This is a genomic window from Massilia sp. TS11, assembly GCF_022012445.1.
Taxonomy (GTDB): Bacteria; Pseudomonadota; Gammaproteobacteria; order Burkholderiales; family Burkholderiaceae_D; genus Telluria.
In genome coordinates, this window is the sequence record NZ_JAKLTS010000002.1 from 1 (window position 1) to 54,455 (window position 54,455).

General features: G+C 67.2%; 59 protein-coding genes (1 of these 59 running past the window's edge). 36 read left to right on the forward strand and 23 right to left on the reverse strand.

The window, feature by feature from the left end:
* Positions 1 to 23: 23 nt before the first annotated feature.
* The 5 genes from LZ005_RS03465 to LZ005_RS03485 form a co-directional block, all read right to left on the reverse strand.
* Complete coding sequence (locus LZ005_RS03465; RefSeq protein WP_237804733.1) at positions 24 to 1,547, reverse strand: retroviral-like aspartic protease family protein; 1,524 nt, start codon at positions 1,545 to 1,547, stop codon at positions 24 to 26.
* Positions 1,548 to 1,557: 10 nt separating this feature from the next.
* Complete coding sequence (locus LZ005_RS03470) at positions 1,558 to 2,535, reverse strand: pepsin/retropepsin-like aspartic protease family protein (RefSeq protein WP_237804735.1); 978 nt, start codon at positions 2,533 to 2,535, stop codon at positions 1,558 to 1,560.
* Between the two features lie 23 nt (positions 2,536 to 2,558).
* Complete coding sequence (locus LZ005_RS03475; RefSeq protein ID WP_237804737.1) at positions 2,559 to 3,584, reverse strand: retropepsin-like aspartic protease; 1,026 nt, start codon at positions 3,582 to 3,584, stop codon at positions 2,559 to 2,561.
* A gap of 70 nt (positions 3,585 to 3,654) precedes the next feature.
* Positions 3,655 to 4,074: a DUF1841 family protein gene (locus LZ005_RS03480; protein ID WP_237804739.1), complete on the reverse strand. Its 420-nt coding sequence runs from the start codon at positions 4,072 to 4,074 to the stop codon at positions 3,655 to 3,657.
* Between the two features lie 36 nt (positions 4,075 to 4,110).
* Positions 4,111 to 4,680 carry an RNA pyrophosphohydrolase gene (locus tag LZ005_RS03485; protein WP_237804741.1) on the reverse strand — a complete coding sequence of 190 codons (570 nt, stop codon included), beginning with the start codon at positions 4,678 to 4,680 and terminating at the stop codon, positions 4,111 to 4,113.
* A 197-nt stretch (positions 4,681 to 4,877) separates the two neighbouring features.
* Here LZ005_RS03485 and LZ005_RS03490 point away from each other — a divergent pair, with 197 nt between their 5' ends.
* Both LZ005_RS03490 and LZ005_RS03495 read left to right on the forward strand, forming a co-directional pair.
* Entirely contained in the window at positions 4,878 to 6,599 is a 1,722-nt protein-coding gene (locus LZ005_RS03490; protein WP_237804743.1) for a proline--tRNA ligase, read from the forward strand.
* The gene (locus tag LZ005_RS03495) at positions 6,596 to 7,195 is read left to right on the forward strand and encodes a lytic transglycosylase domain-containing protein (protein ID WP_237804745.1); all 600 of its coding nucleotides are present in this window, start codon (positions 6,596 to 6,598) and stop codon (positions 7,193 to 7,195) included. Before LZ005_RS03490 ends, LZ005_RS03495 begins: the two co-directional genes overlap by 4 nt.
* A gap of 54 nt (positions 7,196 to 7,249) precedes the next feature.
* Here LZ005_RS03495 and LZ005_RS03500 read toward each other — a convergent pair whose 3' ends face one another.
* On the reverse strand, positions 7,250 to 7,639 hold the full coding sequence (locus LZ005_RS03500; protein WP_237804747.1) for an SWIB/MDM2 domain-containing protein: 390 nt from the start codon (positions 7,637 to 7,639) through the stop codon (positions 7,250 to 7,252).
* A gap of 217 nt (positions 7,640 to 7,856) precedes the next feature.
* Between LZ005_RS03500 and LZ005_RS03505 the strand changes: the two genes are divergently transcribed.
* A complete protein-coding gene (locus tag LZ005_RS03505; RefSeq protein ID WP_237804749.1) occupies positions 7,857 to 8,474 on the forward strand; it encodes a DUF3267 domain-containing protein in 618 nt (205 codons plus the stop codon).
* Between the two features lie 25 nt (positions 8,475 to 8,499).
* Here LZ005_RS03505 and ffh read toward each other — a convergent pair whose 3' ends face one another.
* Positions 8,500 to 9,867, reverse strand: a complete 1,368-nt coding sequence (gene ffh, locus LZ005_RS03510; protein WP_237804751.1) for a signal recognition particle protein — start codon at positions 9,865 to 9,867, stop codon at positions 8,500 to 8,502.
* A gap of 139 nt (positions 9,868 to 10,006) precedes the next feature.
* Between ffh and LZ005_RS03515 the strand changes: the two genes are divergently transcribed.
* From LZ005_RS03515 to LZ005_RS03565, 11 genes are all read left to right on the forward strand, one after another.
* Positions 10,007 to 10,966, forward strand: a complete 960-nt coding sequence (locus LZ005_RS03515) for an ABC transporter substrate-binding protein (RefSeq protein ID WP_237804753.1) — start codon at positions 10,007 to 10,009, stop codon at positions 10,964 to 10,966.
* A 3-nt stretch (positions 10,967 to 10,969) separates the two neighbouring features.
* Positions 10,970 to 11,788: an ABC transporter permease gene (locus LZ005_RS03520; protein ID WP_237804755.1), complete on the forward strand. Its 819-nt coding sequence runs from the start codon at positions 10,970 to 10,972 to the stop codon at positions 11,786 to 11,788.
* 1 nt (position 11,789) lies between these two features.
* The gene (locus tag LZ005_RS03525) at positions 11,790 to 12,587 is read left to right on the forward strand and encodes an ABC transporter ATP-binding protein (protein ID WP_237804757.1); all 798 of its coding nucleotides are present in this window, start codon (positions 11,790 to 11,792) and stop codon (positions 12,585 to 12,587) included.
* Positions 12,588 to 12,615: 28 nt separating this feature from the next.
* Positions 12,616 to 13,422 (forward strand): inner membrane protein YpjD, encoded by an 807-nt coding sequence (locus LZ005_RS03530; protein WP_237804759.1) that lies wholly within the window; start codon positions 12,616 to 12,618, stop codon positions 13,420 to 13,422.
* Positions 13,419 to 13,673 carry a PP0621 family protein gene (locus tag LZ005_RS03535; RefSeq protein ID WP_237804761.1) on the forward strand — a complete coding sequence of 85 codons (255 nt, stop codon included), beginning with the start codon at positions 13,419 to 13,421 and terminating at the stop codon, positions 13,671 to 13,673. Before LZ005_RS03530 ends, LZ005_RS03535 begins: the two co-directional genes overlap by 4 nt.
* Positions 13,674 to 13,676: 3 nt before the next feature.
* Entirely contained in the window at positions 13,677 to 15,308 is a 1,632-nt protein-coding gene (locus LZ005_RS03540; RefSeq protein ID WP_237804764.1) for a PAS domain-containing sensor histidine kinase, read from the forward strand.
* Entirely contained in the window at positions 15,305 to 16,759 is a 1,455-nt protein-coding gene (locus tag LZ005_RS03545) for a sigma-54 dependent transcriptional regulator (protein WP_237804766.1), read from the forward strand. The genes LZ005_RS03540 and LZ005_RS03545 overlap by 4 nt, the downstream gene beginning before the upstream one ends.
* Positions 16,756 to 17,337, forward strand: a complete 582-nt coding sequence (ampD, locus tag LZ005_RS03550; protein WP_237804768.1) for a 1,6-anhydro-N-acetylmuramyl-L-alanine amidase AmpD — start codon at positions 16,756 to 16,758, stop codon at positions 17,335 to 17,337. The genes LZ005_RS03545 and ampD overlap by 4 nt, the downstream gene beginning before the upstream one ends.
* A gap of 100 nt (positions 17,338 to 17,437) precedes the next feature.
* Positions 17,438 to 17,980 (forward strand): isochorismatase family protein, encoded by a 543-nt coding sequence (locus tag LZ005_RS03555; protein ID WP_237804770.1) that lies wholly within the window; start codon positions 17,438 to 17,440, stop codon positions 17,978 to 17,980.
* Between the two features lie 12 nt (positions 17,981 to 17,992).
* The gene (locus LZ005_RS03560; RefSeq protein WP_237804772.1) at positions 17,993 to 18,223 is read left to right on the forward strand and encodes a DUF1272 domain-containing protein; all 231 of its coding nucleotides are present in this window, start codon (positions 17,993 to 17,995) and stop codon (positions 18,221 to 18,223) included.
* Between the two features lies 1 nt (position 18,224).
* Positions 18,225 to 19,163 (forward strand): GlxA family transcriptional regulator, encoded by a 939-nt coding sequence (locus LZ005_RS03565; protein ID WP_237804774.1) that lies wholly within the window; start codon positions 18,225 to 18,227, stop codon positions 19,161 to 19,163.
* Here the strand turns inward: LZ005_RS03565 and LZ005_RS03570 are convergent.
* Genes LZ005_RS03570 through LZ005_RS03585 form a run of 4 tightly spaced genes read right to left on the reverse strand, consistent with a single transcriptional unit; the run spans position 19,160 to position 21,691 of the window.
* Positions 19,160 to 19,810, reverse strand: a complete 651-nt coding sequence (locus LZ005_RS03570; RefSeq protein ID WP_237804776.1) for a Fic family protein — start codon at positions 19,808 to 19,810, stop codon at positions 19,160 to 19,162. The genes LZ005_RS03565 and LZ005_RS03570 overlap by 4 nt on opposite strands.
* A gap of 53 nt (positions 19,811 to 19,863) precedes the next feature.
* Entirely contained in the window at positions 19,864 to 20,274 is a 411-nt protein-coding gene (locus LZ005_RS03575) for a hypothetical protein (RefSeq protein WP_237804778.1), read from the reverse strand.
* 11 nt (positions 20,275 to 20,285) lie between these two features.
* Positions 20,286 to 20,732 carry a hypothetical protein gene (locus LZ005_RS03580; RefSeq protein ID WP_237804780.1) on the reverse strand — a complete coding sequence of 149 codons (447 nt, stop codon included), beginning with the start codon at positions 20,730 to 20,732 and terminating at the stop codon, positions 20,286 to 20,288.
* A gap of 32 nt (positions 20,733 to 20,764) precedes the next feature.
* Positions 20,765 to 21,691, reverse strand: coding sequence for a hypothetical protein (locus tag LZ005_RS03585; protein WP_237804782.1), 927 nt, complete (start codon positions 21,689 to 21,691; stop codon positions 20,765 to 20,767).
* Between the two features lie 554 nt (positions 21,692 to 22,245).
* Between LZ005_RS03585 and LZ005_RS03590 the strand changes: the two genes are divergently transcribed.
* The 6 genes from LZ005_RS03590 to LZ005_RS03615 all read left to right on the forward strand — a co-directional run bounded on the left by LZ005_RS03590 (position 22,246) and on the right by LZ005_RS03615 (position 29,922).
* Complete coding sequence (locus LZ005_RS03590) at positions 22,246 to 25,179, forward strand: ribonucleoside-diphosphate reductase subunit alpha (RefSeq protein ID WP_237804784.1); 2,934 nt, start codon at positions 22,246 to 22,248, stop codon at positions 25,177 to 25,179.
* A gap of 75 nt (positions 25,180 to 25,254) precedes the next feature.
* Complete coding sequence (locus LZ005_RS03595) at positions 25,255 to 26,361, forward strand: ribonucleotide-diphosphate reductase subunit beta (protein ID WP_237804786.1); 1,107 nt, start codon at positions 25,255 to 25,257, stop codon at positions 26,359 to 26,361.
* A 70-nt stretch (positions 26,362 to 26,431) separates the two neighbouring features.
* A complete protein-coding gene (gene pip, locus LZ005_RS03600) occupies positions 26,432 to 27,394 on the forward strand; it encodes a prolyl aminopeptidase (RefSeq protein WP_237804788.1) in 963 nt (320 codons plus the stop codon).
* A gap of 664 nt (positions 27,395 to 28,058) precedes the next feature.
* Complete coding sequence (locus tag LZ005_RS03605) at positions 28,059 to 28,991, forward strand: transcriptional regulator (protein WP_237804790.1); 933 nt, start codon at positions 28,059 to 28,061, stop codon at positions 28,989 to 28,991.
* A 95-nt stretch (positions 28,992 to 29,086) separates the two neighbouring features.
* Positions 29,087 to 29,629, forward strand: a complete 543-nt coding sequence (locus tag LZ005_RS03610; protein WP_237805514.1) for a YggT family protein — start codon at positions 29,087 to 29,089, stop codon at positions 29,627 to 29,629.
* Positions 29,626 to 29,922, forward strand: coding sequence for a DUF167 domain-containing protein (locus LZ005_RS03615; RefSeq protein WP_237804791.1), 297 nt, complete (start codon positions 29,626 to 29,628; stop codon positions 29,920 to 29,922). The genes LZ005_RS03610 and LZ005_RS03615 overlap by 4 nt, the downstream gene beginning before the upstream one ends.
* Here LZ005_RS03615 and LZ005_RS03620 read toward each other — a convergent pair.
* The 8 genes from LZ005_RS03620 to LZ005_RS03655 form a co-directional block, all read right to left on the reverse strand.
* Positions 29,916 to 30,854 (reverse strand): carbohydrate kinase family protein, encoded by a 939-nt coding sequence (locus tag LZ005_RS03620; RefSeq protein ID WP_237804793.1) that lies wholly within the window; start codon positions 30,852 to 30,854, stop codon positions 29,916 to 29,918. The two genes, LZ005_RS03615 and LZ005_RS03620, sit on opposite strands and share 7 nt — an antisense overlap.
* 4 nt (positions 30,855 to 30,858) lie before the next feature.
* Entirely contained in the window at positions 30,859 to 32,136 is a 1,278-nt protein-coding gene (locus LZ005_RS03625; RefSeq protein WP_237804795.1) for a DUF3426 domain-containing protein, read from the reverse strand.
* A gap of 3 nt (positions 32,137 to 32,139) precedes the next feature.
* Positions 32,140 to 33,048 (reverse strand): 50S ribosomal protein L11 methyltransferase, encoded by a 909-nt coding sequence (prmA, locus tag LZ005_RS03630; protein WP_237804797.1) that lies wholly within the window; start codon positions 33,046 to 33,048, stop codon positions 32,140 to 32,142.
* Between the two features lie 12 nt (positions 33,049 to 33,060).
* Positions 33,061 to 34,428: an acetyl-CoA carboxylase biotin carboxylase subunit gene (gene accC, locus LZ005_RS03635; RefSeq protein WP_237804799.1), complete on the reverse strand. Its 1,368-nt coding sequence runs from the start codon at positions 34,426 to 34,428 to the stop codon at positions 33,061 to 33,063.
* Positions 34,429 to 34,435: 7 nt separating this feature from the next.
* On the reverse strand, positions 34,436 to 34,912 hold the full coding sequence (gene accB / locus LZ005_RS03640; RefSeq protein WP_237804801.1) for an acetyl-CoA carboxylase biotin carboxyl carrier protein: 477 nt from the start codon (positions 34,910 to 34,912) through the stop codon (positions 34,436 to 34,438).
* A gap of 69 nt (positions 34,913 to 34,981) precedes the next feature.
* Positions 34,982 to 35,419, reverse strand: a complete 438-nt coding sequence (aroQ, locus tag LZ005_RS03645; protein WP_237804804.1) for a type II 3-dehydroquinate dehydratase — start codon at positions 35,417 to 35,419, stop codon at positions 34,982 to 34,984.
* An 85-nt stretch (positions 35,420 to 35,504) separates the two neighbouring features.
* Positions 35,505 to 36,020, reverse strand: a complete 516-nt coding sequence (locus tag LZ005_RS03650) for a TlpA disulfide reductase family protein (RefSeq protein ID WP_237804806.1) — start codon at positions 36,018 to 36,020, stop codon at positions 35,505 to 35,507.
* The gene (locus LZ005_RS03655; RefSeq protein ID WP_237804808.1) at positions 36,017 to 36,607 is read right to left on the reverse strand and encodes a hypothetical protein; all 591 of its coding nucleotides are present in this window, start codon (positions 36,605 to 36,607) and stop codon (positions 36,017 to 36,019) included. The genes LZ005_RS03650 and LZ005_RS03655 overlap by 4 nt, the downstream gene beginning before the upstream one ends.
* 109 nt (positions 36,608 to 36,716) lie before the next feature.
* On the opposite strand from LZ005_RS03655, the gene mpl reads away from it, so the two are divergent.
* The 10 genes from mpl (at position 36,717) to LZ005_RS03705 (ending at position 45,998) form a co-directional block, all read left to right on the forward strand.
* Positions 36,717 to 38,084, forward strand: coding sequence for a UDP-N-acetylmuramate:L-alanyl-gamma-D-glutamyl-meso-diaminopimelate ligase (mpl, locus tag LZ005_RS03660; protein ID WP_237804810.1), 1,368 nt, complete (start codon positions 36,717 to 36,719; stop codon positions 38,082 to 38,084).
* A complete protein-coding gene (locus tag LZ005_RS03665) occupies positions 38,081 to 38,659 on the forward strand; it encodes a YqiA/YcfP family alpha/beta fold hydrolase (RefSeq protein WP_237804811.1) in 579 nt (192 codons plus the stop codon). Before mpl ends, LZ005_RS03665 begins: the two co-directional genes overlap by 4 nt.
* Positions 38,656 to 39,237 (forward strand): chorismate lyase, encoded by a 582-nt coding sequence (locus tag LZ005_RS03670; protein WP_237804813.1) that lies wholly within the window; start codon positions 38,656 to 38,658, stop codon positions 39,235 to 39,237. The genes LZ005_RS03665 and LZ005_RS03670 overlap by 4 nt, the downstream gene beginning before the upstream one ends.
* A gap of 2 nt (positions 39,238 to 39,239) precedes the next feature.
* Positions 39,240 to 41,285, forward strand: coding sequence for a ribonuclease catalytic domain-containing protein (locus LZ005_RS03675; RefSeq protein ID WP_237804815.1), 2,046 nt, complete (start codon positions 39,240 to 39,242; stop codon positions 41,283 to 41,285).
* Between the two features lie 8 nt (positions 41,286 to 41,293).
* Positions 41,294 to 42,178 carry a TonB family protein gene (locus LZ005_RS03680; RefSeq protein ID WP_237804817.1) on the forward strand — a complete coding sequence of 295 codons (885 nt, stop codon included), beginning with the start codon at positions 41,294 to 41,296 and terminating at the stop codon, positions 42,176 to 42,178.
* Entirely contained in the window at positions 42,175 to 42,981 is an 807-nt protein-coding gene (gene aroE / locus LZ005_RS03685) for a shikimate dehydrogenase (RefSeq protein ID WP_237804819.1), read from the forward strand. Before LZ005_RS03680 ends, aroE begins: the two co-directional genes overlap by 4 nt.
* 1 nt (position 42,982) lies before the next feature.
* Positions 42,983 to 43,687, forward strand: a complete 705-nt coding sequence (gene mtgA, locus LZ005_RS03690; RefSeq protein ID WP_237804821.1) for a monofunctional biosynthetic peptidoglycan transglycosylase — start codon at positions 42,983 to 42,985, stop codon at positions 43,685 to 43,687.
* Positions 43,688 to 43,703: 16 nt separating this feature from the next.
* Complete coding sequence (locus LZ005_RS03695) at positions 43,704 to 44,126, forward strand: DUF4124 domain-containing protein (RefSeq protein WP_237804823.1); 423 nt, start codon at positions 43,704 to 43,706, stop codon at positions 44,124 to 44,126.
* A gap of 12 nt (positions 44,127 to 44,138) precedes the next feature.
* Positions 44,139 to 45,107, forward strand: a complete 969-nt coding sequence (gene corA, locus LZ005_RS03700; RefSeq protein WP_237804825.1) for a magnesium/cobalt transporter CorA — start codon at positions 44,139 to 44,141, stop codon at positions 45,105 to 45,107.
* A gap of 201 nt (positions 45,108 to 45,308) precedes the next feature.
* Complete coding sequence (locus LZ005_RS03705) at positions 45,309 to 45,998, forward strand: hemerythrin domain-containing protein (protein WP_237804827.1); 690 nt, start codon at positions 45,309 to 45,311, stop codon at positions 45,996 to 45,998.
* 94 nt (positions 45,999 to 46,092) lie between these two features.
* Here the strand turns inward: LZ005_RS03705 and LZ005_RS03710 are convergent, their stop codons facing one another.
* The 4 genes from LZ005_RS03710 to LZ005_RS03725 form a co-directional block, all read right to left on the reverse strand.
* Positions 46,093 to 47,442: a GAF domain-containing protein gene (locus tag LZ005_RS03710; protein WP_237804829.1), complete on the reverse strand. Its 1,350-nt coding sequence runs from the start codon at positions 47,440 to 47,442 to the stop codon at positions 46,093 to 46,095.
* A complete protein-coding gene (locus LZ005_RS03715; RefSeq protein WP_237804831.1) occupies positions 47,439 to 47,936 on the reverse strand; it encodes a hypothetical protein in 498 nt (165 codons plus the stop codon). The genes LZ005_RS03710 and LZ005_RS03715 overlap by 4 nt, the downstream gene beginning before the upstream one ends.
* Before the next feature lie 139 nt (positions 47,937 to 48,075).
* Positions 48,076 to 49,362, reverse strand: a complete 1,287-nt coding sequence (gene hemL / locus LZ005_RS03720; protein ID WP_237804833.1) for a glutamate-1-semialdehyde 2,1-aminomutase — start codon at positions 49,360 to 49,362, stop codon at positions 48,076 to 48,078.
* A complete protein-coding gene (locus LZ005_RS03725; protein WP_237804835.1) occupies positions 49,359 to 50,183 on the reverse strand; it encodes a bifunctional hydroxymethylpyrimidine kinase/phosphomethylpyrimidine kinase in 825 nt (274 codons plus the stop codon). The genes hemL and LZ005_RS03725 overlap by 4 nt, the downstream gene beginning before the upstream one ends.
* Positions 50,184 to 50,278: 95 nt before the next feature.
* Between LZ005_RS03725 and LZ005_RS03730 the strand changes: the two genes are divergently transcribed.
* The 6 genes from LZ005_RS03730 to LZ005_RS03755 all read left to right on the forward strand — a co-directional run.
* A complete protein-coding gene (locus LZ005_RS03730; protein WP_237805516.1) occupies positions 50,279 to 50,431 on the forward strand; it encodes a rubredoxin in 153 nt (50 codons plus the stop codon).
* A 135-nt stretch (positions 50,432 to 50,566) separates the two neighbouring features.
* Positions 50,567 to 50,932, forward strand: a complete 366-nt coding sequence (locus LZ005_RS03735; RefSeq protein WP_307727768.1) for a response regulator — start codon at positions 50,567 to 50,569, stop codon at positions 50,930 to 50,932.
* Complete coding sequence (locus tag LZ005_RS03740; RefSeq protein ID WP_269106488.1) at positions 50,933 to 51,304, forward strand: PleD family two-component system response regulator; 372 nt, start codon at positions 50,933 to 50,935, stop codon at positions 51,302 to 51,304. It begins immediately after the preceding gene.
* On the forward strand, positions 51,304 to 51,816 hold the full coding sequence (locus tag LZ005_RS03745; protein ID WP_237804839.1) for a chemotaxis protein CheW: 513 nt from the start codon (positions 51,304 to 51,306) through the stop codon (positions 51,814 to 51,816). Before LZ005_RS03740 ends, LZ005_RS03745 begins: the two co-directional genes overlap by 1 nt.
* 9 nt (positions 51,817 to 51,825) lie before the next feature.
* Complete coding sequence (locus tag LZ005_RS03750; RefSeq protein ID WP_237804841.1) at positions 51,826 to 54,153, forward strand: methyl-accepting chemotaxis protein; 2,328 nt, start codon at positions 51,826 to 51,828, stop codon at positions 54,151 to 54,153.
* A 6-nt stretch (positions 54,154 to 54,159) separates the two neighbouring features.
* Positions 54,160 to 54,455 carry the beginning of an Hpt domain-containing protein gene (locus LZ005_RS03755; protein WP_237804843.1) on the forward strand. The gene runs 5,413 nt beyond the window's last position, so the window shows 296 of its 5,709 coding nt (coding positions 1-296); its start codon is at positions 54,160 to 54,162; the stop codon falls past the right edge of the window.

Consider the following 54,455-nt stretch of genomic DNA (forward strand, 5'->3'; position numbering starts at 1 on the left):
TTATGGGGCAATTGGGCTCGGGCTTAGGGTTGGGCCAGCGCCTTGCGGGCGGCTTGCTGCTCGGTGCTGGCCGCTGGACAGCTGGCGGCGGCGCGTTCGTACAGGGCGCGTGCGCGCGTCTGGTCGGCCGCGATCAGCAGCGTGAAGCAGCGGCGCGCGGCCGGCGCGACGGCGGCTGCGTCGATCTGGGCCAGCACGGCGTCGAGCGTCTGTTCGCCCTGCAGCAGGCTGAGCACGGGCATTGGCCAGCGCTCGTTGTCGAGCTGGCTGCGCGCGGCCTGCAGCTGGCTGGCGGCGGCCGCCTCCTGGCCGCTGCGCTGCAGGGCCACGGTGTATAGGATCTGGGTCGTCAGGTCGGCCGGGTTGAAGCGCACGTAGCCGGCCAGGGCGGTGGCCGCGGCCGCAAAGTCGCGCGCGACGTAGGCCTGTGTGCCCAGGAACTGTTGGGCCATGGGCATGCCTTCGGCGGCTGCCTGGCGCAGCAGGGTCTGGCCGGCCTCGCGCTCGGCCGCGTCGCGCCCGTTGTTGAGCTGGTCGACGCCCAAGGCGTACTGGGCGTCGGCATTGCCGTCCTGGGCCTCGGCCTCGATGAAGCGGCGCCGCAGGGCCCGGTCGGCCTGGAAGGGCTCGCCGCCGGTGTAGCTGAGGTAGACCTTGCGCTGCACGCCGGAAATCAGCACGCGGTGGGCGCGCAGGAAGTCGGCGCCAAGCAGCATCTCGACGCGGTTCACGCCATTGCTCATGCTCAGTTCGCCGAGATTGATCTTGACGTCCTCGATGCGCTCGCTGCCGACCTCAAAGCTGCGCACCGGCACCAGCATATTCGCGACGCTGGCGTCGCCGATGCCGACCGCGCGCCCGTTGGGGCGGGCGCCCGGCATGTCGGGCGTGAGGCCGGCACGGCGCCCGGCCGCGCTGCTGATGACGGTGGCGGTGGCGCCGCTGTCGATCATCGCTTGCACGGGCACGCCATTGACCTGGACCGTGATCAGCGGCGCCTTGTACAGGTTGAAGTCGCCTTCGATCGGCAGCACCTGGGCTTGCGCGTCCCAATACGCCAGATGGGCGTCGCCGCAGTCGCGCGGCAGGAAGAAATTCACATGCTTCTTGCCCAGGTCGAGTTCGAGATCGGCCTGGAACATCCAGTCGCGCCCGACGATGGCGGCCAGCCAGGGCGGCGCGCCGAAGTCGTCGAGCACGCGGTAGCGCCGGTTCTGCGCGGGGCGCGAACTGCCGACCGCGAAACTCTTCACGGCGGCGCTCTGGATGCGGGCGCTGCCGCCGACGCCCTGGTGGACCTCGTCGGTCTGCTGGGTCGGCAGGTCGAGCCGGCGCGCATAGCCGCCGAAAATCGAGGTCAGGCTGGCGCCGGTGTCGAACAGCATCGGCACCTTCTGGCCGTTGATGCTGCCGTCGATCGTCACCTGCAGGCTCGGCGTCGTGTAGCGCAGCTCGGCCTCGCCCACTTTGATGAACTTGCAGCTCTCGGCCGCCCGGGCCGGCGCCACGGCCAGCAGCAGACTGGCCAGGATCAGGGGCGTGCGCATCTGGCCTCCTTCAGCGTAGCAGGGCCTGGGCGTCGGGATTGCCGGCGCGCGCCTCGCGCCGCACCAGCTCGCGCCAGTCGTCTTCACTATTGGCGAAGGCCGGACCGCCCAGGTGGCTGATGTAGACGGCGCGCTGGCTGACGGCCATCAGCACGCGGTGCTGGCGCAGAAAATCGAGGCCGAGCCAGAGCTCGGGCGCTTCCTCCGGCTTGCCGTAGTAGACCAGCGGGCCGACGCGCAGGCGCACCCCGGCGATCAGCTCGTCGCCGATGCGCAGCTGGTTGATCGGCTTGGTCTTGCGCGGGCCGTCGCTGGCGCTGTCGGCCAGGCCGAGGCGTGCGGCGGCGCGTTCGCTGAGCATCGAATACGGTTCGCTGCTCATCACGACCGCGCGCAGGGTCTCGCCATTGAGCTGGACTTCGATCTGGGCGTGGCGCGGACCGCCGGTCTCGTCGGCCATGCTGAGCACGCTGGCCTTGTCGTCCCAGTAGCCCATGAAGGCTTGCTCGCAATGCTGGGCGGCGAAGAAGTTCAGCTGGTGGGCGGCCAGGTGGAATTCGACATTGTTCTGGTACAGGAAATCGCGCCCGACCACGGCCACGAAGGGCAGCTGGGCGTCGCCCTCGTCGTACACGAGCAGCTTGCCCTTGATGGCGCGCGCCGGGCCGACCGCGAATTCATCGACGCTGGCCATGTAGACCGGGCGCTGCTCGTCGCCGCTCAGGGCCTTGACGAAGCTGGCGCGCATCGCCAGGCCGGACTTCTCCAGCGGGGCGCGCAGCAGGCCGGTATCCGAGGTGCCGGTCGACAGCAGCATCGGCGCGCTGCGGCCATTGAGGCGGCCGTCGACGACGGGCAGCAGGGCGGGTCCGGCCAGGCGCACCGGCAGGCTGCCGAGCGCTTGCAGTTCGCAGCGCGGCGCGGGTTCGGCCTGGCTGGCGCTGGCCAGCAGCAGGGCCGCAAGCACGATCACGGGTCGCAGCAGCATGTGTTCTCCTTGGTGGGGGCGGCTCAGCGCGGCTTGATCAGGCGCTGGGCGTCGGGATTGCCGGCCTCGGCTTCGCGGCGGATGCGTGCGCTGCGGTCCTCGCGGCTGTTGGCGATCGGATTGCCGTCCTGGTAGCTGATATACACCTTGCTCTGGCTGGGCGCGATCAGGACGCGGTGGTGCAGCAGAAAATCGTCGCCGATCAGGATGTCGGTCGAAAACGCCTCGTTGGTGGCGCCCATGGTGCCGACCATCAGGCGCGCGCCTTCGATCTTTTCGTCGCCGATCGCGATTTCCTTGACCGGCACCAGCAGGGTGTCGCGCACGGCCTCGCCGATGCCCATCATGCGTCCGCCCGACTGCACGCCGGCGCCGTCCAGGGCCAGGCCGATGCGTTCGGCGGTGGCCTTGTCGAGGGTGGTCAGGGCGGCGCCGCTGTCGATGATGGCATGCACGGGCTGGCCATTGATGTGGACGCTGAAGGCGCCCATGCGGCGCGCCCTGGCGTCATTGGACATCGGCAGCACCACGGCGTTCTGGTCCCAGTAGGCCAGATGGGCGCGCTCGCAGTTCTTGGGGCGGAAGAAGTTGATCTTGCTGTGGCCGAGGTCGAGCTCGAGATCGGCCTGGAACAGGAAGTCGCGTCCGACGATGGCGGCGAAGGGGAAGCCGGGCGCCATGTCGAGCACGCGCATGCGGCCGTGGCCGGCCTTGGCCGGACCGACGGCGAACTGGTCGACCGTGGCCAGCAGCATCTCGGTCTGGCCGCCGACCCCGTTGCTCAGCAGGTAGTTGTCGGACTGGCGCAGGCTCACGCCGAGCTTGAGCATGTGCTCCTTGATCAGCGTGGTGGCGTAGGCGCCGGTATCGACCAGCATCGGCACGGTGTGGCCGTCGACCACGCCGTCGATCGTCGGCATCAGCGAACTGCCGCTAAAACGCACGGGCAGGCTGGCAATCTGCTGCATCTGGCAGCGTGGCGCGGCCTCCTCGGCCAGGGCGGGCAGGGCGAGCAGGGTGCTCAGGGCAAGCAGTACATGGCGCAGCATGATGTCAATATACAAACAAAAGGCGCATCATACCGCAGGATGCCGTTTTGACAGGTTTAATTTTTGGTAATCAGCGCTTTTTGACGCATTCGACATACGCCGCACCATCGGGCGGCTGTCCATTGCGCTGCGCCGTCCACAGCATTTCGCCCAGACACTCCATCACCTGGTGGTGGGCCTCATGCAGGGAACCCAAGCGCAGAGCGAGGGCGGCGGTGGCGGCGCGGATGCCGGGCGGCTGGTCGATCGAGTACTGCTCGGTGATCGACAGGTGCATCGACAGGTGCAGGAAGGGATTGACGCCCTCGGCGCCCGAATAGTCCTTGGCGATGGCGGCCTCGACGTCGGCCAGCTCGGCATGGTACTCGGGATGCTCGGCGATCCAGTCGGCGGCCAGGGTTTCGAGCGGGGTCAGGATGGCGTTCTCGAGACGCTTGCGCTGCACTTCACAAAAGAAGCGCCGCACATCGTGGGAAGACGGTGTGAACATGGTGGTGTAGGGGGCGGCGGGCAGCCGCCGCCCGGTTTATTTGCTGGAGTCGAGCACCTCGGCCACGGCCGGGGCGGGCGGATTGACACGCGGCTGGCGCAGATAGCGTGCGTTCTGGCGCCGGTCGCCGCGCGGCGGCTGCAGGAAGCGCGACAGCTCCTGCAGGGCCTTCTGGTAAACCTCGCGCTTGAATTCGATCACGGTGTCGAGCGGGACCCAGTAGTCATGCCAGCGCCAGGCGTCGAATTCCGGATGGTCGGTCAGGCGCAGATTGACGTCATTGTCGCGCGCGACCATGCGCAGCAGGAACCAGATCTGCTTCTGGCCGCGATAATGGCCGCGGATCTCGCGCTTGATGTAGTGGTCGGGCACTTCATAGCGCAGCCAGTCGCGCGTGCGGCCAATGATCTTCACATGGTCGCGGCGCAGACCGATTTCCTCTTCCAGTTCGCGGTACATCGCCTGTTCCGGCGTTTCACCGTATTTAATTCCCCCTTGCGGGAACTGCCACGAGTGCTCGCGCACCCGCTTTCCCCACCACACCTCGTTCTGGGCGTTGAGCAGGATGATGCCGACGTTGGGGCGGAAGCCTTCACGGTCGAGCATAGTGCACCTCGAGTCTTTCTGCGGCGGCGCGTCCTCTTCAGGTTACCCACGCGGCCGGACAAGCCCGCGCGGCGCCGCGTTTGGGCGGCGAAGCGGGGGCTTTCGGCCCTGTTTGTAGAAAGTTTGGACGCATCTGCCAGCTAATCCTTTAAAATTAGGTCGATTATAAACTCCATTTTTCAAAAGAATTCATCGATATGCGAGCCTCGCGATATTTTATTTCCACCTTAAAGGAAGCCCCCTCGGACGCGGAAATCGTCAGCCACCAGCTGATGATGCGCGCGGGGATGATCAAGCGTCTGTCGGCCGGCATCTACACCTATATGCCGATGGGCCTGCGCGTGATCCGCAAAGTCGAGGCCATCATCAAGGAGGAAATGAACCGTTCGGGCGCGATCGAGCTGCTGATGCCGGTCGTGCAGCCGGCCGAGCTGTGGCAGGAAACGGGCCGCTGGGACAAGATGGGCCCCGAGCTGATGCGCGTGAAAGACCGCCACGGGCGCGACTACGCGATCCAGCCGACTTCGGAGGAAGTGATCACCGACGTCGTGCGCTCGGAGATCAAGAGCTACCGCCAGCTGCCGGTCAACTTCTACCACGTCCAGACCAAATTCCGCGACGAGCGCCGCCCGCGCTTCGGCCTGATGCGCGGCCGCGAATTCACGATGAAGGACGCCTACTCGTTTGACCGCGATGTGGCCGGCATGCAGCAGTCCTACCAGATCATGTACGACGCCTATGTGCGCATCTTCAACCGCTTCGGCCTGAAGTTCCGCGCCGTGGCGGCCGACAATGGCGCCATCGGCGGTTCCGGCTCGCACGAATTCCACGTGATCGCCCACACCGGCGAAGACGCGCTCGTGTATTGCCCTGACTCCGACTACGCGGCCAATATGGAAGCGGCCGAGGCCCTGCCCCTGATCGCCAGCCGCGCGCCCGCGGCCGAGCCGCTGGTCAAGACCCCGACCCTGAACACCACCAAGTGCGAGCACGTGGCCCATCTGCTCGGCATTCCGCTCGAGCGCACCGTCAAGTCGATCGCCCTGACGGTCGAGACCGAGGGCGGGCGCGAGAACTGGCTGCTGCTGCTGCGCGGCGACCACGAACTCAATGAAGTCAAGGTCGGCAAGGTGGCGGGCCTGGGCGCCTTCCGCTTCGCCAGCGAAGCCGAGATCGTCGAGACCTATGGCACCGTGCCTGGCTACCTGGGCCCGCTCAATGCCAAGCTGCCGCTGAAGGTGGTGGCTGACCGCACCGTCGCCAACATGGCCGACTTCGTCTGCGGCGCGAATGAGGAACACCACCACTACACGGGCGTGAACTGGGGCCGCGACCTGCCCGAGCCGATCGTGGCCGATCTGCGCAATGTGGTCGAGGGCGATCCCTCGCCGGACGGCAAGGGCCAGCTGCTGATCGAACGCGGCATCGAAGTCGGCCACGTGTTCCAGCTCGGCACCCGCTATTCGGCCGACATGGGCTGCACCTATCTGGACGAGCAGCAAAAGCCGGTGCCGATCCAGATGGGCTGCTACGGTATCGGCGTGACCCGCATCCTGGGCGCCGCGATCGAGCAGAACTTCGACGACAAGGGCATCATCTGGCCGGCCGCGATCGCCCCGTTCGAAGTCGTGCTGTGCCCGATGGGCTATGACCGCAGCGAGCTGGTCAAGGCCGAAACCGACCAGCTGTACGCGGCCCTGCTGGGCGCCGGCGTCGACGTCGTGCTCGACGACCGCGGCCTGCGCCCGGGCGCCATGTTCGCCGACTGGGAGCTGATCGGCATTCCGCACCGCGTCGTCATCGGCGAGCGCGGCCTCAAGGATGGCAAGCTCGAGTACCAGGGCCGGCGCGATGCCGAAGCCACGGTGGTCGAGGTCGCCGAGATGCTGGCCCTGATCAAGGGCAAACTGGCGCAGTGAAGCGCAGAGCCGGCCGGTGGCTGCTGGTGCTGGCCTGCCTGACGGCAGGCGCGGCCCAGGCCGGCAATCAGAAGGAAGAGGTGCTGGCCGACAGCGTGCGCCTGGCCCTGGCCAACGCGATCAAGGACGCCAGTCCGCCGGTGCCGCAGTTCCGCGATGCGGCCGCGCGCGGCCAGTACGAGCAGTGGTTCAGCGCCATGTCCTTCCGTCTGCAGCGCAAGCTGCCGGATGCGCAGACGCGCCGCGAATTTCTGCAGACGGCCTGGTACGAGGCCAAGCGCGCCGGGCTCGATCCGGGCCTGGTGCTCGGCCTGATCCAGGTCGAGTCGGCCTACCGCAAGTATGCGATCTCGATTGCCGGCGCGCGCGGCCTGATGCAGGTGATGCCGTTCTGGACGCGCGTGATCGGCGACGGCGACCGCTCCAAGCTGTTCCATATGCAGACCAATCTGCGCTACGGCTGCGCGATCCTGCGCATGTATCTCGACATGGAAAACGGCAATCTCTTCCTCGCCCTGGGCCGCTACAACGGCAGCCGCGGCCGGCCCGAATATCCGAACGCCGTGCTGCGCGCCTGGCAGGCCTGGCGCCTGTAGGCGCCAAGAAAAAAGGCCCCGACGGGGCCTTTGTTTCGTGTGCGCGGGCGCGGCTTATTTGAGGTGGCCGGAGATCAGCTTGGTCATCTCGAACATCGACACTTGCGCTTTGCCGCCGAACACGGCCTTGAGCTTGTCGTCGCCGTTGATCATGCGCTTGTTCTCGGCATCCTGCAGCTTGTGCTTCTTGATATAGTCCCAGACCTTTTTGGTCACTTCCGTGCGCGGCAGCGCAGCGGCGCCGACGACGGCGGCCAGCTGGGCCGACGGGGTCATGGCCTTCATGAAGGCGGCGTTCGGCTTGCGCGGAGCGGCCGGCTTCTTGGCGGCGGCCGGCTTGGCGGCCGGCTTGGCAGCGGCTTTGGCGGGAGCGGCTTTCTTCACAGCCGGTTTGGCTGCGGCTTTCTTGGCGGGTGCTGCAGAAGTTTTCTTGGCTGTTGCCATATTCGGGCCTCCTAAACAAACACGTGGGTAAATGCGCAATCAATCGCACCGGCTTATATTCGTAGTGTTTGGACCTTGTGGCAAGTGTTTTTCGTTATTTTTCTTAGAAATTGACCAAAACCGTCGGAAAGCACCACGCCATGCGGGCTGCGGCGCTTGCCGCGCGCGCCCGGCTGGGGGAGAATGCGGGCCTTTTCCGCCTTTGCCCGCTGCTCCGATGACGCCCGAGATTCTCCAGAACCGCCGCTATTTCACCCCCGTCTGGGAACTCGACCATGCGGCCCTCGGCCCGGCCCTGAAACCCTGGGTGCTGCGCCGCACCGGGCTGTCCGCCGTGTATGTGATGCTGAGTCTGGTGGCCGGGGCGCTGGTCGCCTGGCATGGGGTGGGCGCCCATCTCGATCTGCTGCGCGTGCTGATCTACACCTGCCTGGGTGTGACGGCCGGCTTCCTGTTGCTGCTGCCGCTGCATGAATGGGTGCATGCCCTGGTCTACCGCAGCAGCGGCGCCAGCGAGGTGGCCGTGCGCTACCAGTGGCGCACGCTGTCGGCCTATTGTGTGGCCGATCAGTTCGTGCTGGGCGGGGCGGCGTTTGAACTGGTCTGCATGGCCCCGCTGCTGATGCTGACGCCGCCGCTGGCGCTGGGCGCGCTGCTGTTGTCGGGCAGCTGGGCCCTGGTCTGCACCGGGGCCCTGCTCGTGCATCTGGCCGCCTGCAGCGGCGATGTCGCGCTGATCAACTGGATCGGTCTGCACGAGCGCGAGCGCCTGTGGACCTATGATGATGTGAAGGCGGGGAAAAGCTATTTCTTCGCCCAGCACGCCCAGCCCTGATCGGCCGGGCGGCCGGGCGGCCGGCTCAGCGCATGCCGGGCATCATGCCCTTCATCGAGCGCATCATCTTCATCAGGCCGCCGCCCTTGAGCTTCTTCATCATGCCGGCCATCTGTTCGTACTGGGCCAGCATGCGGTTCACTTCCTGCACCTGCACCCCGGCGCCGGTGGCGATGCGGCGCTTGCGGGTGGCCTTGATCAGCTCGGGCTTGGCGCGCTCGGCCGGGGTCATCGCGTCGACGATGCCGATCATGCGGCGCACCTGCTTGTCGGCCTGGCCCATGTCGGCATTGCCGGCGGCCTGCTGGAACTGGGCCGGCAGCTTGTCGAGCAGGCCGGCCATGCCGCCCATCTTCTTCATCTGCAGCAGCTGGGCGCGGAAGTCGTTCATGTCGAAGCGCCCGCCGACCTTGATCTTGTTGGCCAGCTCGGCCGCGGCCTGGACGTCGACACCCTTGCGCGCTTCCTCGACCAGGGCGAGGATGTCGCCCATGCCGAGGATACGGTTGGCCATGCGCTGCGGGTCGAAGGCTTCGAGCCCGTCGATCTTTTCGGACACGCCGGCGAACTTGATCGGTTTGCCCGTGATGTGGCGCACCGACAGGGCGGCGCCGCCGCGCGAGTCGCCGTCGAGCTTGGTCAGTACGACGCCCGTCAGCGGCAGGGTCTCGTTGAAGGCCTTGGCCACATTGATGGCGTCCTGGCCGGCCATGGCGTCGACCACGAACAGGGTTTCGATCGGCTTGATGGCCGCATGCACGGCCGCGATCTCCTGCATCATCGCGGCATCGATGGCCAGGCGGCCGGCGGTGTCGACGATCAGCACATCGTGGTAGTGGCGCTTGGCCCAGTCGAGCGCGGCCAGCGCGATGTCGACCGGCTTTTGCGAGGGGTCGCTGGGGAAGAAGTCGGCGCCGACCTGTTCGGTCACCGTCTGCAGCTGGGCGATCGCGGCCGGACGGTAGACGTCGGCCGAGACGGTCAGCACTTTTTTCTTCTTCTCTTCGCGCAGGTATTTGGCCAGCTTGCCGACGGTGGTGGTCTTACCCACACCCTGCAGACCGGCCATGAGGATGATGGCCGGCGGCTGGGTGGCGAAATTGAGCTGGCTGGCTTCGGGGCCGAGGTCGCCGCCCATGATGGCGGCCAGTTCGCGCTGCACCACGCCGACCAGGGCCTGGCCGGGCGAGAGCGAACCGATGACCTCTTCGCCGAGGGCCTTTTCCTTGACCTTGGCAATGAATTCGCGCACGGCCGGCAGGGCCACGTCCGCCTCCAGCAGGGCCAGGCGCACTTCGCGCAGCATCTCGGCGGTGTTGGATTCGGTAAGGCGGGCCTCGCCGCGCATGGTCTTGACGACCTTGGCGAGGCGTTGAGTCAGATTGTCTAGCATGGTCTAGCTGGCAATAAAGCGGTCGACGAAACCGACATTTTACCCGATGGCCGCGCCGGGGCCTGCGTGTTTTCCCGTAGTGAAATGGCGCCGATTGCAGGTATAGTATCTGTATCCCATCTAACAACAGGAGAGACGCATGGCTGCAAAGACTGTGGGCAAGGCCCTGGTCCTGGCGGCGCTGCTCGCCGCTGGCGGCGCGCAGGCCCAGGAAGTGGTTCGGCTTGGTAACCTGAAATTCGCCCACTATGGCGCGGTGTCCTATATCAAGGAGATCGCCCCGAAATGCGGGATCAAGGTCGAGGAAAAAGTCTTCCCCAAGGGCCTCGACGTGATGCAGGCGATCATCGCCGGTGAGCTCGACGTCGGCACCACGGCCTCCGAGGCCGCCATCTCCGGCCGCGCCGGCGGCGCCCCCATCTATGTGGTGGCCGGCTTTGCCAAGGGCGGGGCGCGCCTGGTCGCGCGCAGCGATGTGCCGATCAAGTCGGTGAAAGACCTGAAAGGCAAGCGGGTCGGCGTCACGCGCGGTGGCATCCAGGAAGTGCTGCTGATGGCCGAGCTGCAGCAGGCCGGCCTGGCGGCCAGCGATGTGCAGCTGGTCTACCTGGCCTTCGCCGACCTCAACCAGGCGCTGCTGGGCAAGCAGATCGACGCCATGATGCAGTCCGAGCCGCAGTCCTCGCAGGCCATCAACAAGGGCTTCGGGGTCGAGGTGTTGAAACCCTATGACACCCCGATCGGCGAGCCGGTGCGCACCATGGTGATGACTGAGAAGTTCTACAAGGACAAGCGCGCCGTGGCCGAGAAGTTCATGCGCTGCTTCGTCGAGGCGACCAAGACCTTCATCGACAACAAGGCCGTGGCCGAAAAGTATGTGCGCGAGGTTGTGTTCAAGGGCCAGATCACCAAGGACGATTTCGACGATGCGATCGGCAATTCGCCGTATTCGTATGACGTCACGCCCCAGCACATCCAGATCACGACCGATGTGATGGTCAAGACCGGGGTCGGCAAGATGGCCAAGCCGCCCGTGGCCAGCGAATGGGTCAAGACCGACCTGCTCGAGGCGGCCAAGAAAAGCCTGGGCGTGAAGTAAGCGATGCAGCGCCGCGCGTGGAAGGAAATGGCGGTCGGGGCCGTGGTGCCGGCCGCCGTGGTGGCCCTGTGGCAGTTCGTCTGCATGCAGGGCTGGGTCAATCCGCAGGTGCTGCCGTCGCCGCTGGCGGTGGCGGAAAAGTGGCTCGCCTATCTGCTGCCGCTGCAGCCGTATAGCGGCGAGGGCAGCCGCCTGGCCTGGATGTTCTCGGGTGAACTGATCGGCGACGCCATCGGCAGCCTGTACCGCGTGGTGCTGGGCTTTCTGATCGGCGCCGGCCTGGCCCTGCCGCTCGGCCTGGCGATGGGGGCGAGCGCGCGCGTGTATGCGTGGTTCAACCCGCTGATCCAGATCCTGCGGCCGATTCCGCCGATCGCCTATATCCCCCTGTCGATCCTGTGGTTCGGTCTGGGCAATCCGCCGGCCGTGTTCCTGATCGCGCTCGGGGCCTTCTTCCCGGTGCTGATGAATACCATCGCCGGCGTGCGCCATGTGGACGGCATCTATATCCGTGCGGCGCGCAATCTGGGCGCCAGCGGCAGCACCCTGTTCCTGCGCGTGATTCTGCCGGCGGCCGTGCCCTATATCCTGTCCGGCGTGCGGATCGGGATCGGCACCGCCTTCATCGTCGTCATCGTGTCCGAGATGATTGCGGTGAACAATGGCCTCGGCTACCGCATCCTCGAGGCGCGCGAGTATTTTTGGTCCGACAAGATCGTGGCCGGCATGATCAGCATCGGCCTGATCGGCCTGGCCATCGACGTGGCCATGAACCGTCTGAATAATTATCTGCTGCGCTGGCACCGCGGCCTGGAGAACTGAGATGGCCGAGGCCCATATCGCCGTGCACGGCGTGAACAAGGTCTTTGCGACCCCGGGCGGCCCGGTGGTGGCCCTGAAGGACATTGAACTGAGCATCCCGCAGGGGCAGTTCGTCTGCCTGCTCGGCCCCTCGGGCTGCGGCAAGTCGACCCTGCTCAATGCGATTGCCGGCTTCTCGCTGCCCAGCAGCGGCAGCATCGTGGCCGACGGCCAGCCGGTCAGCGGCCCCGGACCCGAGCGCGGCATGGTGTTCCAGGAATACGCGCTGTTTCCGTGGATGACGGTCGAGGACAATATCGGCTTCGGGCTCGACATCAAAGGCCTGCCGCGCGCCCAGATCACGGCCCGCGTGCAGGAACTGATGGCCATGCTGCACCTGGCCGACTTCGCCAAGCGCTACCCGAAAGACCTGTCGGGCGGGATGCGCCAGCGCGTGGCGATTGCGCGCGTGCTGGCCCTGGATTCGCCGATCATGCTGATGGACGAGCCCTTCGGCGCCCTCGACGCGCTGACCCGCCGCAATCTGCAGGACGAGCTGCTGCGCCTGTGGGCCGAGCTGAAAAAGACCATCATCTTCGTCACCCACTCGATCGAAGAGGCGATCTATCTGGCCGACCGCATCATCGTCATGACCTACCGGCCCGGCACCATCAAGCGCGATATGATGATCAGCCTGCCGCGCCTGCGCGACCCGGCCGCGCCCGAGTTCAATGCCCTCAAGCGCGAACTCGGCCAGCTGGTGATGGAGGAGCAGCAGCGCCACCACGACGACGAACTGCGCATCGCCGCCGTCGATTGAGCGGAGCCGATGGTGTAGACTCGCGGGTATGCAAACCATCTTGTTTCTGGCGTCGGCCGCGCTGTACGCCATTTGCGCCCTGTTGCCCTCGCGTCAGGGGCGCGCGATTTCCGCTGTCACCGGCCTGGCCTGGCTGCTGCACGGCAGCGCCCTGGCCCAGGACCTGCTGGTCCCGGGCGCGCTGCGCCTCGGTTTCGCCCAGGTGCTGTCGGCCGCGATCTGGGTCTCGGTGGCCGCCTACTGGCTGGAAAACCGCAATTACGCGCTGGATGGCATGCGCCGCCTGGTCATGCCCAGCGCCCTGCTGACCAGCCTGCTGCCGCTGGCCTTCCCGGGTGCCGTGCTGGCGCTCGACGGCCGCTCGGCCCTGTTCGGCTGGCATATCGCCATCGCCATCCTCGCCTATGCGACCCTGACCATCGCCGCCTTCCACGCCGTGCTGATGGCCCTGCAGGAGTCGCATCTGCATATGCGCAAGCTGAACCAGGACGGCTGGCTGGCCCACGCGGTCGAGCAGCTGCCGGCCCTGCTGACGATGGAAAAACTGCTGTTCCGCCTGATCGGCTTCGGCTTCGTGCTGCTCAGCCTGACCGTGCTGTCGGGCGTGGTGTTCAGCGAGCAGCTGTTCGGGCGCGCCGTGCGCTGGGACCACAAGACCGTGTTCACCCTGCTGTCCTGGGTGCTGTTCGCGGTGCTGCTGGCCGGGCGCCGCTGGCGCGGCTGGCGCGGCAAGACGGCCCTGAGCTTCATGCTGGCCGGCTTTTCCACTCTGCTGCTGGCCTATGTCGGCAGCCGCTTCGTGATGGAAGTGATTTTGCATCGGGGTGTCGCATGAGCCGCCTGATTTTCTGGATCGTCCTGGTGCTGGTGGTGCTGTACGCCATCCGCGTCAAGCTCAAGGGTGAACAGCGCGCGGTGCCGCCGGCCCAGCCGGACCCGGGCCGCGCCAGCGGTTTCGCCACCCGCGGCGCCATCGAGGACATGGCCTGCTGCGCCCATTGCGGCGTCTACTTCCCGGTATCGGAGCAGGTCGAGGCGGACGGGCGCGTATACTGCAGCGCGGCGCACGCGCGCCAGCACGCCTGAGCGATGGCGCGCTGGCAGACCCTGTCGGCCGAATCGCGCGAGACCTTCTGGCGCTCGCTGCAGACGATGAATGCCACCCGGGTGGTGATCGCCCTGGTGCTGCTGATCTACCTGAGTTTCGATAACCGCGGCATCCGCGCCACCGGCCAGTACGTCTATGGCGAGACCTGCTTCGTGTATCTGCTGGCCGGCATCGGCCTGGCCATGCTGACCGTCTACTGGCGCCAGCGCTTCCTGCTGCAGCTGTCGCTGCAGGTGGCGGTCGATCTGTTCATGATTTCGGCCCTGTACCTGGCGTCGGACGGCAACCGCACGGCCCTGGCCATCCTGTACCTGTTCCCGCTGGCCGGGGCGGCGATTCTGGCGCCGCTGCTGCTGGCCCTGTTCTCGGCCTCGCTCTCGACCCTGTTCCTGCTGGCGGAAAGCACCTACCAGGTGTTCATGCAGGAGAACGAAGTCCCGCTGGCCCAGGCCGGCCTGTATGGGGCCGCCTTCTTCGGCGTGGTGGTGGTGGTCAACCGCCTGGCCGAGCGCCTGATCGGGCAGGAGGAGCTGGCCGTCAAACGCGGCATCGACCTCGACGTGCAGATGGCGATCAACCGCCTGGTGCTGGCCGATATGGGCGACGGCATCCTGGTGCTGGATGCGGCCGGCCAGGTGGTGGCGCGCAATCCGGCCGCCGGCAAGATGCTCGGCGCCGGCCTCGATGAAGGCCGCCGTCTGGCCGACGAGGCCACCTTCGAGCCGATGGAGGACGCCTTCAATCAGTGGCGGCGCGACCCGCGCCAGAACAGCGCCTTCGTGGTGCTGCGCCCGCCGCAGGAAGCGCTGGTGCACCTGAAGCTGCGCTTCGCCCGGGTCGAGGCGGCCCCGCCCGCGCCCGAGCGCGCGGTGCTGTTCATGCAGGACGTGACGGCCATCGAAAATCAGGCCCAGCAGCTGAAGCTGGCCTCGATGGGGCGCCTGACGGCTTCGATCGCGCACGAGGTGCGCAATCCGCTGGCTGCGATCGGCCACGCGGCCGCCCTGCTGGCCGAGGACCTGCATCAGCCGACCCATGCGCGCCTGCTGAAGATCGTGTCCGACAATGTGGCGCGCGTGAACCGCATGGTCGAGGACATCCTGCGCCTGTCGCGCAAGGTGCAGCCGAACGCCGAGCCGCTCGATCTGAACGCCTTCCTGGCCGAACTGAAGGCCGAATTCGACGAGACCCACGACCTGGCCGAGGACCTGCTGTGGCTGGGCGACGCCGGCCCCGAGCCGGTGCGCTTCGACGCCCTGCACCTGCGCGAGGTGGTGGTCAATCTGCTGACGAATGCGCTGCGCTATGCCAGTGGCAAGCCTGGCTGCATCCGGATTTTTGTGGTGAGTGAGGGCCAACGGCGCGAACTCCATGTGCAGGACGACGGCCCCGGCATCACGGCCGACGTCCGCATGCACCTGTTCGAGCCGTTTTACACCACCTCGAGCAAAGGGACGGGCCTGGGCCTGTACCTGGCGCGCGAACTGTGCCTGAATAACGGCGCTGCCCTCGACTACGAATACCGCTACGACGCCGGGCCCGAGGACCCGGCCGGACGGTTTGTGATCACCTTTGCGCAAGCACGCGCAAGTGATGAAGAAGGAAGCGTATGACATCTCCCCGTATTCTGGTGGTCGACGACGAAGCCGACCTGCGCGAACTGCTCGAAATCACGCTCGTGAAGATGGGCCTGGACGTGGACAGCGCCGAGACGCTGAAGGACGCGCGCGCCTTTCTCAAGCTGCACGACTACGCGCTGGTGCTGACCGACATGCGCCTGCCCGACGGCCTCGGACTGGAGCTGGTGCGCGAGGTGACGGCCCAGTACAAGTGCACGCCGATCGCCGTCGTCACCGCCTACGGCAGCGCCGATAATGCGGTGGTGGCGCTGAAGGCGGGCGCCTTCGATTACGTGTCCAAGCCGGTGGCGCTCGACCAGCTGCGCATCATGGTGCAGTCGGCGCTGCGCCTGAACGCGCCCGAGGACCAGCCGGCCGCGCCGGCCACGCGCCTGATCGGCGAGTCGGCCGCGATGCAGTATCTGCGCGCCCAGATCGCGCGCCTGGCGCGCTCGATGGCGCCGATTGCGATCACCGGCGAATCGGGCAGCGGCAAGGAGCTGGCCGCGCGCGAGATCCACGCCCAGAGTTCGCGCGCCGGCAAGCCCTTCGTGGCCGTGAACTGCGGCGCGATTCCGGAAAACCTGATGGAGGCCGAGTTCTTCGGCTATCGCAAGGGCGCCTTCACCGGCGCCGCCGACGACCGCGACGGCTTCTTCCAGGCGGCCAATGGCGGCACCCTGATGCTCGACGAGGTGGCCGATCTGCCGCTGGCCATGCAGGTCAAGCTGCTGCGCGCGATCCAGGAGCGGCGCGTGCGCAAGATCGGCGCCACCAGCGAGGAGCCGGTCGATGTGCGCATCATCAGCGCCACCCACCAGGACCTGGCCAAGTGCGTCGAGATGGGCAAATTCCGCCAGGACCTGTTCTACCGCCTGAACGTGATCGAGCTGGCGCTGCCGCCGCTGCGCGAGCGCCTCGACGATCTGCCCCAGCTGACGGCCGCCATCCTGGGCCGCCTGAGCGGGCCGGGCCAGCAGGCGCGCCTGGGGCCCGGCGTGCTCGAGGCCCTGCGCGCCTATTCCTTCCCCGGCAATGTGCGCGAGCTGGAAAACGTGCTCGAACGCGCGCTCGCCTTTGCCAACGAGGGCGTGATCGAAGTCGGCGACCTGATGCTCAAGGGCGCGCGCCTGGGCGGTGACAGTGCGCCTGCGCCGGCGCCGGCCGCGGCCGCCCCGCTGGCGGCACCCGTCGCGGCTGCGGGCGCCGCGCCGCTGCCCGCGCCGCCGATGCCGGAAGCGGCCGACGGCGCGCGCATCCAGCTCGGCGCCAACGGCCTGCCCAGCAGCCTGCCCGACTATCTGGCCCAGGTCGAGCGCGATCTGATTCTGAAGGCGCTGTCGCTGACCCAGTTTAATCGCACCCAGGCGGCCTCCCTGCTGGGGATCAGCTTCCGCCAGCTGCGCTACCAGATGCAGAAGCTCGATATCCACGATCCCGAATGACGACCGCCTTCTGCGCCGCCGGCTGGTATGGGCCGGCCTGGCGCTACCCTTCGCCCAATTGCGACGACCGCCCCGCAGGCGCGGCCATCGATCTGCTGGTGATCCACAACGCCAGCCTGCCGCTCGGGCAGTTCGGCACGCCCCATCTGCTTGACCTGTTCACCAACCGGGTCGACTTCACGGCCGACCCCAGTTTCGAGAGCCTGCGCGGGCTGACCGTATCGGCCCATTTTCTGGTGCGGCGCGACGGCCGCATCATCCAGTTCGTGCCGACCGCGCTGAGCGCCTGGCATGCGGGCGTGTCCAGCCATCGCGGGCGCGAGGCCTGCAATGGCTTTTCGGTCGGGATCGAGATGGAGGGCAGCGATTTCGTGCCCTTCACGCCGGCCCAGTACACGGCCCTGGCGAGCCTGACGGCCGCGCTGCTGGCGGCCCATCCGATCAGCGCCATCGCCGGCCACCAGCACATCGCCCCCGGCCGCAAGACCGATCCCGGACCGTATTTCGACTGGGCGCGCTATGCGGCCATGCTGGCCGCCCTGCGTCCCGGCGCGGCCCCGCCGGCCTTCCCGGAATAAGATGTCCGTTTTGGTCCGCAAGCAGTCCTTCGGCGGCCCTGCTATCATGGCCTGAACTGCCTACACTGGCTCCATGTTCACACACACAAGGAGTCCAAACATGTCCGTCGCCCTGCTTGTCATCGATGTCCAGGAATCGTTCCGCCACAGCCCCGGCTGGCCGGAGCAGGACCTGCCCGCCTATCTGGATGCCCAGAACCGCCTGATCGCCGGGGCGCGCGCGGCCGGCTGTCCGATCGTGCGCGTCTTCCACGAGGATGGCGACACCCACTTCAGTCGCGCCTCCGGCCATGTGGTGGCGCTGGCCGGCAGCGACAGCGGCGCCGAGCACACGGTCTACAAGCACGTGCACAGCGCCCTGGTCGACACCGGCCTGCCGGACTGGCTGCGCGCGCGCGGCATCACGCGCCTGATCATCTCCGGCATCCGTTCCGAGCAGTGCTGCGAGACGACCGCGCGCCACGCCAGCGATCTGGGCTTCGATGTCGACTACGTGACCGAGGCGACGATGACCTTCCCGCGCCGCCATCCGAACGGGCGCGAATTCAGCACCGCCGAGATCAAGGAGCGTGTCGAGCTGGCCCTGTATGGCCGCTTCGCCACCCTGCACACGGTCGACAGCGTGCTGGCCACCCTGTCCTGAGAGGAGAGCGCCATGCTGGCCATGCGTCCGGGTTGTGAATGCTGCGATGCCGATCTGCCGGCCGATGCCGGCGGCGCCATGATCTGCAGTTTCGAGTGCACCTTCTGCGCCGCCTGCGCCGCGCGTCTGGGCGCCTGCCCGAATTGCGGCGGCGAGCTGCTGGCGCGGCCGCGCCGGCCGGCCGCCAAGCTGCCCAGCTACCCGGCCCAGACGGCGCGCGTGCACAAACCGGGCGGCTGCTGACATGGCAGCGGTGGCCGTCCATTTCGTGCTGCTGCCCGGCTACCTGCTGTCCGAACTGGCGGCGGCGGCCGAGGCCCTGCGCATCGCCAACCGCTTCGGCGCCGCCTTCCGTCTGCACTACCACAGCGCCGCGCCGGACCCGGTCAGTTCGCTCGGTCTCGGCATCAGCGGCACCACGGCCCTGCCCGAGCAGCTGGCCGACGGCGCCTGGCTGGTGCTGCCCGGCCTGGCCAGCGACCAGCGCGATGCGCGCGCCATTGCGCGTACCGAGCGCTGGCTGGCGCGCGTCTGGCACCCGGGCGTGCAGCTGGTGACGATCTGCTCGGGCGCGCTGCTGGCGGCCGGCGCCGGTCTGCTCGCGGGCCGCCAGTGCACCACCCACCACAGCCTGATCGCCGAGCTGCGCCAGCTGGCGCCGGGCGCGCGCGTCGAGGACAACCGCATCTTCGTGATCGACGGGCCGGTCGCCACATCGGCCGGCGTGACCACCGGAGTCGACCTGATGCTGGAACTGATTGCGCGCGCCGGCGGGCCGCAGCTGGCGCTGCAGGTCGCGCGCGAGATGGTGGTCTGGCTGCGGCGCGACGGCCAGGCCCCGCAGCTGTCGCCGCTGCTCGACTACCGCAACCATCTGCACCCGGCCATCCACCGCGTGCAGGATGCGATCGCCGCCAATCCGGCGCGCCCCTGGCCGCTGAACGAGCTGGCGGCCATCGCCTGCGTCACGCCGCGCCACCTGAACCGCCTGTTCAAGGCCAATACCGGCATCACCCCGCTCGACTACCACCAGGGCCTGCAGCTGGCCCTGGCCGAGGGGCTGGCGCGCCAGGGCAGCCTGTCGCTCGAGCGCGTGGCCGAGGCCAGCGGCTTCGGCTCGGCGCGCGACCTGCGCCGCGTCTGGCTCAAGCAGCGCGGCACACCGCTGCGGCGCGCGCACTAGCTCTGCTCGACCAGCAGCTGCAGTTCGGCCGCGGCCAGAATCCATTCGAGCGCATAAGGCAGAAAGGCGCTGGCGTCGCCATACAGCAGCCAGGCCTGCAGGCAGGCCAGGTGGCGCGCGCGGTCGCGGTAGAGCAGATAGGCCAGGGGCAGGGGCCGCGGCCCGCACAGGCCGTGCTGGCGCAACAGGCAGGACAGCAGGTGGCGCGCGCAGCGTCCGTTGCCGTCATAGAAAGGGTGGATGGCGATGAAGTGCGCAAACGCGCCGATCGCCAGCAGCAGCGGCGACAGCTGCGGCAGCTGCAGGCGGATGCCCGCCAGGCTGCGCAGGGCCGCCGGAATGCGCTGCGGCGCCAGATAGCACAGGGTCGGTTGCCCGGTCGCGCTGAACGAATAACAGGCCTGCTGGCGCACGGCCTGGCATGCGATGCCGGCCTGGCCGGTGGCGATCGCCCAGGCCAGGCTGTCGGCAAAACGCGCCTGGGCCGGACTGGCGTCCGGCGCCAGGCGCGTCCGGCCCGCGCGCGGCTGCAGGCTGTAAGGCAGCAGCTGGCGCAGGCGCTGTTCGGCCGCCGCCAAGGGCAGGCGCACGCCCGCCACGCCATCCCAGGCGAAGGGATCACGCACGGTGGGCAGGGCGGCGAACATAGCGGCAAGCGACTTGGCACCCGATTGCGGTGGGCATCGGACGCCTCGCAGACTCAGTGGGCGCGCAGCAGGCTGCGGCCATGGTCGAGCGGGAACTGGTCGGGCGGGCTTTCGCTTGCGCCGCGACGCTCGTCAAACTCGACGAACACGTCGTAGACGCGCGGCGCGCCCGGATCGGACCAGTCGAGCGCCAGCAGATAGAGCTGCACCCCGCGTGGCTGACAGTAGTAGCTGAGGCGCCCGGCGCGCTGCGCTTCGGTCAGGCCGCGCACAAACGGCCCCGCCGCCAGGTCGACCGCGCGCGTCGGCGCGTGCAGGCTGACGCGCGCGCCATCCTCGTGCACGCGCAGCTGGTAGCGGCCGCTCGGACAGGTGAGATCGATCTGCCGGCTCTGCGCGTGGACGCACTGCGTCGCGCAGGCAAACATGAGAAAGAGCAGGCGGTGAATCAGTCGGGAAGGCATCGGCGGCCCCCTTAGCGTGGGCTCGCGGCCGCGCTGGCCGCGAGCGCCTGCAGACCGGTGCCGGTGGAATAGCGCAGGCCCAGATTCACGGCCTGGGGAAAGCGCTCGTCCAGCGCGATGCCGTTGAAGCTGATCGTGAGGCTCTCGTCCTGGCAGCGCAGCTGGATGCGGCCGACCACGCGGTAATCGCGCAGGGCGCGCGCCAGCGCGGTGTCGGCGATATCGATCTGATCGCTGCGCGGCGCGTCGGTCATCAGGAGGGTCTGGTTCTCGGCCAGATGCAGGCGGTACTGGGTGCCGCGGCAGCTGGCCCGGTAGTCCTCGCTGACGGCAGTGGGGCTGATGAAATGGCGTCCGGATGTAATTTCCACGCGCTCCTGGGCGGTGGCCGTCGTCGCGCAGCCGAGCGCGACGCTGATAAGGGCGGCCAGCATGTGGCCGGGTGCTACGGTATGCATGAATTCCTCTCGGTTGGGATGGATGGCGCTGATCAGGGGTGGGCGATGTCGTGGGTGATGTCGACCCGTTCGGCGGCGCGGTTGGCGTCCGGCCCTTTGCCCATGAACTCGTAGGTGGTCTTGCTGCCGACATCGAGTATGTACTGCATCATGCCGGGATCGATCCAGCCATTCGGATTACTGTCGATCAGCTGATTGATGATCACCTGGTCGGCGCGCGCATCGTTCGCGCTATTGCCGGTGTAGGAGGGGATGCCGGCATCCTGTTGCAGCTTGGCCGGATGCGAATGCAGCACCGCCACCAGCTGGTCGCCCGGCTGCATCAGGCTGGGGTCGAGATAAAAGCTGAAGGAGTCGGGGCCGCCCTTGATCAGGCTGGTCGTATGCAGATTGCCGCTCGCGTCAGCGATGATGCCGACCGCCCACTCGAGCTTCGATTCGAGCGCCAGAATCTGCTCCGAGAAGGCCAGCACGGTATTGCGCAGGTGGTCCATATTGACATGGGCCGGGTGGCGCACCGGGATCGGGGCGCTGTGGTGGGCCTCGCCGCCGCCACCGCCGCCGCCGCCATCGGCACTGCCGCCGCCGCTCGGGCCCGGACCCGGATCGGGCGCGTAGGGATCGGGCAGCCAGGGCGTGTCGTTCGGGTCGTAGCTGCCGCTGATGGTGACGATCGGATCGGGTCCCTGGTTCGGGTCGTAGGGACCGCTCAGGCCGGAACCGCCCGAACTGGCGCCCGCGTGCTGGGTGCCGCCGCCCGGTTTCAGCGCGACCTTGCCATCGTCCTGGTGCTGCTGGCCGTGCTTGAGCAGGGCATGGATGGCGTCGAACTCGCTGCCGTCGTGGCCTGCGTGGTAGGCAAAGGCGGCCAGCTGGCTGGGCAGGCCCTGCGGGCTGGTATCGACCGGAATCACGCCGGCCGGGTGGCCGATCGGGCCGCCGACGATGTCGCTGTGCATGATGTTCTCCTCGTGAGATGTGTGCGCCGGTTGGCGCGTCCGGAGCGAATTCTAGGGACGCACGATTGCTTTTTTGGCAGGATCTGCAGGCAGACTGATGCGTCTCAATCAGGCCGGTCCGATTGATCCGGAGCGCCTGCCCGGACCCCGGCCGTCGTGTTAATACGCGCGCGCACTGTCGCTTTTTTGACAACAAAATCGGCCCCGTTGCGGGCCGCCCGGGGGGCCTGCAGCGGGGCCGCCAGGGGCGTGGGTAAGCGGCTGCTCACCGGCTTAGGCCGGTGGTTGAGCCAAGTCTGCATGTCAAGGGTTTGGTGCTAAAAAAATTAAAACGAAACCAGTTGCGGTTCCGAAAGTCGGGTACTACAATTAGTCCCAGTTTCGATAACAACACTAGATTTAGTGGTACCCTTGGTCTCCATCCGGAGGCCGCGTTTTCCGAGAATTCATCGCTCACCAGCCGGATCAGACCGGGTGGACGGGATGTTTTTTTCTGTTTTTTTGGTAGAGCACTAGACAACAACTGCCACCGGCAGACCGTTCGTGGAGGCCCAATGCACACTTCTCAAGACATTTCCATCAATCCGCACCCGGTCAACCCGACCGTGCCGGACGCCGAGGCCGCCCCGAGCGCTGCTTCGCTGGTCGAGCGCGGCGATTACCGCATCATCCGCCGCAATGGCGCCGTCGTGGCTTTCGAGCCGTCCAAGATCGCCGTCGCGATGACCAAGGCCTTCCTGGCGGTCAATGGCGGCCAGGGCGCCGCCTCGGCGCGCGTGCGCGAGCTGGTCGAGATGCTGACCAATAATGTGGTGGCCGCCCTGGTGCGCCGCCAGCCCTCGGGCGGTACCTTCCATATCGAGGATGTGCAGGATCAGGTGGAACTGGCCTTGATGCGTTCGGGCGAACACGATGTCGCGCGCGCCTATGTGCTGTACCGCGCCAAGCAGATGGAAGAGCGGCGCAAGGCGCGCGAAGCGGCCGGCGGGACGGAACTGGCCGTGCCCCAGATTCACGTGGTCGATGGCGGCAACCGCCGTCCGCTCGATGTCAAGGAAGTGCGCGCCCTGATCGGCGCCGCCTGCTCGGGCCTGGAAAAGCATGTCGACGCCGAAGCCATCGTCGCCGAAACCCTGAAGAATCTGTACGACGGCGTGCCGGTCGAGGAGCTGCACAAGTCGGCCATCCTGGCCGCCCGTGCGCTGATGGAAAAAGACCCGGCCTATTCGCAGGTGACGGCGCGCATCCTGCTGCACACGATCCGTAAGGAAGTGTTCGGCAAGGAAGTGCCGCAGGCCGCCGCCGCGGCCGCCTATGTCGAGTACTTCCCGAAGTACATCGCCAAGGGCATCGAGAATGAGCTGCTGAACCCGGAACTGGCCAAGTTCGACCTCGAGAAGCTGGCCAAGGCCCTGGTCGCCGAGCGCGACCTGCAGTTCGGCTACCTCGGCCTGCAGACCCTGTACGACCGCTACTTCCTGCACGTGCGCGATGTGCGCATCGAGATGCCGCAGGCCTTCTATATGCGGGTCGCCATGGGCCTGGCCCTGAACGAGAGCGAGCGCGAAGCACGCACCATCGAGTTCTACAACCTGCTGTCGACCTTCGACTTCATGAGCTCGACCCCGACCCTGTTCAACTCGGGCACCCTGCGTTCGCAGCTGTCGTCCTGCTATCTGACCACCGTTTCGGACGACCTCGACGGCATCTACGAAGCGATCAAGGAAAACGCGCTGCTGGCCAAGTATGCCGGCGGCCTGGGCAATGACTGGACCCCGGTGCGCGCGCTCGGCTCCCATATCAAGGGCACGAATGGCAAGTCGCAGGGCGTGGTGCCCTTCCTGAAAGTGGTGAATGACACGGCGGTGGCCGTGAACCAGGGCGGCAAGCGCAAGGGCGCCGTCTGCGCCTACCTGGAAACCTGGCACATGGACATCGAGGAATTCCTCGACCTGCGCAAGAACACCGGCGACGACCGCCGCCGCACCCACGACATGAACACGGCCAACTGGATTCCCGACCTGTTCATGAAGCGCGTGATGGAGAAGACCGACTGGACCCTGTTCTCGCCCTCGGAAGCGCCGGACCTGCACGACAAGGTCGGCAAGGCCTTCGAACAAGCCTATCTCGGCTATGAAGCCAAGGCCGCACGCGGCGAAATGCGCGTGTTCAAGAAGATCCCGGCGATCGACCTGTGGCGCAAGATGCTGTCGATGCTGTTCGAAACCGGTCACCCGTGGATCACCTTCAAGGATCCGTGCAACATCCGCTCGCCGCAGCAGCACGTCGGCGTCGTGCACAGCTCGAATCTGTGCACCGAGATCACGCTCAATACCAATAGCGAAGAGATCGCCGTCTGCAACCTGGGCTCGGTGAACCTGCCGGCCCATATGAAGGAAGGCAAGCTCGACCACGTGAAGCTGCAGAAGACCGTGCGCACCGCCATGCGCATGCTCGACAACGTGATCGACATTAACTACTACGCCGTCGACAAGGCCAAGAACGCCAACCTGCGCCACCGTCCGGTCGGCATGGGCATCATGGGCTTCCAGGACTGCCTGCACATGATGCGCGTGCCGTTCGCCTCGCAGGCTTCGGTCGAATTCGCCGACACCTCGATGGAAGCGGTCTGCTACTACGCCTATCTGGCCTCGACCGAGCTGGCCGAGGAGCGCGGCCGCTACTCGTCCTACGAGGGCTCGCTGTGGGACCGCGGCATCCTGCCGCAGGACTCGCTCAAGCTGCTGGCCGAGGAGCGCGGTGGTTATCTGGAAGTCAATACCAGCGAGACCATGGACTGGTCGATCGTGCGCAACCGCATCAAGCAGTTCGGCATGCGCAACTCGAACTGCGTGGCGATCGCCCCGACCGCGACGATCTCGAACATCATCGGCGTCTCGGCCTGTATCGAGCCGACCTTCCAGAACCTGTATGTGAAGTCGAACCTGTCCGGTGAATTCACCGAGATCAACGCCTACCTGGTGCGCGACCTGAAGGCGCGCGATCTGTGGGACGAGGTGATGATCGCCGACCTCAAATACTTCGACGGCTCGCTGACCAAGATCGACCGCGTGCCGCAGGACCTGCGCGACCTGTACGCGACCGCCTTCGAAGTCGACCCGAGCTGGCTGGTCGAAGCCGCCTCGCGCCGCCAGAAGTGGATCGACCAGGCCCAGTCGCTGAACATCTACATGGCCGGCGCCTCGGGCAAGAAGCTGGACGAAACCTATAAGCTGGCCTGGCTGCGCGGCCTGAAGACCACCTACTACCTGCGCACCATCGCCGCCACCCACAGCGAGAAGTCGACCTCGAAGGCCGGCGCGCTGAACGCCGTGTCGGCCGAGGCCGCCAAAGCCGCCGCCGCCGCCGCGGCCGCCCCGCAGCCGGCCGTGCCGGCCGCCGCGGCCCCGGGCACGGTGCAGGAAGGCGCCGCCTGCTATCTGCGTCCGGGCGATCCGGGCTTTGAAGAGTGCGAAGCCTGCCAATAACAGACGAGAGAGAAGAGAAGACTGGAGGGCCGCGCGGGCGCGCGGTCCCCTGACCACTGAAGAGGAATGGAAATTATGCTGTCTTGGGATGAAGAAACCAAAGCCGCGCCGCAGCCCCCGGTCATGCAAGGTGACGATCCGGTCGCAACCGCCGAGCAAGTCGCGATGCGCGTGAACGCCGACGACAAGCGCATCATCAACGGCAAGACCGACGTCAACCAGCTGGTGCCCTTCAAATACAAATGGGCCTGGGACAAATACCTGGCCGGCTGCGCCAACCACTGGATGCCGCAGGAAGTGAATATGCAGCGCGACATCGAGACCTGGAAGAATCCGAACGGTCTGACCGATGACGAGCGCCGCATCGTCAAGCGCAACCTCGGCTTCTTCGTGACGGCCGACTCGCTGGCCGCCAACAATATCGTGCTCGGCACCTACCGCCACATCACGGCCCCCGAGTGCCGCCAGTACCTGCTGCGCCAGGCCTTCGAGGAAGCGATCCACACCCACGCCTATCAATACATCGTCGAGTCGCTCGGCCTGGATGAAGGCGAGATCTTCAACGCCTACAACGAGGTGCCGTCGATCCGCGACAAGGACCAGTTCCTGATCCCCTTCATCGAGACTCTGACCGATCCGGCCTTCCGCACCGGCACCATCGAAAACGACCAGAAGCTGCTCAAGTCCCTGATCGTGTTCGCCTGCCTGATGGAAGGCCTGTTCTTCTACGTCGGCTTCACCCAGATCCTGGCCCTGGGCCGCCAGAACAAGATGACCGGCGCTGCCGAGCAGTACCAGTACATCCTGCGCGACGAGTCGATGCACTGCAATTTCGGTATCGACCTGATCAACTCGATCAAGCTCGAGAACCCGATGCTGTGGACCCCGGCCTTCCGTGACGAGATCAAGGCCCTGTTCGAAAAGGCCGTCGACCTCGAATACCGCTATGCCGAGGACACCATGCCGCGCGGCGTGCTGGGCCTGAACGCCTCGATGTTCAAGGGCTATCTGCGCTTCATCGCCAACCGCCGCGCCGTCCAGATCGGTCTGGACCCGCTGTTCCCGAACGAGGAAAACCCCTTCCCCTGGATGAGCGAGATGATCGACCTGAAGAAAGAGCGTAATTTCTTCGAGACGCGCGTCATCGAATACCAGACCGGTGGCGCCCTGAACTGGGACTAATCCGATTACCTGTGCTGTACCTTAAGGCCGCCCGGCACCCGCCGTGTGGCCTTTTTTTCATCGAGCGTCCATGACTGTTGAGCAGGAACTGTATCCGCCGATCGCCGCCTACCGCCACGGCCAGCTGGCCGTCGGCGGCGGCCACGCTGTGTACTGGGAGGAGGCCGGCAGCCCGGCCGGCCTGCCGGTGCTGGTGCTGCATGGCGGTCCCGGGGCCGGCTCCTCGCCGCAGTGGCGGCGCTTCTTCGATCCGGCGCGCTACCGCATCGTGCAGTTCGATCAGCGCGGCAGCGGCCAGTCGACTCCGGCCGGCGAGTGGCGCCACAACCGCCTGCCCGATCTGATCGCGGATATCGAGGCCGTGCGCGCCCTGCTCGGCATCGAGCGCTGGCTCGTGCATGGCGGCTCGTGGGGCGCGACCCTGGCGCTGGCCTATGCCCAGGCCCACCCGCAGCGCTGCAGCGGTCTGCTGCTGCGCGCGATCTTCCTCGGCAGCGCTGCCGAGATCGACTGGTTCTTCGAAGGCGCGCGCCGCTATCACCCGGAACTGTATGCGGCCTTCGTCAGCTGCTTCGCTGCGCACGAGCGCGCCGACCTGCTCGGCGCCAGCGTGCGCGCGCTGCTGGCCGACGACGGCCGCGACATCCTGCCGCTGGCGCGCGCCTGGACCGCGCTCGAGTGCGAGCGCGCCAGTCTGTATGGTCCGGCGCCCGCGCTGCCCGACAGCCTCGCGTTCGCGCTCGCGCGCATCGAGGCCTGGTACTTCAGCCAGCGCTGCTTCCTCGCGCCCGATGCGCTGCTGCAGGGGGCCGCGCGCCTGCGCGGCATTCCCGCGCTGATCGTGCACGGCCGTCAGGACATGCTGTGTCAGCCGCTGGTCGCGTTTCAGCTGGCCGGCCACTATCCGGGCGCGCGTCTGCGCATCGTCGAGATGGCCGGTCACACGGCCTTCGATCCGCCGATGCGCACGGCGCTGCTGCGCGCGACCGATGCATTCTGGCGCAGCGGACACTTCGATGAAGCGTGCGCGTGAGTGGTGCGGTGTTGTCCGATCGCGACGTTCGGTGCACATGCGTGCGCCACGCCGCGCAGCGCATCGCTAGACTGCAGCGCGGCATGCGTGGCGAGCGCAGCGCAGCCGCCGCCGAATTTGCATACGGCCTGTAGGTAAGGGCGCGGTGCGGCGCATGCCGCAGTGCGCGCGGCGCTGCGCCGGTGCGAAAAAACCGGCCCGCTGTGCGCCTGCTGCGCGCGCGCGGGACGATGGGTCGACACAAGTGCATGCATGTTCGCGCGTCGCGTACGAAAAAATCCGCGTGAAAACACAAGAAGCTGTTGCGTGTCAACAAGGTTTTCGTGTACTTTACGAAATTGAATTTATCCTGTCGCGAAAAATGCAACGCGCGACGACGATTGAAGAATCCATAGGACGCTGAACACCGCTATATGCAGAGTCACTTAACACCGAGAATAAGCCGCCTCGCCTGATGCATCGGGTGTGGCGGCTTTTTCTTTGTGTTTGGACACTGCAGGGTTCAACGAACTAATGGCTGAAGTGCTGCAATGGTGAGGAGTTGCAGCAGTTCAGCTGGAGCCGAATTCATTAGCATAAACATCTAGCGTTTGTGCCGATGAATAATCCGCCTGGCCATCCGGGTCGCGCGGGTTCGACATTTATCCTTCGAAGGAGAACCGAAATGGCAACAGCCGCTAAGAAGTCCGAAGCAAAGAAACCAGCCGCTGCCAAAGCGGCTGCCGCTAAACCCGCTGCAAAGGCCGCTGCAAAGCCGGCCGCCAAGAAAGCCGCCGCCGCTAAGCCGGCAGTGAAGAAAGCCGCAGCCGCCAAGCCGGCCGCCAAGCCCGCTGCGAAGAAAGCTGCCGCCGCCAAGCCGGCCGCCAAGCCCGCTGTGAAGAAGGCCGCCGCCAAACCGGCAGCCAAGCCGGCCGCCAAGAAAGCCGCCGCTAAACCGGCAGCCAAACCGGCAGTGAAGAAAGCCGCCGCCAAACCGGCAGCCAAGCCGGCCGCCAAGAAAGCCGCCGCCAAACCGGCAGCCAAACCGGCAGTGAAGAAAGCCGCCGCCAAACCGGCAGCCAAGCCGGCCGCCAAGAAAGCCGCCGCGAAACCGGTCGCCAAGAAAGCTGCTGCCAAGCCGGCCGCCAAGCCTGCTGCTAAGAAAGCTGCTGCCAAGCCGGCCGCTAAGCCTGCTGCCAAGAAAGCTGCTGCCAAGCCGGCCGCTAAGCCTGCTGCCAAGAAAGCCGCTGCCAAGCCGGCCGCTAAGCCTGCTGCTAAGAAAGCCGCTGCCAAGCCGGCCGCCAAGCCTGCTGCCAAGAAGGCCGCTGCCAAGCCGGCCGCCAAGCCTGCTGCTAAGAAAGCTGCTGCCAAGCCGGCCGCCAAAGCTGCCGCCAAACCGGCTGCCAAACCGGCCGCTAAACCGGCTGCTAAACCGGCTGCCAAGAAAGCTGCTGCCAAACCGGCCGCCAAGAAGCCCGCTGCCAAGAAAGCTGCCGCTCCGGCCGCTGCTCCGGCTGCCGCTGCTCCGGCTGCTGCCGCTCCGGCTCCGGCCCCGGCCGCCAAGACGGTGCTGGCGCCTGCCGCTGCCTGGCCGTTCCCGACCAGCAGCCGTCCGTAATAGCCAGCTGCGCCTCCTTGAGGCACAATGCCGCTGTGTGTTCGCACACAGCGGTTTTTTTTTGTGCGACAGAAGAAGGAGTGGTTCCCGTGCTGATGAATATTCTGAGCCTGATCGTGGACACCGTGGCCGGCGTCCTCGGTGGGGTGCTGTTGCTGCGTTTCTGGATGCAGGCGATCCGCGTGCGCCCGCCGATGCAGGTCGCCCAGTTCACTTTCCAGCTGTCGGACTGGCTGGTGCGTCCGCTGCGCCGCATCGTGCCCGGCGTCGGCGGCTACGATTGGGCCAGCCTGATCGGCGCCTTCCTGATTGTGCTGGCCGCGTCCTGCCTGTACCTGGTGCGCGGCGCCAGCGCCGAGGCGGTGCTGCTGATCGCCTGCCAGCGCCTGCTCGGCTGGATGCTGTGGGGATGCATGGCCCTGCTGATCGTGGAAGTGATCTTCAGCTGGATCAATCCGCACGCGCCGCTGGCGCCCTTCGTGCGCGCCCTGAATGAACCGCTGCTGCGCCCGCTGCGGCGCATCGTGCCTCCGCTCGGCGGCATCGACTTTTCCGTGCTGGTGGCCCTGATCCTGCTGCAGATCGCACAGATGCTGCTGGGGATGCTGTTCAGCAGCATGCCGGGCATGCTGTGGTGAGTGTGGCCTGGTGCAGCGCGCGCGCCGGCGGCGTGCGCCTGGCCGTGCAGATCCAGCCGAATGCGAAGAAGACCGAAGTGGTCGGCGAGCAGGGCGACGCGCTCAAGCTGAAGCTGCACGCCGCCCCGATCGAGGGCAAGGCCAACGAGGCCCTGGTGCGCTACCTGGCCGAGACCCTGAAACTGGCGCGCTCGCGCATCACCATCACCCACGGCCTGACCAATAAACGCAAGCTGATCGAGATCGACGGCGTCACGCCCGCGGACGTGATCGCCGCCCTCTGTCCTCAGTAGCGGTAGCCGAAGGCCGCTTCGAAGCGGTCGGCCAGTTCGCCCGGCGTGAAGTGGTGGTTCTGGCCGCCTTGGTGGGCGATCTTGATGGCGCCCAGCAGGCTGGCCAGGCGGCCCGTGGTCGGCCAGTCGAAACCGTGGGTGATGCCGTACAGCAGACCGGCGCGGTAGGCGTCGCCGCAACCGGTCGGGTCGAGCACGGCGCTGGCCTGCACGCTCGGAATCAGGTGGCGCTCGCCATCGGCATAGATTTCCGAACCCTTGTCGCCGCGCGTGACGATCAGGGCCTGCAGGCGCTCGGCGATCTGCGGCAGCGACAGGCCGGTGCGGTCCATCAGCATCTCGAATTCGTAGTCATTGCAGGCGACATAGGTGGCCTGGTCGATGAAGGCGATCAGCTCTTCGCCATTGAAGCGCGGCAGCTGCTGGCCCGGATCGAACATCAGCGGAATGCCGAGCGCATGGCAGTCGCGCGCGTGCTTGAGCATGCCGTCGCGGCCGTCCGGGGCGACGATGGCCACGGCAATCGCACCCGCCTCGCTGACATTGTTCTCATGCGACATCTGCATCGCACCCGGGTGGAAGGCATTGATCTGGTTGCCGTCGAGGTCGGCCGTGACGAAGCACTGTGCCGTGTAGCTGTTGGCGATCGTGCGCACGCAGCGCGTGCTGATGCCCTGGGCGGCAAAGCGCTCGAGGTATTCGCCGCCGTCCTGGCCGAGCGTGGCCATGATCAGCGGATCGCCGCCCAAGAGCTTGAGGTTGTAGGCGATATTCGCCGCGCAGCCGCCGTACTCGGTGCGCAGGGTCGGCACCAGATAGGACACGTTCAGCTTGTGCAGCTGGCCGGCGATCAGGGTCTCGCTGAAGCGGCCCTCATATTGCATGATTTTGTCGAAGGCGAGCGAGCCGCAGATCAGAGTGGTGTGGTTCATGGTCTCAAGGATAGAAAATGCCGACGTCATAGGCCGCCGCCGTCACCGACCCGAGGTCGAAATGCAGCAGCACGGCCTGTTCCGAACGCGGGGCGAAACCCTTGGCTGGATCGATGTTGGCGGGTAGGTAGTCTTTCGGATAGAGCACGCGGCGCAGCAGCAGCTGGCGCTTGTCGTCACGCAGGCGCAGCTCGATCGCCGGCCAGGCCTGCGGCAGCGCGCTCTGGTTGCGCAGCAGGGTCGTGTAGCTGTGGATGCCGCCGGCCAGGGTCTGCAGTTCGCCGGTCTCGATACTCATCTGGTCGATCTGCATCGGCAGGGCGATGCGCAGGCCGAGCGGTTCGCCCAGGGCCGTGATCAGCGGGCGCAGGGCCGGCAGCTGCAGCGCCAGCTGCTGGCGCCAGGCCAGCAGCGACTGGGCCGCCAGCAACAGCAGCAGCACCAGGCTGGCCAGGCCGAGCAGCAGCCGGCGGCGCGCGCCATGCTGCTCTTCGGCGCGGCCGCGCTTGACGAATTCGGGGGCGTCATCCTCGTCCTGATCGCCGACCACCAGGTCCAGGCGCGGGCTCGGATCGAGGCGCGGCTCGATGCGGGCGTCCGGCGCTGGCGCCGTGCTCGCCTCGGCGGCGGGCGCGGGCGTGGGTGGCGGCAGGTCGATTTCGGGCAGCTCGGGTGCGGCCGGGGCCAGGGTCGGCTCCTGCTTGAGCACGACGCCAGGCTGCCAGGCCGAGAACGGCGTGCGCGCCGGCGCTGGCGCCGGCGCTTCTTCTTCCAGGTTCAGGTCGAGCTCGATGTGGGCGGGCGCGGCCGCGGCCGGTGCGGGCGGCAGCGGCGGGGCCGGCATCAAGGGCGCCGGCGCCGGGCTGCTGGTCTGTTCCTCCAGCTGGCGTGCCAGCAGGTCGGCGAAGAGCGGGGTGTCGGGCGGGGCCGCGTTGGCGGGTGCGGCGGGCGCTTCGGGTTCGGGGTCGATCAGGTCGAGCGTGAATTCCGGCACGGCCGGGGCCGGCGTGGGCGGCGCGCTCGGCGCCGCTTCGGCCTCGGCTTCCGGCTGCGGCAGGATGCCGAGCGGATCGAGCGTATGGGTCAGGTCGATGGCATACACCGGCGTCTCGGCCGCGGGCGCGGGCGTGGCCGCGCGCTTGGACAGATCGACGATGCAGGCATTGCCGTCGAAAACCTCCTGGCACTGGCCGCAGCGGACAATACCGCCGCGCAGCTTCAGTTGGTCAACGGCGACCCGGAACGTGGTATGACAGTGGGGGCACTGGGTCGCGAGCGCCATCGCTCAGGCCGGCAGCGAACCTGCCAGTGCGACCCAGCCTTCGTGCTCGGCCCACACCGACAGCTTGATGAACGGCGCATACGCGGCCGCGACTTCCTCGGCCTGGCGCGCCAGCACGCCCGACAGCACCAGCGATCCGCCCGGCTTGACGCGGCCGGACAGCATCGGCGCCATCAGTTTGAGCGGGCTCGACAGGATATTTGCCACCACGATGTCGAAGCGCGTGGCCGCATGGGCGGCGCCGAAATCGTCGGGCAGGTAGTAATCGATGCTGCAGCGGTTGCGCTCGGCATTGTCGCGCGCCGAGATGATCGCTTGCGGGTCGATGTCGACCCCGGCCACGTCGCCGGCGCCGAGCTTCTTGGCCACCATGGCCAGGATGCCCGAGCCGCAACCGTAGTCGAGCACGCTGGCGCCGGGGGCCGGATGGGCTTCCAGCCATTCCATGCACAGGCGCGTGGTCGGATGCGAGCCGGTGCCAAAGGCCAGGCCCGGATCGAGTTCGAGGATCAGCGCGTTCTGGTCGGGCGCGTCATGCCAGCTCGGCACCACCCAGATGTTCTTGCCGATGTGGATGGGCTCGAACTGCGACTGGGTCAGGCGCACCCAGTCCTGCTCCTCGACGGTGCGGGTGCTGAACTGGGGCAGACCGGCGATGCCGGCGGCGCCGGCGGCCGCGGCCAGCACGATGGCCGGATCGGCGTCCGTCTCGAGCAGGGCGACGATGCGGTTATGTTCCCAGGCGCCTTCGGCCGGTTCCATGCCGGGTTCGCCAAACAGGGGTTTTTCTTGCTCGGTGCCCTCGTCCGCGTCTTCCACGCTGACGGACAGGGCGCCGCAGTCCATCAGCGCTTCGGACAGCGCTTCGGTCTGGGCGCGCGGGACATCGATCAGGACTTCGGTCCAGGCCATACAGTGGGCACCTTAATGCTTGTTCGACTTGAGGTCGGGCTTATCGGCCAATTTCTGCTCAAGATAATGGATATTGGTGCCGCCTTCAATAAAGCGCGCATCAATCATCAACTCGCGGTGCAGGGGGATATTGGTCTGGATGCCTTCGACCACCATCTCCGACAGCGCGATCTGCATGCGCCGGATCGCCTGTTCGCGCGTGGCGCCATAGGCGATGACCTTGCCGATCATCGAGTCGTAATTGGGCGGCACGAAGTAGCCGGCGTAGGCATGCGAATCGACGCGGATGCCGGGGCCGCCGGGCGGGTGCCAGGCGACAATGCGGCCCGGGCTCGGAATGAACTTGAACGGGTCTTCGGCATTGATCCGGCATTCGATCGCGTGGCCGGCCAGCAGGATGTCGCGCTGGCGGTAGCGCAGCTTCTCGCCGGCGGCGATGCGGATCTGCTCCTGCACGATGTCGACCCCGGTGATCATTTCGGTGACCGGGTGTTCGACCTGGACGCGGGTATTCATTTCGATGAAATAGAATTCGCCGTTCTCATACAGGAACTCGAAGGTGCCGGCGCCGCGGTAGCCGATCTTGCGGCAGGCTTCGGCGCAGCGCTCGCCGATCTTTTCGATCAGCTTGCGCGGGATGCCGGGCGCGGGCGCTTCCTCGATCACCTTCTGGTGGCGGCGCTGCATCGAGCAGTCGCGTTCGCCGAGCCAGATGGCCTGCTTGTGCTCGTCGGCCAGGACCTGGATCTCCACGTGGCGCGGATTTTCCAGGAACTTCTCCATATACACTTCCGGATTGCCGAAGGCGGCCCCGGCTTCGGTCTTGGTCATGGTCACGGCATTGATCAGCGCGGCCTCGGTATGGACCACGCGCATGCCGCGCCCGCCGCCGCCGCCGGCGGCCTTGATGATGACCGGATAGCCGATACGGCGTGCGATCTGGATGATTTCCTTCGGATCGTCGGGCAGGGCGCCGTCCGAGCCGGGCACGCAGGGCACGCCGGCGCGGATCATGGCCTGCTTGGCCGAGACCTTGTCGCCCATCAGGCGGATCGACTCGGCGCGCGGGCCGATGAAGACGAAGCCCGATTTTTCCACGCGTTCGCAGAAGTCGGCGTTTTCGGACAGGAAGCCGTAGCCCGGGTGGATGGCTTCGGCGTCGGTGACTTCGGCCGCACTAATAATAGCGGGCATGTTCAAGTAGCTGAGCGGGGACGGCGCCGGGCCGATACACACCGATTCATCGGCTAACTTCACGTATTTCGCATCACGGTCGGCCTCCGAATGGACGACCACCGTCTTGATGCCCATCTCACGGCAGGCGCGCTGGATACGTAGCGCGATCTCGCCGCGGTTGGCAATGAGGATCTTTTCAAACATGGAGCAATCAGCCAATCACAAACAGCGGTTGACCAAACTCGACCGGCTGGCCGTTTTCCACCAGCACCTTGGTGATCGTGCCCGAAATATCGGCTTCGATCTCGTTCAGCAGTTTCATCGCTTCGATGATGCAGACGGTATCGCCTTCCTTGACGCTGCTGCCGACATCGACGAAGGGCGGATTGCCCGGGGCCGAGGAGCGGTAGAAGGTGCCGACCATCGGCGACTTGACGATGTGGCCGGTGATTTCGGCGGCGGCCGGTGCGGCGGCCGGGGCCGGCGCGGCGGCGACTGCGGCGGCCGGCGCGGCCGGGGCCACATACTGCTGCGGCAGGCTTTGCGGCGGCATCATCACGACCTGGTTCTGGGCGGCGGCGCCAGACTTGACGATGCGCACTTTGCTCTCGCCCTCAGTCACTTCGAGTTCGGCGATGTCCGATTCGGCGACCAAGTCGATCAAGGTCTTCAGTTTTCTCAAATCCATGTGCAACCCCTATGGCGTGATTATTGTTGGCGGCCCAGATTGCCGCAAAAAGCGTGTGTTTGGGATCAGTTAAGACTGGTTCAGGCCGAAATCGATGGCCAGACGGTAGCCCGCGACCCCCAGCCCGCAGATCACCCCGCGCGCCAGATCCGACAGATAGGAATGCTGGCGAAAGGCTTCGCGCTGGTGAATATTTGAAATGTGCACTTCAATAAACGGGATGGCCACCCCGGCCAGGGCGTCGCGCAGCGCGACACTGGTATGGGTGAGCCCGCCCGGGTTGATGACGATCAGCTCCACGCCCTCGGCACGGGCGGCATGGATGCGGTCGATCAGGGCGCCCTCGTGATTCGACTGGAAGCACGTGAGCGTCGCGCCGGCGGCCGCGGCCTGGGCGATGGCGGCTTTTTCCACGTCCGCCAGGGTGGTGGCGCCGTAGATGTGCGGCTCGCGGGTCCCCAGCAGATTCAGGTTGGGGCCGTTCAGCAGCAGGAGCTTGTTCGCCATAGGTTTTGGTCCGAATTGCGCGAAAGTTCCGCATTCTGACGCTAACTGCGCCGAATTGCAAGAACGGAAAATGGCACGGTCGTGCTCAAAGCGCGGCCAGATCGGCCCGGAGCTGCTCGAATTTGAGGGCGCCGAGATAGGTTTTGCGCACCTTGCCGTCGGCGCCGACGAGCACGGTGAAGGGCAGGCCTCCCTGTTTGTTCCCAAACTGGCGCGAGAGTTCCGTGCCTTCCAGGCCGGCCACGAAAATCGGGTAGCTGACCTTGGTCTTGACGAGGAATTCCCGGATGTTCGAGGGCGAATCGATGCCGATGCCGAGCACCTGCACACCCTTGGGCGCGAGCTCGGCCGCCAGGCCCGACAATTCCGGCATTTCCTTGACACAGGGTGCGCACCAGGTGGCCCAGAAATTGACGATCATCGGCTTGCCCTTGAAGCGGGCCAGCGACTGGGCCTGGCCGGCCGGGTCCTTGAGCTGCTGGGCGAGCAGGGTGGCGACCACGGGCTCCGGATCGGGGGCCTGGGTCTGGATCGCGGCAAACGCGCCGAGGGCCGTAAACATCAGGCCGGCGAGGCTGTAAATAAGCAGGTTCTTTTTCATGCGGCTTCCATCAATGCGCGCAGTTGATCGCCGTCGGCGCGCGCCAGCGTGCCATCGGCCCGGGTCTTGCGCGCGCCGCGCAGGTCGTCCAGGTCGTACAGCTCCACATGCACGCCTTCCTGGCGCCACATGAAACTGACGGTCTCGACCTCGCCAAAGCGCGGACCGCGGAAATGCGGGCTTTCCGACAATTCAATCTGCAACTTCTGATTGACCAGGAAAATTTCGACTTCCTTGGCAGAATCAGCGAACAATTGTAAACGAATATCGTCATGGGCCCCGGCTGTGCCGTTGAGCACGCTGCCGGTGATAAATACAGCATAGCCGCCGAGCATCTGCATGACCTCGAGCGCGACCTCGCGCAGGCGCTGCAGGCGGGCCGGCTGGACATCGCCCTGGAACAGGGCCAGATAGGCGCGCACCTGCTCCTCCACCTGTTCATTGGCGGGCAGTTGTTCGGGCCGGGCCGGTTTGTCGCCGAGCACCAGGCGCGCGGCCTTGCGTTTGGCGGTGCCGTAGTCGGCGCCGTCTTCGGCGATCAGGCGGGCCGCGGCGGCGGCGATCTCGGCCCGCAGTTCAAGCAGCATGGGAGACGTCATCCGGCCATCATACCCGGTATCGGGCCGCCCCGTGGCGGTGGGGTTTTATGGCCGGCTCAGGTAAAATCCAGCATTCCGATTTTTCAGGCAGCTCCCCATGCATATCCACATCCTCGGCATCTGCGGCACCTTCATGGGCGGCCTGGCGGTGCTGGCCAAGGAGGCCGGGCATACGGTCACCGGTTGCGACGCCAATGTCTACCCGCCGATGAGCACCCAGCTCGAGGCCCAGGGCATTTCCCTGATCCAGGGCTTCAGCCCGGAGCAGACGGCCCTCCAGCCCGACCTGTATGTGATCGGCAATGTGGTCTCGCGCGGCAACCCGCTGGTCGAGGAGATCCTCAACCGCAGCCTGCCGTATATGAGCGGGCCGCAGTGGATCGGCGAACACATCCTGCGCCACAAATGGGTGCTGGCCGTGGCCGGTACGCACGGCAAGACCACCACCTCGGCCATGCTGGCCTGGATTCTCGAACAGAACGGCTACCACCCGGGCTTCCTGATCGGCGGGGTGCCGCGCAATTTCGGCATCTCGGCGCGTCTGCGCGGGCGCGAGGAATCGGACTTCTTCGTGATCGAGGCCGATGAATACGACACCGCCTTCTTCGACAAGCGCAGCAAGTTCGTCCACTACCACGCCAAGACGGCCGTGCTCAACAACCTCGAATACGACCATGCCGACATCTTCCCCGATATCGGCGCGATCGAGACCCAGTTCCACCACCTGGTGCGCACCGTGCCCGGCGTCGGCCGCCTGATCGTCAATGGCGACGAGGCCTCGCTGGCGCGCGTGCTCAAGCGCGGCTGCTGGAGCGAGCAGGAGCGTTTCGGCCTGACCACCGGCTGCGACTGGTCGCTGGTCGAGCATCCGGGCGGCAGCTTCGACGTGCTGTTCAAGGGCCAGCGGGAAGCCACGGTCAACTGGGAGCTGCTGGGCAAGCACAACCGCTTCAATGCGCTGGCCGCGATCGCCGCCGCGCGCCATGTGGGCGTGCCGATCGGCGCGGCCGCCGCCGCCCTCGCCAGTTTCGAGAGCGTCAAGCGGCGCCTCGAGGTGCGCGGCGTCGTCAATGGCGTGACCGTGTACGACGATTTCGCCCACCACCCGACGGCGATCGCCACCACCGTTGGCGGCCTGCGCCAGAAGATCGGCGCCGGCGGGCGCATCCTGGCCGTGCTCGAGCCGCGTTCGAACACCATGAAGCTGGGCGCCATGAAGGACGCGCTGCCCGGCAGCCTGAAGGACGCCGATCTGGTGTTCGGCTTCGGCAGCCAACAGGCGCTCGGCTGGAGCCTGGCCGACGCCCTGGCCCCGCTCGGGCGCATCGCGCACGCCTACGACCAGCTCGACTTCATGGTCAAGGCCATCGTCGACGCCGCCCAGCCGGGCGACCATATTCTGGTGATGAGCAATGGCGGCTTCGGCGGCGTGCACGGCAAACTGCTGGAGGCCCTGGCCCGATGATCCTCTACCTGCACGGCTTCCGCTCCTCGCCGCTGTCGTTCAAGGCGCGCATGACGGCCGACCGCATGGCCGCGCGCGGGCGCGGCGACGCCTTCATGTGCCCGCAGCTGCCGGCCTCGCCCAAGGCGGCGATGGCGCTGTGCCTGCGTCTGGTGGCCCACTACGACAGCGAGGAACTGGCCCTGATCGGCTCCTCGCTGGGCGGCTTCTACGCGACCTGGCTGGCCGAGCAGCTCGACTGCCGCGCCGTGCTGCTCAATCCGGCCGTGCACCCGTTTCAGGACCTCGAGCGCCATGTCGGCGTCAGCACCCAGTACCACTCGGATGCGCCGTTCGAATTCAAGCGCGACTATCTGGCCGAACTCGACGACCTGGCCGTGCCCGCGATCAGCGCGCCCGACCGCTACTATCTGATCGCCGCCAGCGGCGACGAAGTGCTCGACTACCGCCAGATGGTCAGCCATTACGCCGGCGCGCGCCAGACCATCATCGACGGCAGCGACCATGCACTGAGCGACTACGCCGAGCATGTCGACGCCGTGCTGGCCTTCTGCGGCGAAGGAGGGCGGCGGTGAGGCGAGCCAGCCTGCGCCTGGCGCGCTGGCACGCCCACGTGAATGCCCTCGACGCCCCGCGCGCGCTGCGCCACTGGCTGACCGGGCAGGGCTCGCTGACGGCCAAGCTGATCGCCCACAGCGCGCGCTTCCGGGTCCAGCGCCTGCACCAGCATACGGCCCTGTGCCTGGCCGACGAGGCCCAGGCCGTCGGCCTGAGCCAGGTGGCGCGCGTGTGGGAGCGCGAAGTGCTGCTGCGCTGCGACGAGGTGCCGGTGGTGTTCGCCCACACGGTGGTGCCGCGCACGGCCACGGCCTGGGACTGGCCGCTGTTCGGCAGCCTGGGCGAGCGCTCGCTCGGCTCGACTTTGTTCGGCGATCCGCTGGTGCGGCGCGGCGAACTGGAATTTGCGCGCATCCGCGCCGGCCACCCGCTCTGGCAGCGGGCGCGCGCGGCCCTGGCTGTGCCCGACGATACGACGCTGTTCGCCCGCCGCTGCCTGTACCGGCGCCGGCGCGGCAGCCTGCTGGTGACCGAGGTCTTCCTGCCCGCCGTGCTGGACCTGGTGCCGCGCCCCCTTTACAGAAATGAGAAGTGACGATGAATCTGTTTTTTGAAGAATCCGGCGATTTCAAGGCCGGCAGCGTGCTGTCCCAGTCCGGCGAGTCGTATCAGGTGGAACTGCCGAGCGGCAAGCGCACCAAGGTCAAGGCCAAGGACGTGCTGGTGCAGTTCACGGCCCCGGCCCCGGCCGCGCTGATGGAGGCGGCCAAGGAAGTAGCGGCCGCGATCGACCTCGAATTTCTGTGGGAAGTCGCGGGCCAGGAGGAATTTGGCTTTGCCAACCTGGGCGCCGAGTACTTCGGCCAGGCCGCGCAGCCGGCCGAGGCGGCCGGCTTGATCCTGGCGCTGCACAATGCGCCCATCTATTTCTACAAGAAGGGCCGCGGCCGCTACAAGGCCGCGCCCGAGCAGTCGCTGCGCGCGGCCCTGGCCGGCATCGAGAAGAAGAAGCAGCTGCTGCTGGTGCAGGCCGCGTATGTCGAGGAACTGAAGGCCGGGCGCCTGCCCGAGGCCCTGGCCAGCCAGGTGCGCGCGCTGCTGTTCAAGCCGGACAAGAACAGCATCGAATTCAAGGCCCTTGACGCGGCCTGCGAGGCCCTGCAGACGTCGCCGCAGCGCCTGCTGCTGCAGGTCGGCGGGCTCGAGTCGCCCAAGGCCCTGCACATGGGGCGCTTCCTGTTCGAGCACTTCCCGCGCGGCACCGGCTTTCCGCCGCTGGCGGCGCCGCCCGTGCGCGCCGGCCTGCCGCGTGCCGACGTGGCTGCCTTCTCGATCGACGATGTGACCACCACCGAGATCGACGACGCCTTCTCGGTCCAGACCCGTCCCGACGGCAGCCTGGTGGTCGGTATCCACATCGCCGCGCCCGGCCTGGCCATCGCGCCCGAGGATGCGATCGACAAGATTGCGCGCGCGCGCATGTCGACCGTGTATATGCCGGGCGACAAAATCACGATGCTGCCGGACGAGGTCGTCAACGCCTACACCCTGGCGGCCGGCAAGGACTGCCCGGCCCTGTCCCTGTATGCCGAGCTCGACCCCGCCACCTGGCAGGTGCGCTCCACCACCACCCGCGCCGAGCTGGTGCCCGTGGTCGACAATCTGCGCCACAATGATCTCGACGATCTGGTCAACGAAGAGACCCTGGCCAGCGGCGCCGGCGACTATCCGCACAAGGACGCGCTGCGCCTGCTCTGGCAGTGGGCCCAGCAGCTCGAAGCGGCGCGCATGGACAAGCGCGCCGCCTTCGGTCTCAAGCCCGAGCAGGCCAACCGGGTCGACTTCAACTTCTATGTCGAGAACGATGTGGTCAGCATCGTGCGCCGCAAGCGCGGGGCGCCGCTCGACAAGATCGTGGCCGAGCTGATGATCTTCGCCAACAGCACCTGGGGCAAGCTCATGCACGACCACGGCGTGCCCGGCATCTACCGCAGCCAGGGTCCGGGCGCCGGCGGCTGGAATGCCAAGATGCAGGTGCGCATGCTGACCCATGCGGCCCCGCACCAGGGCCTGGGGGTCGAACAGTATGCGTGGTCGACTTCGCCGCTGCGCCGCTACACCGACCTGGTCAACCAGTGGCAGATTCTGGCCTGCGCCGAGCATGGCGTGACGGCCCCGCTGGTCGCCCCGTTCAAGCCCAAGGATGCCAACCTGTTCGCGATCGTCTCGGCGTTTGACGCCGCCTACGCCGCCTACAACGAGCACCAGCAGACGATGGAGCGCTACTGGTGCCTGCGCTGGCTGGCCCAGGAGCAGGCCAAGGTGGTCGAGGCCGTGGTGCTGAAGGACGAGGTGGTGCGCCTGGCCGATGTGCCGCTGGTGGTGCGCCTGCCCGGCATGGCGGCCGCCACGCGCGGCGCCCAGGTCAAGCTCGACATCGTCGGCTGGGATGAGATCGACCTGACGCTCGAGGCGCGCCTGCTCGAAGTGCTGGGGGCGCCGGCCGATGGCGCGCTCGACTACGACGAGGAAGAACTGGTCGAGCCGGCCCCGGCCGTGGACGAGGCCGAACAGGCGGCCGAGGCCAGCGCGGCCGACGGCGCGCCGGCCGCCGACGCGCCCGCCGCCAGCCCCGAGGCCTGAGCCCGGCCATGCGCATCGCCCCCGAGCAGCGGCCCCTGATGATCGCCATCACCGTCTCGGTGCTGGCGCATCTGCTGCTGCTGGCGCTGCGCTTCCAGGCGCCGGCCGCGGCCCGCCGGCCGCCCGAGGCGACCGGCATGGAAGTCATCCTGGTCAATGCCAAGCATGCGCGCAAGCCCCTGCAGGCCAGCGCCGTGGCCCAGGCCAATCTCGATGGCGGCGGCAAGGCCGACAGCGGGCGCGCCACCTCGCCGCTGCCCGACCTGCAGAAGAACCGCGCCGGCGACGCCGCCGTCGCCTTCAAGCGCCGCATCGAGGAGCTGGAACAGCGGCGCGAGCAGCTGCTGACCCAGGCGCGCCTGTCGGACTTCAAGGCCGATCCCCTGGCCGAGCGAGACAAGCCCGACCCCAAGGCCAAGGGCGGCGATCTGGCCGAATCGAGCCGCGCGCTGGCGCGCATGGCGGCCGAAATCTCGCAGGACATCAGTGAGCAGAACAAGCGCCCCCACAAGACCTATCTGACCCCCTCCACGGTGGAGGCCGGTTACGCGCTCTACTACAAGGAGATGCAGCACCGGATCGAAGAGATCGGCACGCTGAACTTCCCCCAGAAAGACGGCAAGAAGCTCTACGGCGAGCTGATTGTCGAGATACCCATCTTCCAGGACGGTACGATCTACGAGAAGGAAGGGGGCATCAAGGTGCGCCGCAGTTCCGGCAACCCGGACCTGGACGCGGCCGCCCTGCGCATCATCCGCCGTGCCGCCCCGTTCGGCCGCTTCCCCAAGCAGATGCTGAGCAACGGGCGTGAGGACCTGTGGGTGGTGACGACGACCTTCAAATTCGCCCGCTCCGACCAGCTCGAGACGGGCATGATCGGGACCCGCCCATGACGGACCATTACTATGTGATCGGCAATCCGGTCGCGCACAGCAAATCGCCGGCCATCCACGCCGCCTTCGCCGCCCAGACCGGGCAGGACCTCGCTTACGCCCGCTGCCTGGCGCCGCTCGACGGCTTCGGCGCCACCGTGCGCCGCCTGCAGGCCGAGGGGGCGCGCGGGGCGAACGTCACGGTACCGTTCAAGCAGGAAGCCTTCGCCCTGGCCGACAGCCTGAGTGCACGCGCGCGCCTGGCCGGGGCCGTCAACACCCTGGTGTTTGCCGACGGCCGCATCCACGGCGACAACACCGACGGCGCCGGCCTGGTGCGCGACATCGAAGCCAATGCCGGCCTGCGCCTGGCCGGTGCGCGCCTGCTACTGCTGGGCGCCGGCGGGGCCGCGCGCGGCGTGCTCGGCCCCCTGTTCGATGCCGGCGTGGGCGAGCTGGTGCTGGCCAACCGCACCCTGGCCACGGCCGCCGCCCTGGCCGCCGACTTCGGTGGCCGCCCGCGCGTGTGTGCCTTCGCCGAGGTCGACGGCAGCTTCGACCTGGTCGTCAATGCCACGGCGGCCAGCCTGCAGGCGGCCGTACCGCCGATTCCGGACACGGTATTTCGCTCAGGCACGCTCGCGCTTGATATGATGTATGGCAAGGAGCCGACCGTCTTTTTACAGTTTGCCGCCCAGCATGGGGCGCGCATCCGCGACGGCCTCGGCATGTTGGTGGAACAGGCGGCGGAGGCCTTCTACGTCTGGCGCGGGGTGCGTCCGGACAGCGGGCCGGTGCTGGCCGCATTGCGCGGAGAATGCTGAATTGGCAGGCAAGCAGGGCAAACGGACCTGGCTCAAGTGGCTGATACTCGGCCCGCTGGCAGTGGTGCTGGCGGTCCAGCTCTACTACTTCGTCCAGGTGTGCTGGTATATCAAGTTCAATCCCGGCATGACGAGCATGATGTCGCTCCAGCTCGCCGCCCTGCAGGAGAAGAACCCCAAGGCCCGCATCTACCAGGCCTGGGTGCCGTACAACGCCATCTCCAACAACCTCAAGCGCGCGGTGATCGCCTCCGAGGATGCCAATTTCGCCGACCACGACGGGGTCGACTGGGATGCCATCCAGAAGGCCTATGAAAAGAATATGAAGAAGCACAAGGTGGTGGCCGGCGGCTCGACCATCACCCAGCAGCTGGCCAAGAACCTGTTCCTGTCGGGCTCGCGCAACTACCTGCGCAAGGGCCAGGAGCTGGTCATCACCTATATGCTGGAGGCGGTGATGAGCAAGCAGCGCATCTTCGAGATTTACCTGAATGTGGTGGAATTCGGCAGCGGCATTTTCGGCGCCGAAGCGGCAGCCCGCCACTACTATGGCACCTCGGCCGCGGCCCTGAACGCGGGCCAGGCCGCCAAGCTCGCCGTCATGCTGCCGCGCCCGCGCTTTTACGACAAGCACCGTGAAAGCGCCTATCTCGCCATGCGTTCGGCGATCATCCAGCAACGCATGAACGCAGCCGAACTGCCATAACAATCAAGGGGGAGCGATGAAGCAGCATAGCCAGCGCGGTCTGAGCCTGACGGGCGTCCTGATTCTGTCGATGGTCATCGGCGGGGCCGTGGCCCTGGCCCTGATCTCGGCGCGCAATGAGCGCAATCTGTTTGCCGAGATGTGGGGCAAACTCAGCGGTTCCGTACGCGAGCAGCCGGCCGTGCAGGATGCGCGCCAGGCGCTTGGCGCGGCCAGCCCCGCGGCCGAGGCCAGCGGCGCGCCGCTGCGCAAGTGCACGATCGACGGCAAGACCGTGTATTCGAATACCGACTGCAAGGCCTCGAATCCGACCAGTAAGGAAATCCAGGTGCAGCGCACGGCCGGCATCGCATCGCCCAAGGCGGCGCCGGCCGGCAGCAGCGCCAGCGCCACCTCCGATCCGGCGCTCGACAAGGCGATCGAAAAACAGTTCAAGTAAGGCCAAGCGCGCATGATCAATGTTTTTGTTTTGCACAACGGGCGCCTGAGCCAGGTCGCGATCGAAACCCGCGAAGATCTCGAGGGCGTGCAGCCGGTCTGGGTCGACCTGACCGACCCGACCGATGAGGAGCGGGCCTGGGTCAAGGCCATCTACAACGTCATCCTGCCGGGGGAAGACGAGATGGAGGACATCGAGGCCTCGGCGCGTTACTACGAGGCCGAGAACGGCGACCTCAATCTGCGCACCGACTTCCTGCTCGACGAGGACGAAGGTCCGTCGCGCGTGGTGACGGTGGCCTTCATCCTGTCGCGCAAGATGCTGTTCTCGGTGCACGCCGACGACCTGCCCGTGTTCCGCCTGGTGCGCATGCGCGCGCGTTCGCGGCCCGGTTCGATCAGCGACTACATGGACGTGCTGCTCGACCTGTACGCGACCGACGCCGAGTATTCGGCCGATGCGCTCGAAGGCATCTACCAGTCGCTCGAGGACGTCAGCCAGCGCGTGCTGCAGAAGGAATTCACCGACGCCGACGCGGCCGCCGCCCTGAATGCGATCGCGACCGAAGAGGACTTGAACGGCCGCATCCGCCGCAACATGATGGACACGCGCCGTGCCGTGTCATTCCTGATGCGCGGGCGCCTGCTCAATTCCGACCAGTTCGAGGAGGCGCGTCAGATTCTGCGCGACATCGAGTCGCTCGACGGCCACACCTCCTTCCTGTTCGACAAGATCAACTTCCTGATGGACGCCACGGTCGGCTTCATCAATATTAACCAGAACAAGATCATCAAGATCTTCTCGGTGGCCAGCGTGGCCTTCCTGCCGCCGACCCTGATTGCCTCGATCTACGGCATGAACTTCAAGGGCTGGTTCCCCGAGCTCGAGTGGAATTACGGCTATCCGTTCGCGCTGGTGCTGATGCTGGGCAGCGCGATCGCCCCCTTCCTGTATTTCCGCCACCGCGGCTGGCTCAAGTAAGCCAAAGCTTGCCCACCAAACAAATCGGGGTCAGACCCTGATTTGTTTGGCCGGCAAGCGGTATTTCCGGCCGGGTAAATGGGGTCTGACCCCATTTTTCTGGGGCTTAAGGTTTTTTTAGGGTCGGGTAAATGAGCTTTTAAGAACGCGCGGCCGGGCCGCTCGCTACAGTGGTGACCTCGTTGTAATGAAGGATCAACCATGACGCTCCAAGCCCCCGAGTTGGCCACCCCGGCCCGTGTGAATATCTACTTCCGCATCCATAAAGCCCTGCGCAGCATGCTCAGCGATACGCTGGTGCGCGTCGGCCGCCTCGACGCCGCCGACGCCGAACAGCGCGCCGAGGTGCTCGGCCAGGTGCGCCAGCTGGCCGACTTCTGCCTCGGCCACCTGCAGCACGAGAACGAATTCGTGCACACGGCCATGGAAGCACGCCAGCCCGGCTCGAGCAGCGTCGCCTGCGACGACCATACCCACCATGTGCACGCCTGCCAGCATCTGAGCATGCTGGCCGACCAGGCGGCGACGGAGCCAAGCCCGGCCAATCTGCATACGCTCTACCTGTATCTGAGCGTGTTCGTCGGCGACAACCTGCTGCACATGAATATGGAGGAAACCGAACACAACGCCGTGCTCTGGGCCTGCTATACCGATGCTGAACTGATCGCCATCGAACAGGCGATCGTGGCCGCCCTCTCGCCCGAGGAATCGTGGCTGTCGATGCGCTGGATGGTGCCGGCCCTGTCGCCGGCCGAGCGCCTCGAACTGCTGTCCAAGGTGCGCGCGGCGGCGCCCTCGCCGGTGTTTGCCGGCCTGATCGCCGGTCTGCAGCCGTATCTGGCGGCGGCCGACTGGAGCAAGCTGTCCGACGGTCTGCGTCTGGCGGCCTGAGAACGGCAGGGCCCAGGCGGGCCACAGAAAGGTGCGCGGGAAGGCACCGCCTGGCGGCGGTGACCGCGTGCCTTGCTGTGGCCCGCTTGGCGTTTCAGGGGGCGTCGGCGGCGCGCACGAATTGCAGCGGGCGCGCCACGCACAGCTTCAGGCGGCCGCGCCCGGTGCGCTCGAGGTGGATGCCGGCATGGCGTTCGGCCAGGCGGCGCGTCAGCAGCAGCAGGCGGCCTTCGAGATTGTCGCCGAGCTCGGGCAGGCGGATGCGCGGATCGAGGCGCAGCTCGCGATTGGTGAAGTCGGTGCGGCCCTTTTCCACAAAATCGCTGACCATGGTGGCCAGGATGGCGCCGGCCACGCCCTTGATCAGGTATTCGTCGCCGAGGAAGACCACGTCGGTCGGCGAGAAATGGCGCACCAGCAGCACATCGCCGGTTTCGGCCGGCGGCGCCGGGGTCGGCACCGGCGTGTCGGCGCTGTCCTCTTCGCGCGCCTCGGTGGCGCGGATGGCCACGGCCAGCACGCTGGCCAGGGCCACCAGCGCGTCCTCTTCGTCATAGCCAAAGCGCAGCTCGTGCGGGCTTTCCACATACAGCACGCCGAGCAGCTGTTCGCCGGCCAGCAGCGGCACCGCCAGCTGGCTGCCCGGAGCGGGCAGGCCGGGCAGGCCGATCTCGCCGTCGAGGGCGCCGCTGATCGGGCTGCCCTCGGTGTGGGCGCGGATCGCGCGGCTGTAGCCATACGCGGCCGTCATGTGGCTGATGCGGATTGGGGTGCGCTCGCGCGCGGCGACCCCGATCACCCCCTGGCCGAGCGCGATTTCGGAGCCGATGCCGGACTCGGTGTAGCCGCGGCTGGCCACCGTGTACAGGCGTTCGCCCAAGTCATCGTAGAGCAGGGCCATCGCATGGCGGATGCCGAATTCGGCATCCAGGCAGCCCATCACTTCGGTCAGCAGGGCGTCCAGGTCGCCCTGGCGGCGCAGCCGCTCGCAGCTGGCGCGCAGGGCCGTGAACAGGTTCTGGCGCGGCGCCCCGGCGGCCAGCACGGAGCCGGGCACGGCTTCCAGGCTGAGCACGCGGAACACGTCGGCCCCAAGCAGGCGGAACACCTCGCCCATGCCCACATGCGAGGCGATCCCGGCCAGCTTGGCCTTCATGCTCTCGAACAGGGGGCCGGCCGTCTCGGTGCGCAGGTAGTGCAGGGTCATGCGGTACTGGGCGGCCGTCAGCGGGTCGATCACGACCAGGGTCGCATACGGGTGCAGCTGCAGGTTCTGGCGCGTCTTGTTGAAGAACTGGTAGCTCAGCGCCAGATGTTCGGCGTCGACGTACTGGACCTGGGACAGGTAGGACACATTCGGCATGCCGTCGGCGTCGGCGGTGGCGACGGTGCCGGGCACGGCGCCTTCGAGGCAGCGCCGGATCATGTCGAGGCGCAGGCTCATACGCTCCCCTTCAGGGCCTGACCGGCGGCCGGGCCGGGCGTCTGCGAGAAGATCGCGCTGGGCGTGAAGCGCAGCGCCACCAGGTCCTCGTCGGCGCAATCGAGCATGGTGCGGATCAGGCGCTGCGAGTAGCCGAGCGGCTCGAGCAGGGCGCAGAAGGCGTCGCGGTAGGCGTGCACGGCGGCCAGGTCTTCGAGCGTGGGGCGGACCACGCTGGCGTCGCTGCCTTTGAGCTGGATCGCGCGGTGGGTCAGCGGGGCGCTGAACACGACCGCGATGCGCCCCGTTTCGAGAATATCTTCGAGCACCGACTGGGCCGGGCCCTGGGCGACGAAGATGCTGATGTTGCGGCGGTCGGCGCCGAGGCGGCAGCCGAAGGCGCGCACGGCGCTCGGCATGCGGTCCGCGCCGCAGGCGCCGACGCTGATCGAGGCGCCCTGCAGCATGTGGGCGGCAATCGCATCGTCAATCAGGATCGGAACGTCTTGGGTCATCATGGGCCTGGTTCACATCAAGGGCCGATGATACCTGCCGCGCCAAGCGGCGTGCAAGCGGGCGCGCGGGTCGCGAGACCCTCCCTGGGGCGTGGCCCGGGCCACAGGGCGGGCCGGCGGCCCGCGCGCGCAAACAGCGTCAGGCGAGGCGGGCGAACACGCGCGCCGCCGCGTCGACGGTGGCTGCGATCACGGCCGCATCGTGCTGGGCCGAGACGAAGCCGGCTTCGAAGGCGGCCGGGGCGAAGTAGACGCCTTCGTCCAGCATGCCGTGGAAGAAGCGGTTGAAGCGTTCGCGGTCGCTGGCCATTATCCCGGCATAGGTGTCGGGGCAGCGCTCGGCGAAGAAGAAGCCGAACATGCCGCCCACGCTGGTGGCCGCGAACGGAATCCCGGCCGCCTGGGCGGCACCGCGCAGGCCGTCCACCAGCTCGGCGGTGCGTTCGCTCAGCTTGGCGTAGAAGCCGTCCTGCTGGATCAGGCGCAGCGTGGCCATGCCGGCCGCCACCGCCACCGGATTGCCGGACAGGGTGCCGGCCTGGTAGACCGCGCCCAGGGGCGCCATCTGGGCCATCAGGTCGGCGCGCCCGCCGAACGCCGCCACCGGCATGCCGCCGCCGATCACCTTGCCCAGCGCCGTCAGGTCGGGCTGGATGCCGTACAGCGCCTGGGCGCCGTGCAGGCCGACCCGGAAGCCGCACATCACTTCGTCGAAAATCAGGATGGCGCCGTGCGCGCTGCACAGGGCGCGCATGGTCTGCAGGAACTCGGCCTTGGCCGGGATCAGGTTCATATTCCCGGCCACCGGCTCGACGACCACGCAGGCGATCTGGTCGCCGTATTCGGCGAAGGCCTGGCGCAGCTGCTCGCTGTTGTTGTAGTCGAGCACCAGCGTGTGCTTGACGAAGTCGGCCGGCACGCCGCCCGAGGTCGGATTGCCGAAGGTGAGCAGGCCCGAGCCGGCTTTGACCAGCAGCGAGTCGGCGTGGCCGTGGTAGCAGCCTTCGAATTTGATGATCTTGTCGCGCCCGGTGGCGCCGCGCGCCAGGCGCAGCGCGCTCATGGTCGCTTCGGTGCCGGACGAGACCAGGCGCACCTGTTCGAGCGAGGGCACCAGCTGGCACAGCAGCTCAGCCATTTCGATCTCGCCCTCGGTCGGGGCGCCGAAGGACAGGCCGCGCGTGGCCGCGTCCTGCACCGCCTTGACCACCTCGGGGTGGGCGTGGCCGACAATGGCCGGGCCCCAGGAGCCGATGTAGTCGATGTAGCGCTTGCCGTCGGCGTCCCAGAAGTAGGGGCCCTCGGCGCGCGTGATGAAGCGCGGGGTGCCGCCCACCGAACGGAAGGCGCGCACCGGCGAATTGACGCCGCCGGGCGTGGTTTTCTGGGCGCGGGCAAACAGGGTGTCGTTGCGGGAGGTGCTCATGCTGGGTCTTGGTCGGATGGCGTGAAGGGATAAAGTTTGTTCGGCACCAGCTTGCCCATGCCGAAGCGCTGGGCCTGGGCCAGGGTGCCGATCGTGTATTCCTGGGCGGCGCGCACGGCCTCGATGGCGTCCATGTCCTGGGCCAGCAGGCAGGCCAGGGCGGCCGACAGGGTGCCGCCGGCGCCCAGGAAGACCCCGGGCAGGCTGTCGCACACGTCTTTTTCAACCAGGCCGTCGGCGTCGAACAGGTAGTTGGCGCGCTGGCCGTTCTCGGCGCCGCCGAACACCAGCACGAACTGGCAGCCCATCGCGGTCAGCTCGGCCACGTCGGCTTCGAGCATGTCGTCGTCGACCGGCTCGCGCCAGGTTTCAGCCAGGGTTTCGAGCTCGCTGCGCGAGAGCAGCAGCACAGTGGCCTGGGGGATCAGGATCTGGCGGACCGCCAGCAGCAGTTCATCGTCCTGCATGCCGGCTTCCGGCAGCGAGGAGCAGAACGGGTCGAGCACCAGCGGCGCGTCGATATAGTCGGACACCACCTCGGCGATGGCCGACACCTGCTCCAGGCTGGCGATGGCGCCGACCTTGAAGGCGGCCACCTGCATGTCCTCGAGCAGCATGCGCGCCTGGTCGACCAGGAATTCGGCCTCGGTCGGCTCGCTGTCCTCCAGGCCGGCGCTGTCGCGCACCAGCAGCATGGTGGTCACGGCCAGGCCATGGCAGCCGTGGGCGGCCGCCACCAGCGCGTCGGCGCCGGTGCCGGTGGCATTCATCGGGTCGAGCGCGCCAAAGCTCAGCAGCAGGGGAGGATTTGGGGTTTGCACGTTGCCTGGTTTAAGATGCTTGACCACGCATTTTACTAGATTGAAGGAAGTCGACAGTGAGTAGTGAAACCAACAACGCCCCGTTCCAGAGCTGGATGTGCCTGATTTGCGGCTGGATCTATGACGAGGCGGCCGGTCTGCCGGAAGAGGGCATCGCGCCCGGCACCCGCTGGGCCGACGTGCCGATGAACTGGTCCTGCCCCGAGTGTGGCGCGCGCAAGGACGATTTCGAGATGGTGCCGCTGTAAGCTGCGCCTCCAGGCCGGGGCGCCGTCACGCGCACGCGACAGGCGCCCCCGGCGCGGCGCAGCTATGCTATCTTGCTACAAGGTAAGAAGTGAGTGACATTTATGACAAGCCCGCCGCCCCCAGGTCTGACAATCATGGTCATCGACGACAGCAGCACGATTCGCCGCTCGGCCGAGATTTTCCTCAGCGGCGCGGGCTACCAGGTGGTGCTGGCCGAGGATGGCTTCGACGCGCTGGCCAAGATCAATGACCACCACCCGGCCCTGATCTTCTGCGACATCCTGATGCCGCGCCTGGACGGCTACCAGACCTGCGCCCTGATCAAGAAGAGCGCGCGCTTTCGCGCCACCCCGGTGCTGATGCTGTCCTCCAAGGACGGCCTGTTCGACCGCGCGCGCGGCGCCATGGTGGGCGCCAGCGCCTACCTGACCAAACCCTTCAGCAAAGACAGCCTGCTCGCCGCCGTGCGCGAGCACACGGCGCCCCCCGCAGGAGCTTAAATGCCGATCCAGCGTATTCTGATCGTCGACGATTCCCCGACCGAGCGCTACTACCTGAGCGATATCCTGGTCAAGAACGGCTTCACCGTCAGCACCGCCGACAGCGGCGAGGCCGCGCTCGAACTGATCAAGACCGACAAGCCGCAGCTGATCCTGATGGACGTGGTGATGCCGGGCGCGAACGGCTTCCAGATCACGCGCGCCATCGCCCGCGACCCGGCCCTGGCCGATGTCCCGGTGATCATCTGCAGCAGCAAGAACCAGGAGACCGACCGCATCTGGGGCCTGCGCCAGGGCGCGCGCGATTACCTGATCAAGCCGGTCGATCCGGCCGAACTGCTGGCCAAGATCGCCAGCCTGGGCGGGGCCTGATGGCGCTCGCCGGGCACGCCGACGGGGCCGGGCGCCGCTCGCGCCTGCGCCAGTATCAGGCCGAGCTGCTCGAACGCATGCAGGCCGCGCGCAGCAGCGCCGGCGCGCGCGTGGCCCAGCTGGGCGTGCAGTGCGGCGGCCAGCGCCTGCTGCTGGACCTGACCCAGACCGGCGAAGTGCTGCCGCTGGGCGCCCTGTGTCCGGTGCCCTGGACCCAGCCCTGGTATCTGGGCCTGGCCAATGTACGCGGCAGCCTGACCGGCGTGATCGATCTGGGTCTGTACCTGGGCCAGGGACCGACGACGCGCGCGGCGCAGGCGCGCCTGGTCAGTTTTGCGGCCCGCCTCGGCCTGCCCTGCGCGCTGCTGGCCGAGCGTGTCTACGGCCTGCGCCATGCGGCCGACATGGACAATCTGGGCGAGCAGCTGCGCGACGCCGAGGGCGCGCTCTGGACCGCCCTCGATCTGGCGACGGTGGCGCAGGACGCGCGCTTTTACCAAGTGGGTTTGTAAGGAGCTGGCATGGGACTGGGTTCGACGATCAAGGGATGGTTCGCGCGCGCTGGCAAGGCCGGCACGGTGCCGGCGCCCGACACCGAATTCGGCGTGGCCCCGGGCGACCCGGAATTCAAGCCGGTCGACGACGGCGGCGCCGCCGCCAGCACGGCGGCGCCCGAGGAAAACCTGGCCGCGCCGCTGCGTCTGGGCCATGTGCTGGGCGCCGGGCGCGCCCTCAAGACCCAGGAAGACGACGGCACCGATTCGCGCCTGCCGATCATCGGCCACCTGCCGCTGCAGCGCCAGCTGCGCATCCTGCTGCTGGTGCTCGGCCTGGCCATCGCGCTGACCGTGATCGCGCTGTGGCGCAATGCGGCCGCGGTATCGGTCGCCACCGACCAGGTGCAGGTCGCGTCCGACGCCCTGATGCACTCCCAGCGCATCGGCAAGGCCACCCCGAATGCGATCGGCGGCAGCGCCGAGGCCTTCCGCCAGCTGGAGGAAAGCCGCAAGTCCCTGTCCCAGGACCTGAAGCTGATGACCGAGGGCGGAAGCTATGGCACGCGCGCGCTGCCGCCGGCCGCCAGCGCCCTGGCCGGCCTGCTGGCCGAGGCCCAGAAGAAGTGGAAGAACTCGGACAATGCGGCCGGCACCATCCTCAAGCTCAAGCCCGAACTGGCCGGCTTCGATACCCGTCTGAAGCAGCTCGACACGCTTTCGCCCGAGCTGCTGAAGATGGCCGAGGACCTGTCGGCCATGAAGCTGGCCAAGGGCGGCAGCGCGCGCGAGCTGGCCCAGATCGGCCGCCTGATGATGCTGACCCAGCGCATGGGCCGCAGCGCCAGCGAATTTCTGACCACCGGCGGCATCCGCACCGAAACCGCCTTCCAGCTGGGGCGCGACGCCACCAACTTCCGCGCCATCGTCGACGGCTTCCTGAATGGCAGCGACAACCTCCAGCTGGCCGCCACCCGCGACGCCGACCTGCGCGCGCGCCTGGAGGAGCTGGCCAAGCGCTTCGAAAGCTATCACGAGGCGGTCAACTGGATCACCGAGAACCTGCCCAAGTTCACCCAGGCCAAATCGGCCGAACTGGCCATCTTCACGGAGAACGAACCGCTGCGCGACCTGCTGACCAAGGTGCAGCGCAACTACCGCCTGGAGCAGGAGACGCCCGACGTCTGGTTCTGGGTGATGGTGGCCACCGCCCTGTTCACGCTGCTGACGGCGCTGTCGATTTCGCGCGTGATGCTGCAGGACTCGCGCCTGCGCGCGCGCGGCGCCGAACAGCGCCGGCGCGAAGCCGAGGCCCAGCGTCTGCAGGCCCTGGCCAAGGAGGAGGAAGCCAAGGCCACCAATGACCAGAACCAGGCGGCGATTCTGCGTCTGATGAACGAGCTGCAGGAGGTGGCCGACGGCGACCTGACCGTGGTGGCCACCGTCAGCGAGGACATCACCGGCGCCATCGCCGACTCGGTCAATTACACGGTCGAAGAGCTGCGCGGCCTGGTCGGACGCGTGACCAGCACGGCCGAGCAGGTGACCTCGGCCTCGACCAATGCGCACGACACGTCGCGCCAGCTGCTGCTGGCGGCGGAACAGCAGGCGCGCGAAATCCAGGATGCCTCGAGCACCATCACCAAGCTGGCCAACGAGATCAATGCGGTGTCGCATTCGGCCAGCGAATCGGCCGACGTGGCGCGCCAGTCGGTGGCGGCGGCCCAGCAGGGCGCGACGGCGGTGGCCAATACCATCAAGGGCATGGACGAAATCCGCGAGCAGATTCAGGAGACCTCGAAGCGCATCAAGCGCCTCGGTGAATCCTCGCAGGAGATCGGCGAAATCACCGAGCTCATTTCCGACATTACCGAGCAGACCAACGTGCTGGCGCTGAACGCCGCCATCCAGGCCGCATCGGCCGGCGAGGCCGGGCGCGGCTTCTCGGTCGTGGCCGAGGAGGTGCAGCGCCTGGCCGAACGCTCGGGCGAGGCGGCCAAGCAGATCGGCGCGCTGGTGCGCGCGATCCAGACCGATACCCACGACGCCGTGGCCGCCATGGAGAAATCGACCCAGGGCGTGGTCGAAGGCGCGCGCCTGTCCGACGCCGCCGGCGCCGCGCTGGCCGACATCTCGCGCGTGTCGAACCGTCTGGCCGAACTGATCGAGGGCATGGCCAGCGCCACCCAGGTGCAGGCCACGGCCGCGAATGGCGTGGTCCACAACATCGAACATATCCTGTCCGTCACCGAACAGACCCAGGCCAGCACGCGCCACACGGCGGACTCGATCCGCCAGCTGTCGGAACTGGCCCAGGAACTGAAGAACTCCGTCTCGCGCTTCCGCATCGCCTAAGATCCTATGAACCAGCCCGCCCGCCCCAGCTTCGATTCCGGCCCCCTGTCCTGGGTGATGGGCGAGGTGCGCGAGGCCCTGGCGCGTTCGCGCGCGGCGCTGGACGAGGCCACGCAGCAGTCGCTGGCCACGCCGCTCCAGCATGCGCGCACCCACCTGCACCAGGCCGCCGGCGCGCTGCAGATGGTCGACGTCGAAGGCGTGCCGGTGCTGCTCGAGGCGGCCGAACAGCTGCTCGACGCGCTCAAGAACGGCGCCCAACCGCTGGACGAGGCGGCGCGCGCAGCCATCGGCAGCGCCTA

Bases quoted from the DNA above. Each gene is read 5' to 3' on its own strand.
- LZ005_RS03705 (WP_237804827.1), top strand. From the start codon at position 45,309: ATGACGCTCCAAGCCCCCGAGTTGGCCACCCCGGCCCGTGTGAATATC.
- LZ005_RS03745 (WP_237804839.1), top strand. From the start codon at position 51,304: ATGGCGCTCGCCGGGCACGCCGACGGGGCCGGGCGCCGCTCGCGCCTG.
- LZ005_RS03610 (WP_237805514.1), top strand. From the start codon at position 29,087: ATGAATATTCTGAGCCTGATCGTGGACACCGTGGCCGGCGTCCTCGGT.
- LZ005_RS03580 (WP_237804780.1), bottom strand. From the start codon at position 20,732: ATGCATACCGTAGCACCCGGCCACATGCTGGCCGCCCTTATCAGCGTC.
- corA (WP_237804825.1), top strand. From the start codon at position 44,139: ATGATCAATGTTTTTGTTTTGCACAACGGGCGCCTGAGCCAGGTCGCG.
- LZ005_RS03675 (WP_237804815.1), top strand. From the start codon at position 39,240: ATGAATCTGTTTTTTGAAGAATCCGGCGATTTCAAGGCCGGCAGCGTG.
- LZ005_RS03480 (WP_237804739.1), bottom strand. From the start codon at position 4,074: ATGTTCACACCGTCTTCCCACGATGTGCGGCGCTTCTTTTGTGAAGTG.
- LZ005_RS03505 (WP_237804749.1), top strand. From the start codon at position 7,857: ATGACGCCCGAGATTCTCCAGAACCGCCGCTATTTCACCCCCGTCTGG.
- mpl (WP_237804810.1), top strand. From the start codon at position 36,717: ATGCATATCCACATCCTCGGCATCTGCGGCACCTTCATGGGCGGCCTG.
- LZ005_RS03545 (WP_237804766.1), top strand. From the start codon at position 15,305: ATGACATCTCCCCGTATTCTGGTGGTCGACGACGAAGCCGACCTGCGC.
- aroE (WP_237804819.1), top strand. From the start codon at position 42,175: ATGACGGACCATTACTATGTGATCGGCAATCCGGTCGCGCACAGCAAA.
- LZ005_RS03710 (WP_237804829.1), bottom strand. From the start codon at position 47,442: ATGAGCCTGCGCCTCGACATGATCCGGCGCTGCCTCGAAGGCGCCGTG.
- LZ005_RS03465 (WP_237804733.1), bottom strand. From the start codon at position 1,547: ATGCGCACGCCCCTGATCCTGGCCAGTCTGCTGCTGGCCGTGGCGCCG.
- LZ005_RS03715 (WP_237804831.1), bottom strand. From the start codon at position 47,936: ATGACCCAAGACGTTCCGATCCTGATTGACGATGCGATTGCCGCCCAC.
- LZ005_RS03620 (WP_237804793.1), bottom strand. From the start codon at position 30,854: ATGAACCACACCACTCTGATCTGCGGCTCGCTCGCCTTCGACAAAATC.
- aroQ (WP_237804804.1), bottom strand. From the start codon at position 35,419: ATGGCGAACAAGCTCCTGCTGCTGAACGGCCCCAACCTGAATCTGCTG.
- ampD (WP_237804768.1), top strand. From the start codon at position 16,756: ATGACGACCGCCTTCTGCGCCGCCGGCTGGTATGGGCCGGCCTGGCGC.
- LZ005_RS03485 (WP_237804741.1), bottom strand. From the start codon at position 4,680: ATGCTCGACCGTGAAGGCTTCCGCCCCAACGTCGGCATCATCCTGCTC.
- prmA (WP_237804797.1), bottom strand. From the start codon at position 33,048: ATGGCCTGGACCGAAGTCCTGATCGATGTCCCGCGCGCCCAGACCGAA.
- ffh (WP_237804751.1), bottom strand. From the start codon at position 9,867: ATGCTAGACAATCTGACTCAACGCCTCGCCAAGGTCGTCAAGACCATG.
- accB (WP_237804801.1), bottom strand. From the start codon at position 34,912: ATGGATTTGAGAAAACTGAAGACCTTGATCGACTTGGTCGCCGAATCG.
- LZ005_RS03625 (WP_237804795.1), bottom strand. From the start codon at position 32,136: ATGGCGCTCGCGACCCAGTGCCCCCACTGTCATACCACGTTCCGGGTC.
- LZ005_RS03565 (WP_237804774.1), top strand. From the start codon at position 18,225: ATGGCAGCGGTGGCCGTCCATTTCGTGCTGCTGCCCGGCTACCTGCTG.
- LZ005_RS03515 (WP_237804753.1), top strand. From the start codon at position 10,007: ATGGCTGCAAAGACTGTGGGCAAGGCCCTGGTCCTGGCGGCGCTGCTC.
- LZ005_RS03650 (WP_237804806.1), bottom strand. From the start codon at position 36,020: ATGAAAAAGAACCTGCTTATTTACAGCCTCGCCGGCCTGATGTTTACG.
- LZ005_RS03590 (WP_237804784.1), top strand. From the start codon at position 22,246: ATGCACACTTCTCAAGACATTTCCATCAATCCGCACCCGGTCAACCCG.
- hemL (WP_237804833.1), bottom strand. From the start codon at position 49,362: ATGAGCACCTCCCGCAACGACACCCTGTTTGCCCGCGCCCAGAAAACC.
- LZ005_RS03525 (WP_237804757.1), top strand. From the start codon at position 11,790: ATGGCCGAGGCCCATATCGCCGTGCACGGCGTGAACAAGGTCTTTGCG.
- LZ005_RS03680 (WP_237804817.1), top strand. From the start codon at position 41,294: ATGCGCATCGCCCCCGAGCAGCGGCCCCTGATGATCGCCATCACCGTC.
- LZ005_RS03605 (WP_237804790.1), top strand. From the start codon at position 28,059: ATGGCAACAGCCGCTAAGAAGTCCGAAGCAAAGAAACCAGCCGCTGCC.
- LZ005_RS03695 (WP_237804823.1), top strand. From the start codon at position 43,704: ATGAAGCAGCATAGCCAGCGCGGTCTGAGCCTGACGGGCGTCCTGATT.
- LZ005_RS03535 (WP_237804761.1), top strand. From the start codon at position 13,419: ATGAGCCGCCTGATTTTCTGGATCGTCCTGGTGCTGGTGGTGCTGTAC.
- LZ005_RS03740 (WP_269106488.1), top strand. From the start codon at position 50,933: ATGCCGATCCAGCGTATTCTGATCGTCGACGATTCCCCGACCGAGCGC.
- LZ005_RS03730 (WP_237805516.1), top strand. From the start codon at position 50,279: ATGTGCCTGATTTGCGGCTGGATCTATGACGAGGCGGCCGGTCTGCCG.
- LZ005_RS03490 (WP_237804743.1), top strand. From the start codon at position 4,878: ATGCGAGCCTCGCGATATTTTATTTCCACCTTAAAGGAAGCCCCCTCG.
- LZ005_RS03570 (WP_237804776.1), bottom strand. From the start codon at position 19,810: ATGTTCGCCGCCCTGCCCACCGTGCGTGATCCCTTCGCCTGGGATGGC.
- LZ005_RS03585 (WP_237804782.1), bottom strand. From the start codon at position 21,691: ATGCACAGCGACATCGTCGGCGGCCCGATCGGCCACCCGGCCGGCGTG.
- LZ005_RS03540 (WP_237804764.1), top strand. From the start codon at position 13,677: ATGGCGCGCTGGCAGACCCTGTCGGCCGAATCGCGCGAGACCTTCTGG.
- LZ005_RS03750 (WP_237804841.1), top strand. From the start codon at position 51,826: ATGGGACTGGGTTCGACGATCAAGGGATGGTTCGCGCGCGCTGGCAAG.
- pip (WP_237804788.1), top strand. From the start codon at position 26,432: ATGACTGTTGAGCAGGAACTGTATCCGCCGATCGCCGCCTACCGCCAC.
- LZ005_RS03595 (WP_237804786.1), top strand. From the start codon at position 25,255: ATGCTGTCTTGGGATGAAGAAACCAAAGCCGCGCCGCAGCCCCCGGTC.
- LZ005_RS03655 (WP_237804808.1), bottom strand. From the start codon at position 36,607: ATGCTGCTTGAACTGCGGGCCGAGATCGCCGCCGCCGCGGCCCGCCTG.
- LZ005_RS03665 (WP_237804811.1), top strand. From the start codon at position 38,081: ATGATCCTCTACCTGCACGGCTTCCGCTCCTCGCCGCTGTCGTTCAAG.
- LZ005_RS03530 (WP_237804759.1), top strand. From the start codon at position 12,616: ATGCAAACCATCTTGTTTCTGGCGTCGGCCGCGCTGTACGCCATTTGC.
- LZ005_RS03475 (WP_237804737.1), bottom strand. From the start codon at position 3,584: ATGCTGCGCCATGTACTGCTTGCCCTGAGCACCCTGCTCGCCCTGCCC.
- LZ005_RS03735 (WP_307727768.1), top strand. From the start codon at position 50,567: ATGGTCATCGACGACAGCAGCACGATTCGCCGCTCGGCCGAGATTTTC.
- LZ005_RS03470 (WP_237804735.1), bottom strand. From the start codon at position 2,535: ATGCTGCTGCGACCCGTGATCGTGCTTGCGGCCCTGCTGCTGGCCAGC.
- LZ005_RS03520 (WP_237804755.1), top strand. From the start codon at position 10,970: ATGCAGCGCCGCGCGTGGAAGGAAATGGCGGTCGGGGCCGTGGTGCCG.
- LZ005_RS03500 (WP_237804747.1), bottom strand. From the start codon at position 7,639: ATGGCAACAGCCAAGAAAACTTCTGCAGCACCCGCCAAGAAAGCCGCA.
- LZ005_RS03555 (WP_237804770.1), top strand. From the start codon at position 17,438: ATGTCCGTCGCCCTGCTTGTCATCGATGTCCAGGAATCGTTCCGCCAC.
- LZ005_RS03560 (WP_237804772.1), top strand. From the start codon at position 17,993: ATGCTGGCCATGCGTCCGGGTTGTGAATGCTGCGATGCCGATCTGCCG.
- LZ005_RS03575 (WP_237804778.1), bottom strand. From the start codon at position 20,274: ATGCCTTCCCGACTGATTCACCGCCTGCTCTTTCTCATGTTTGCCTGC.
- accC (WP_237804799.1), bottom strand. From the start codon at position 34,428: ATGTTTGAAAAGATCCTCATTGCCAACCGCGGCGAGATCGCGCTACGT.